We start from the raw sequence: 56,623 nt of genomic DNA, 5'->3' as shown, positions 1-56,623 counted from the left end.
TGGCCTCCAGGTCGTCAAGATCGAACATGCCCCGGGCAAGGCCTTCCTGATTCGTCGCCACCACCAGTTGATATCCGGCCTGGCTGAGTTCTGCCATGGCCTCGATACTCCCGGGTATGGGGGTCCACTCGTCGACACTGGTCACGTGATCATCACTCTGGTGATTGATGACACCGTCGCGGTCGAGAACGATTATGGCCATGGGAATTTACGCTGGTAGTAGAGAAATCTACCCGTAAGGGCCTGCTTGCAGGCCCTTACGGGGTGGACGGCGATTTACTTGGCGGGTGCCAGCTGGGAAATATCGGCAACCTCAAGGAACAGCGCGCGCAGTTGCGCCAGTAGTGCCAGGCGGTTGTTGCGCAGCTCGTCGTCGTCGGCCATTACCATCACGCCATCGAAGAAGTTGTCCACGGTCTCACGCAGTCCAGACAGGCCTGCGAGGCCTTCGTCGAAGCGCGCTTCCGCGTACAGCGGTGCAACCGCTTCTTCCGCATCGCGAATCGCCAGGTACAGAGCCTTTTCTGCATCTTCCTGCAATAGCGCCTGATCCACTTCGCTCGGTGCCGGGCCGTCGAGTTTCGCAAGAATATTGGAAACCCGCTTGTTGGCTGCGGCCAGCGCTTCCGCTTCCGGTAGCTGGCTGAAGTTGTGCACCGCGTTGACGCGGTTATCAATATCCAGCGGACGGGAGAGTTTGCGCGCGGATACGGCGAGGAAAACTTCAGCCTTGATACCGGCGTCTTCGTAACGGGCGCGGAAGCGCTCGATCATATACGCCAGTGTCTGCTCGACGACGTTGTCGTGCTCCGCCAGCGCGGTGCGCGGGTAACCATCGCGCGCCAGAGTGAGCAGTTCACGCAGGTCCAGATCGATATTCTTTTCCACCAACAGGCGCAGTACACCCAGGCTGGCGCGACGCAGTGCGAAGGGGTCGCGGGAACCGCTGGGCGGTTGGCCGATACCGAAAATACCGACGAGGGTGTCGATACGATCGGCCAGGGCGACAATGGTGCCGGTTTCCGTTTGCGGTAATTCATCACCGGCAAACTTGGGCATGTACTGCTCGTACATGGCCTTGGCCACATCTAACGGTTCGCCATCGTTTTCCGCATAGTAGTAACCGGCGATACCCTGCATATCCGCGAACTCGAATACCATTTCGGTAACGAGGTCCGATTTACACAGTTGCGCGGCGCGCTGAGCCAGTGCCGAGTCGCCACCGATTTTTTCCGCAATGGCGGCGGCCAGTTTCGCCAGGCGTTCGGTCTTGTCGTACACGGTGCCCAGCTTGTGCTGGAACACGATGGACTTGAGTTTTTCCCGACGCGCCTCGAGGCTGGTTTTTTTATCGGTCTCAAAGAAGAAAGCGGCATCTGATAAGCGCGGACGGATCACTCGCTCGTTGCCTTCGATCACCTGCTTGGCATCGGTACTTTCAATATTGGAAACGGTAATAAAAAACGGCAGTAGCTTGCCTTCTTCGTCGATCACGTGGAAATATTTCTGATGCTCTTTCATGGAAGAGATCAGTGCTTCTGCGGGTACATCCAGGAAACGCTTTTCAAAGCGTCCGGTCAGCGCCACCGGCCATTCCACTAGTGCGGTGACTTCGTTGAGCAGGTCGTCATCGATAACCGCTTCACCGTTTACATTGTTGGCTTCCGCCTGCACCTGCTCGCGAATCATTTCCCGGCGCTCGGCAAAATCCACCACCACAAAGCCCGGATCGCGCAGCAGCTGCACATAGTCTTTCGCCGATGCAACAGAGAGTTCGCGGTTGCAGTGGAAGCGGTGGCCGCGGGTGCTGTTGCCGGCTTTCAGGCCAAGCACTTCCGCGTCCAAGGTTTCGTTACCGAACAGCATGACCAGCCAGTGCACCGGACGCACGAATTCTTCTTTGCGCGCACCCCAGCGCATGCGCTTGGGGATCGGCAATTGAGCGAGCGATTTGCTAACGATACCGCCCAGCAGTTTCTGGGTGGCTTCACCTTTCTGTTCGCTGATAAACGCCAGACGCTCGCCCTTGTCGGTCTGCACCCGCGCCAATTCGTCGACACTGACACCGGCGCCGCGGGCAAAGCCCTGCGCCGCCTTGGTGGGGTTACCGTCTTTATCAAACGCCGCAGCCACGGCGGGGCCGTGTTTTTCAATCTGCTTGTCTTGCTGCTGCTCGGCGAGATCGCTCACGGCAACCGCAAGGCGGCGCGGGCTGGCATAGGCGTTGACGGCACCGTATTCCAGCTCGGCGTCTTTCAAACCCTGCTCGATACCTTCGGCAAAAGCTTGCATCAATTTGTTCAGCGCTTTCGGGGGCAGCTCTTCGGTGCCCAGCTCAACCAGAAAATCCTGAGCCATTACTTCTTCTCCTTCTGCGCATCGAGTTGAGCGATTACATCGTTGCGGGCCTGCTCGGTGGCCAGTGGGAAACCGAGGGCGTGGCGCGCATCAAAATAGGCCTGCGCCACGGCGCGAGCGAGGGTGCGCACGCGCAAGATAAAGCGCTGGCGCTCGGTAACGGAAATCGCGTGGCGGGCATCCAGCAGGTTGAATGCGTGGGACGCTTTCATCACCTGCTCGTAGGCGGGCAGCGGCAGACCCAGCTCGATCAGGCGCTGGCTCTCGCGCTCACAGTGATCGAAGGTGTTAAACAGGAATTCCACATCCGCGTGTTCAAAGTTGTAGTGGGACATTTCCACTTCGTTCTGGTGGAACACATCGCCATAGGTCACCGGGGTGCCGTCGGCGTTGCGGGTCCACACCAGGTCGTAGATGGATTCCACATCCTGCAGGTACATGGCGATACGCTCGATACCGTAGGTGATCTCGCCGGTAACCGGGTAGCACTCAAGACCGCCCACCTGCTGGAAGTAAGTGAACTGGGTCACTTCCATGCCGTTTAGCCACACCTCCCAACCGAGACCCCAGGCACCCAGGGTGGGGGATTCCCAGTTGTCTTCCACGAAGCGGATATCGTGTACTGCCGGATCAATGCCCAGGGCACGCAGGCTGTCCAGGTACAGATCCTGGATATTTGCCGGGGAGGGCTTCATTACCACCTGATACTGATAGTAGTGCTGCAGGCGGTTGGGATTTTCACCGTAGCGGCCATCGGTAGGGCGGCGGCACGGCTGTACGTAAGCCGCATTCCAGGTTTCCGGGCCGATGGCGCGCAGGAAGGTGGCGGGGTGGAAGGTGCCAGCGCCCACTTCCATATCCAGAGGCTGTAGAATGACGCACCCTTGGCGCGCCCAGTATTCCTGCAGGGTAAAAATCAGTCCCTGGAAGGTGCTCAGGTCCTGCGCCGGGGCAGAACTGCTGGTTTGTTGCTCGGACACCACAATCTCCGGTTTCAGCTGGGAGGGATAGACAAGGGGCGCAATTATAGCGGCAGGTGGTTGCGCACTAAACAGCGCGCAGGGGATTTGATGGCCACAATGGGGCTATTCCCCATAAAAAGATGAAACACGGCGGAGTGTCGCTGCAGTGAGAGGTATGTAACCGTTGGATATCAAAGGGCAAATGGCCGCAGGTGCATTGAAGTTGATCGGGCTACTCCCTCTGCGCTGGTCGCGCCGCCTGGGTAGTGTGGTGGGTTATTGCGCCGCGGTGACCAGGGGCAACAGCCTGCGGATCAGCCGCATTAACCTGCAACACTGTTACCCGGAAATGCCGCAGGAGACGCGAGACCAGCTTGCCCGGCAGAGTGTCATTGGCACGGCGCAAACCGGGTTTGAGGTGGCGAGCCTGTGGCGCAAGCCCTGGAGTCAGGCCGAGGACAATATCGAGCGGGTGCGCAACCAGCAGCTGCTGACCGAGGGAGTCGATGAGGGCCGCGGTGTTCTGGTATTGGCCCCGCACATCGGCAACTGGGAAATCTTCGGCCAATTCCTTGCCACGGTGGGTCCCACCACCAGCCTGTATGCCCCTCCAAAAATTCAGGCACTGGATCCGCTGATTCGCGCAGGTCGTGAGAAAACTGGTGCTAACCTGGTTCCCACCAATGTACGCGGCGTGCGCGCCCTGTTAAAGGCGCTCAAGGCGGGCGGAATAGTTGGCGTACTTCCCGATCAGGAGCCGGAGCTGTCTGGCGGTGAATTTGCGCCCTTTTTCGGGCATCCCACACTGACCATGACTCTCGCCTACAACCTGATTCAGCGCACCGGCTGCAAAGTGGTATTTGGCTTCGCCAAGCGTCTGGAGCGGGGGTTCGAGTTGGTATTTTTACCCGTAGAAAAAGCGATTTACAGCGAAGAAACCAAGGTCTCCCTCGCCGCCCTTAATCGCGGGGTGGAAGCCTGTATCGCGGAAGCGCCTGAACAGTACCAATGGGAGTACAAGCGATTTCGCAAGGGACCGGAAGGCCGAACGGGATTATATAAGAAGAAATAGGCCACTCCGCCGCCCGCTCTGTTGCAAAATCCCCCCCGATAATTTCACCCGGATGTAAATCATTTCTAGCCTCCAGGTCCCAGCGGCACTGGAGGGCCCTCCCTGTCAGATCTCCCAGCGCACTCACATCCCACTGATGGCCGATCCGGTCAGGGAGGATCAGGTATAAGCGATAATTTTACCCCGGTAAAATTGACTGAAATTAAATTCAGGGTAATAATATTTTACCTGGGTAATAATAAAGTTGAATATCATGACAAATGAGTATGTGGCGATTTATGAGCAGTCGCTGATAGCGCAAGGCCCGCTGGAGACCATTGTTCGCGAAACCATGGCTCGTGGTGATGGGATAGAGCCGATCGTGCTGGAGATAGAATCCTGCAAGCGCATTGAGATCGAATGGCATGGCGATCCCGATACGGTGCTCGCGCGCCTGCACGGGCACTCAGACTCTGCCCGGGGAAAGCGCGGGCGACCCAAGCTCGGGGTGAAATCAAAAGAGGTCACACTGCTGCCACGCCACTGGGAATGGCTGGCAACGCAGCGCGGTGGTGCTTCGGTAACACTGCGCCGCCTTGTGGATGCCGCAATGAAAAACGCCACCGCAGAAGAACGTATCAGCATGAAACAGAATCAGTTGTACAGCCTGCTGTCTGTTTTCGCCGATGCACCGGGATTTGAAGAGGCCGCGCGCGCCATGTACCGCAATAGCCGCATCGGATATGAAAAGGCTATTTCCCCTTGGCCGGAGGATATAAAAGTTTTGCTTCTGCAGAAATTTGATGACATTGCTGCCATTCATCAGGGGAAGGATAGCGAAGCAAGCTAGTTCTCCACGCGAAATAACCGTATGGCGGGTAGTTTCGCATTCCCGCATACCCGGGAATTTTCTATTAAGCTCATAAGTGCGCCTGCTCTTAAGCCCCGGGTGCACATTGCGAGCCAGTATGCGACGAACCAAGCACACACACATCCCGGACTCTGAATTCAGAGTGAAGAGCCCATTGCGCTACCTGCCCAATGCCCTGTCACTACTGCGTATTGCACTTATTCCGGTAATTTTCTGGCTATCGCTTACTCATCAGCATTTAGCCGCACTGGTGGTTTTCTGCGTGGGCGCGTTAAGTGATTTGCTGGACGGGTGGGTGGCACAGAAATTTGGGCTTCAATCCCGGTTCGGATCCTATCTCGACCCCGTAGCGGACCGCCTGTATATCCTGTGTTTGATACCGCTGTTGTGGCATTTGGGTGCCATCAGCAGTACTTACACTGTGCTCGTCATCACGCGTTTTACGATTCAGCTAAGTGCATTTCCCGTACTGTTGTGGTGGCTGAAAAAAAACTTTTATGCGAAACCAGGGTGGCTGTCGCGCAGCGCTATGCTGATTGCGTTTTTAATACTGGGAATGGGTTTCGCCGATCAGGTTGCGATAGAGCGGTTTGATGAGTCATCCGCAGCGGAAAATATTTTTGATAGCACCATGGAAGCGCTGACGGTGATCGGCTGTATTCTGGAAATCTGGGTGTTGATGAAATTTACTCCGCGTTACTGGGATATTGTTCGCGGGCGCGCCGATACCTTTGAATAAAAATACCGAAAAATACTGTGGTGGTATCAATGCCGCCAGAATGCGGGTGTGAGTAAAACCAGCAGCGTGAAAATTTCCAGTCGCCCCATCAGCATTGCCAGAATCAATAAGCACTTGGCCACACCATTGACTTCACCATAGTGAGACGCCGCATCCCCCAGTGCCGGGCCGATATTACTCAGGCAGGACGCAACTGTAGAAAATGAGGTGACAAAATTTTCGCCGGTTGCCATGACCAATATGGTCAGGATAAAAAACGACAGAATATAAATCGCAAAAAATCCCCACACCGCATCCGTTACCCGCGGCGGCACAATTTTCCGGTTCACCTTGATCGGCACTACGGCATTGGGGTGGACCAGACGATTGAGTTCGCGCATACCCGATTTTACGATCAGCATTACCCGCACCGCCTTGATGCCCCCGGAAGTGGAACCGGCACAGGCGCCCATAATGCCGAGTAATAGCAAAATATAGGGCAAAAACGCGGGCCAGATCGCGAAGGTCTCGGAACCGAACCCCGCGGTAGTACTGATGGAAACCACCTGGAATACACCGTGCAGGAAGCTGCCACGCATATCAAATGTGCCGGACATGTAGAGGTAGCTTACGATGATTGCACAGGCCCCGGCGGTAACGAGAATGTAGAAGCGAAACTCGGAATCCTTCCAGTAGTGCTTCACCGTACGATTGCCAAGTGCGTAGAAGTGCAATCCGAAGTTGATCGCGGCGGTGAGCATAAAAATGATGGCGATCGCCATGATGGCGTTATTGTGGGCGTAAAACCCCATGCTCGCGTCGTGGGTAGAGAAGCCGCCGTTGGCGACGGTGGAAAACGCGTGGCCAATGGCGTCGAATACGGTCATTCCCGCCCACCAGTAGCCAATACCGCACAGCACCGTGAGCGCGATATAAATCACAAACAGCGCCCGCGCGGTTTCCGCAATGCGCGGGGTCAGCTTGGTGTCCTTCACGGGCCCAGGCATTTCTGCCTTGTACAGCTGCATGCCCCCGATACCGAGCATCGGCAGAATGGCCAAGGCAATTACAATCACGCCGATACCACCGAACCACTGCAGCTGCTGCCGGTAATAGAGAATGGCTGGTGGCAGGGTGTCGAGGCCGACAATGGTGGTGGCCCCGGTAGTGGTAAGCCCGGAGATGGATTCAAAAATGGAATCCACCACGTTGAGATCCGGCTCCGGGCTGATAATCAGGGGCAGGGCACCAAAACTGCCCAGGATAAGCCAGAACAGCGAGGTCACTACGAACCCGTCGCGGGTGCGGAGGTCCTGCTTTAGGTCGTGTACCGGCAACCACATCAGCAGGCCAGTCAGCAGGGTAATGGCAAAGGCGATGGTGAAGGCGATATGGGTGCCGTCCTCATACCACAGAGATACGCCGATGGGCGGCAGCAGCGTCAGGCTGAATACCGTCAGCAGAATACCGAAGACCCGCGCTATGACCGCTAATCGCATTAACTCGATTCCTGCCGTCAGAAGAAACTGAAGCCGACCTGGAACAGTTGCTCCACGTGGCGGGTATGGCGACGGTCGACAAGGAACACGATCACGTGATCGTCCGACTCTACGACAATATTGTCGTGCGCGATCAGTACCTGGCTCTCGCCATCCCGTTCGCGCACGATGGCACCAATACTGGCGCCTTCCGGCAGGTCGATATCCTCTATTTTTCTTCCCACCACTTTGGAGGTGCGATTGTCCCCGTGGGCGATGACTTCAATGGCTTCGGCGGCGCCGCGGCGCAGGGAGTGCACATTCACCATGTCGCCACGACGCACGTGGGTGAGCAGGCTGCCAAGGGTGTTCTGTTGGGGTGAAATGGCAATATCAATCTCGCCGCCCTGTACCAGATCGACGTAGGCGCGATTGTTGATCAATGCCATCACTTTGCGGGTGCCAAGGCGTTTGGCCAGCAATGACGACATGATGTTGGCTTCGTCATCGTTGGTCAGCGCGAGGAACACGTCGGTGTCTTCAATGTTCTCTTCCAGCAGCAGGTCCTGGTCGGAGGCACTGCCGTGGAGGACGATGCTGTTGCTGAGCTCTTCCGAAAGAAAGATACAGCGGTCGTGATCCTGCTCGATGACTTTTACCGAGTAGCGATTTTCCAGTTTGGTAGCGAGACGCAACCCGATATTGCCGCCGCCGGCGATGGTGATGCGCTTGTAGCCCTGTTCCAGCCGGCGCAGTTCGCTCATGACCGCGCGGATGTCCTGCTTGGCGGCGATAAAGAAGACTTCGTCGCCGGCTTCGATGACGGTGGAGCCCTGGGGAATGATGGGGCTGTTGCGGCGATAGATGGCAGCGACGCGGGTGTCTACCTTGGGCATATGTTCGCGCAGGTAGCGCAGCTGATGGCCTACCAGTGGTCCGCCCTGGACGGCGCGCACGGCGACGAGCTGGACCCGACCGTCGGCGAAGTCGAGAACCTGCAGGGCACCGGGATGTTCGATCAGTCGGGAGATGTATTCGGACACGATCTGCTCGGGGCTGATAAGCACGTCGATGGGGATCGATTCGGTGGAGAAGAGTTCCGGATACTGCAGATACGCGGAGGCGCGTACGCGGGCAATTTTGGTGGTGACCCGGAACAGGGAGTGGGCGATCTGACAGGCGGCCATGTTGGTTTCGTCGTTGTTGGTGACGGCTACCAAGATGTCGGCGTCTTCGATGCCGGCTTCCTGCAGGATGTCCGGGTGGGAGGCGTGCCCCTGGACGACGCCGATGTCGATTTTGTCGCGGAGCTCGCGCAGGGTTTTCTCGTCGCTGTCTACCAGAACAATGTCGTTGCGTTCCGAGGCGAGGCTTTCTGCCAGTGATCCACCGACCTGGCCGGCGCCGAGAATGATGATTTTCATAAAATGCGATTGGGCCCGTGGTTTCTGGCCTTTGTGCCACGCTCGGCAAAATGTTCTTTTGCGAGCGCGGTGGCGGCCGGGCACCGGGTACGGGTTTTCAGGACCGCTGTGAACCCATCCCTGGGCGCTTCGGCGCAAACATCCTGTTTGCGACGATCCTGAAAACCCGCACCCGGCACCCGTCCTTCAATTTTTACTATTGTGCTTCGTTAGTGCGGACGAACCATTCTGTAGGGTGGATAAGCGAAAGCGCATCCGCCAAAGAATTACGCATCCTGTGCCTTTTCGAGCTTCGCGTAATAAAACCCATCACCCGCATGGATTCCCGGCAGCAACTGCATACCCGCATCCTGCGGCAGCCCCCAAGGCTGCTCATTCAGCAATTGCGGCGTATTGTCCCTCGCATCCGGTGTCTCCGCAATGAAGCGCGCCACTTGAGCGCTGTTTTCCTCGGGGAGTATGGAACAGGTGGCGTAGAGGAGGGTGCCGCCGGGTTTTAACAGGCGCCACATTGCACGCAGGATTTTGCCCTGAAGCGCGGCCAGCTCGGGGATGTCTTCGGCGCGGCGCAGGAGCTTGATATCGGGGTTACGGCGAATGACGCCGGTGGCGGAGCAGGGGGCGTCGAGGAGGATGCGGTCGAATTGTTCGCCGTCCCACCAGTGTTCGGGTTCGGCGGCGTCTGCACAGATGATCTGGGCGCCAACACCGAGGCGTTCGAGGTTTTCGATGACGCGGTCGAGGCGGTCTTCTTCGATGTCCAGCGCGCTCAGGTCGAGCTCCGGTTGAATCTCGAGCAGGTGGCAGGTTTTGCCGCCGGGGGCGGCGCAGGCGTCGAGGATTTTTTCGTTGGGCTGCGGGTCGAGCAGGGTGCCGGCCAGTTGCGCAGACTGGTCCTGGACGCTGACCAGGCCGTCTTCAAAGCCGGGCAGGCGGCTGACGGCGACGGGGTTTTCCAGCACAAGTCCGGCGGCGGAGTATTCGCATGGCTGGGCGGGGATGCCGGCGTCTTTTAGCTGCGCCAGGTATTCGTCGCGGGTGTTTTTGGAGAGATTCACCCGCAGGGTCATGGGCGGGTTTTCGTTGTTGGCGGTGAATACGGTGCGCGCCTCACTGCCCCAGGCGGCTTTGATGGCCTGCTGCAGCCACTCGGGGTGGGCGGAGCTGAACTGGGGGTTGCCGGAGAGTTTGCGCGTCAGTGTTTCCTTATTGCGCAGGGCATTGCGCAACACGCCGTTGACGACCCCACAGGCGTGGCCGAGTTTGAGGGCCCGTGCGGCCTCGACGGTGGCGCCGATGGCGGCGTGGTCGGGGATGCGCGTGTATTCCAACTGGTACAGACCTACCAGCATCAGTGCGGCCAGTTCTTCATCTTTAATAGGTTTTTTCGACAGTTTGCCGAGGATCAGCTCCAGTCGCGGCGCGAAGCGCGCGGTGCCGTAGCAGAGTTCGCGCAGCAGCGAGCGGTTCTTGCCGTTGCCTTCCGGGTCGTCCACTTGCTTTTCCGCCCACGGCAGCAGCCGCTGCAGTGAGCCGCGGTCCTGATAAAGTCGTGCGATTACCCGCGCCGCCAGTGCTCTCGGATCATTCATTAAAGGTACCCTTGTTTTCGGGACTCAGTGTGATGCCCGCGGCGAACAGCTCGCGGTAGCCTTTCAGAATCTCCGCCACCGGCAGCGCCTTCTTGCCCGGCAATTGTAGTTGCGTCAGACGCAACGCCTCGCGCCCGCAGGCCACAAGAATACCTTCATCGTCCGCACTCAGAATCGTGCCCGGTACATCGGTATGACAGCCCTGTTCCAGCTCTGCGGAATAAACCCGCAAGCGCTGGGGCTTACCCTTGCCATCGAGATATTCCGTCCAGCACACCGGAAATGGATTGAACGCTCGAATCAGCCGCTCCAGTTCCGCTGCTGGCCGCGCCCAGTCCAGACGCGCCTCTTCTTTGGATATCTTGCCCGCATAATTTGCCAGTGCATCGTCCTGAACCTGCGGCTGCGCCGTGCCGCTCTCCAGCAACTGCAAAGCCTCCAGCAGTGCCGGCCCACCGAGGCCTGCCAGCTTGTCGTGCAGGCTGCCACCGGTCTCACTTGCCGTTATGGCTGTACGGGCTTCTACCAACACCGGCCCGGTATCCAGCCCCGCCTCCATCTGCATAATCGCCACGCCACTTTCGGCATCCCCGGCTTCCACCGCCCGTTGAATCGGCGCCGCCCCGCGCCAGCGCGGCAACAGCGAGGCGTGAACATTCACACACCCCAGACGCGGCGTATCCAGTACCACCTGTGGCAGGATCAGCCCGTAGGCCACCACCACCATCAGATCCGCATTCAGCGCCGCCAGCTCCTTCTGCGCCTCTTCATCCCGCAGGGACAGCGGCTGATACACCGGAATATCGTGCTCCAGCGCCAGCTGTTTCACCGGGCTCGCCAGCAGCTTCTTGCCGCGCCCCGCGGGACGGTCGGGCTGGCTGTAGACCGCGATCACATTGTGTTCACTGTCGAGCAGGGTTTGCAGGTGTACGGCAGCAAAGTCGGGGGTGCCGGCAAAAATGATATTCAGGCTCATGGAAAATGCTTTCAGAAAAGAAGGTGTGGGCTCGACGACGAAGCTTAAAACTAGGATGCGAAGGCTGGGTGCCGGGGAGTTGCTTTCAGAAGCGTCGGCGACAGGGACGTCGCCGCCGCAGCGTACAAGGATGTATACACAGCGGTTCTGAAAGCAACTTCCCAGTGCCCTGCCGCCCAAAGACCGGCTTCAAGGCGCCGGCCTAGGGGATCAAGCTCTCTGGCGATGTGCCTTCTCAAGCTTGGAACGAATACGGTTGCGCTTGAGCGGCGAGATGTAATCCACAAACAGTTTGCCATCGAGATGGTCGATCTCGTGCTGGATGCACACTGCCAGCAGCCCCTCAGCCTCCAGCGCATAGGTTTCGCCATTGCGATCCAGCGCCTTCAGGCGGATCTTGCGCGGACGCTGCACCGTCTCGTAGAAACCAGGTACCGACAGGCAACCCTCATCGTACTTGTGAATCTCTGGGTCCAGCACCTCAACCTCCGGGTTGATCAGTACCAGCGGCTCACTCTGATCCTCCGACACATCAATCACCACAATGCGCTCATGCACATTGACCTGTGTCGCCGCCAGGCCCACGCCTGGCGCCTCATACATCGTCTCGAACATATCGTCGATCAACGTACGGTGCTCATCCGTCACCTCAGCAACGGGTTCCGCCACCTTGCGCAGACGGGGATCGGGGAATTCTAGGATTTCCAGTTTGGCCATAACACCTGTGACAAACTTCTAGTCTTAGTGGAACTTGCGCTGATAACATAATGATCGCGCTTGAAATTTGCTGAATTGGGGGGCTGTATCCGCACACTGGCCGACAAGCCAGCTGGCGTTCTATTGCTTCCCGCCCCGGCGACATCAGCCGCCACCGGTTCAGCGCTGTGAGATTATAGCGATATAAACCCGCAGTGATAGCCGTATAAAGATTCAGCAGATTCTTTAGCAGACAGTAAGGCCCCAGCGCTCGCGACAAAAAAAGCATAGGAATGCTTCCATGAAAAAAATAATCCTGGCCGCCGCCGCAACCCTGTTGGCGACCTTTGGCCTGCAGGCGCAAGACGCGCGCCTCAAGCCTGACCACCCGGACACCTATGTCGTACAGAAGGGTGACACCCTCTGGGACATCTCCGGTACCTTTCTCTCCCAGCCCTGGTACTGGCCAGAGATCTGGCAGGTGAACCCCCAGGTAGAGAACCCCCACCTTATTTATCCCGGTGACCGCCTGAACCTCGTATATGTCGACGGCCAGCCGCGCCTGCAGCTGGATCGCGCGCCTACTGCCTACAAGCTGAGCCCGGCGAGCAACAACCGCCTCGGTCCGTCCGTACGCCGCGAGCCTATCGGTACCGCCATCCCGGCGATTCCCCTGGATGCGATCAACGCCTTCCTGTCTCGTACCCGCATTGTGGGTCCGGGTGCTTTCCAGGGCGTACCTTACGTAATTTCCGGCCAGGATCAGCGCATCCTGATGGGTGCCGGTGAGAAGATTTACGCCCGCGGCGATTTCCGCGAGCCCCTCGCCTCCTATGGTATCTACCGTCCCGGTCCGGTCTACGCCGATCCCTTTACCGGGGAAGAGCTCGGCCAGCAGGCCCTGGACGTGGGCTCTGTGGACCTGCGTCAGCTGGATGCGGACAATGCCAACAGCGAATTTGCCGTCGCCACCCTGGATGTGACCCGCACCAGCCGCGACATCCGCCTGCAGGACCGCCTGTTGCCGGTTGAGGAGCGCGCTATTGCCGCGCTGTTCCAGCCGGGTGCGCCGTCTGTTCCGGTGGATGGCGTCATCCTCGGTGTGGAAGAGGGGGTCACCCAGGTTGCCAAATACGACGTGGTGGCCATCAACCGCGGCCTGCGGGAAGGCCTGCAGCCGGGTCATGTGCTGGCGATCTACAAACGCGGCGCCACCGTGCGCGACCAGATCGCCCGTCAGAACGTCAAGCTGCCGGACGAGCGCGCCGGCGTACTGATGGTATTCCGCAGCTTTGAGAAAATGAGTCTGGGCCTGGTACTGGAAGCGGACAAACCGCTGGCGGTGATGGACCTGGTGCGCAACCCGTAGGAATCACTGAAGAGCTACCGCGCGGGCGGCCACCACCAGCCACCCGCTGCGCTTTTCGGCGATCCCCACCTGGCGCCGAACACGATTAAATAAGGAATACGCATGGATGCGTTGACCGCGACTCTCGCACTCCTTCGTCTTGAGGGTATAGGCCCCGGCCTCTACTGGCAGCTGGTGGAGCGATTTGGCTCTGCCGAAGCCGCACTCCAGCAATCCCCGCAACAACTCCCCCGCAAATTGTCGCCACGTGCTCAGGCACAACTGGCAGAACTCCAGCGCCTTGCGCTGGATAGCGAACTCGGCCAGTGGGCCCTTGCCGAGCGAGAGCGCTGTGCGGAAGCCCGTATCTTTCAGCTGCATTGCGAAGACGACGGCTACCCATCGCTGCTGCGTGAAATCCATCGGCCGCCACCGTTACTGTATGTGGCTGGCGACCCCGCGGCACTGTCGCTGCCTCAGATCGCGGTGGTGGGCGCACGCCGCGCCAGCCGCGCCGGGCTCGACAACGCGGAAGCCTTTTCCGCCGACCTCGCTGCGGCGGGCTTTGCCATCACTTCCGGGCTGGCGCTGGGTGTTGATGCCTCGGCCCACAAGGGGGCCCTGCGCGGCGAGGGTAAAACCGTCGCGGTGCTTGGCACCGGTGTGGACCGCATCTACCCGGTGCGCAATGCGGTACTGGCCGAGCAGATTGTGGCCAGTGGCGGGGCTATAGTGAGTGAAATGCCCCTGGCGACGGCCCCGGAGGCCGCTAACTTCCCCCGGCGCAACCGCATCATTGCCGGGCTGAGTCTCGGTACCCTGCTGGTGGAGGCGGCGGTGCGCTCCGGCTCACTGATTACCGCGCGCCTGGCACTGGAGCAAAATCGCGAGGTGTTCGCGATTCCCGGCTCCATTCACAACCCCATGGCCCGGGGCTGCCATCATATGATCAAGCACGGCGCACACCTGGTGGAAACCAGCGCAGATATCGTTGCGCAACTGGGGGGACTGCTGTCGGGTATGGTGGAACAGCAATCGCTGTTCGATGGGTTGGCATCTCCGGCAGACCAGTTGTCACCGCAGCAGCGCGACATTATTGCTGCACTGGGGGGCGACCCCCGCAGTATCGAGCAGCTGGCTCGTGACACCGGAGGTGATACCGGTGATTTGATGGCGACCCTGTTGCACCTGGAACTGGAGGGCTTGGTGGAACAGCTACCCGGCGGTTATCAGCTTACCGGTAGCGGCGCCAAAACCCTGGCCGGACTGGTGGAATAACAAAAAAGCCGTTACGGTCACTCCTGAAATTTGATCGAAAATCCCATGGAGTGACCCCCGATGGATCTGTTCCGATTCCTCTCCCGCTTCTCCCCCCTGCAAAGCACCCTCGCGCCAATGGCGGCGGTTCTGGCAATGGGTGGTTCCCCTGGCGCGCTGGCCGCAGAAGTGCCGCTGGAAAAACTCAGTCTTCCCGAAGGCTTCAAGATCGAGGTTTATGCGGAGGATGTACCCAACGCGCGGCATATGGCCCGCGGAGAAAAAGGCACGCTGTTTGTGGGCTCCCGTCGCGCCGGTAAAGTCTACGCGATCGTAGACAACGACGGGGATCACAAAGCGGATGAGGTGAAAGTCATCGCCGAAGGGCTCAAGTTGCCCACCGGCGTGGCCTTCAAGGATGGCGACCTCTACGTGAGCGCGGTCACCAGCATCCTGCGCCTTGACGATATCGAGTCCCGTCTCGACAACCCGCCCAAGCCGGTCACCATCACCAATCAGTTTCCCGACAAACATCACGGTTGGAAGTACATCGCATTCGGCCCTGACGGCTGGTTGTATGTGCCTATCGGTGCGCCCTGCAATATCTGCGAAGAAAAGGATTATGCGAATATCCAGCGCCTCAAGATCGAGGGTGACAAGGTAGTGAAAACCGAAACCTGGGCCGAGGGCGTGCGCAACACCGTGGGCTTTACCTGGCACCCCGAGACCAAGCACCTGTGGTTTACCGACAACGGCCGCGACATGCTGGGAGACGACACCCCACCCTGTGAGCTGAATACCGCACCGGTTGCGGGCAAACACTTCGGCTATCCCTACTGCCACGGCAAAGACGTGCTCGACCCGGAGTTTGGCGAGGGCAAACAGTGCAGTGCCTACGTTCCACCGGTACAGGAACTGGGCCCGCACGTGGCACCTTTGGGTGTGAAGTTTTACACCGGTGACCAGTTTCCAGCGGAGTATAAAAACCAGGTGCTGATCGCCGAGCACGGCTCCTGGAACCGCAGCAAGAAAATTGGCTATCGGGTGACCATGGTGACCCTGGATGAAAACGGTAATGCCACTTCCTATAAGCCGTTCATCGATGGCTGGCTGCAGGGTGAAGAAGCCTGGGGGCGCCCGGTGGATGTCTTGGTGATGCCCGATGGGGCCCTGCTGGTGTCCGACGACAAGGCCGGCGTTATCTACCGTGTAACCTATCAGGGCTGAGATAAGCTGGCTGACTGGCGCGGGCGGTTGCCGTTGACCGGCCGCGCTCCAGTGCGTTAGTTGTCTAGGCTGGTACTATCCGATAAATTGCCACGCAATTCCGCAGCACGACCCGAAAGAGTCCCAGTCTTGTCAGAAAAAGCCAAACCCGTCGCCCTGGGTGAAGAGAACCCATACAGTCCCCACCTGCCTCACGCCGGCTTTTCCCTGGCCAGTGCCGCGCGCATCCTTGCCGCCGGCGGTGTGATCGCACACCCCACCGAGTCGGTGTGGGGGCTCGCCTGTGACCCGAACAATCCGGAAGCGGTGGCGCGCCTTGTTGGCCTGAAAAACCGGCCATTGGAAAAGGGGTTGATTCTGGTGTCCGGTGATGTGGACCATTTTTCCGGCCTGTTGCACAACCTGTCCGGGGATCAGCGCGCGCGTATCGATGCCACCTGGCCGGGCCCGGTCACCTGGCTGGTCCCACACTTTGACCAGGTACCACCCTGGGTCACCGGGATTCATCACAGTGTCGCCCTGCGCCACACCAGCCACCGTTTTACCGCGGCGTTGTCCCGCGCCTTTGGCGGTCCCATTGTGTCGACCTCCGCCAACCCTGCCGGGTGCCAGCCGGCGCGCCACAAATTCCAGGTGCTGCGCTACTTTGGCAACGACCTGGACTTTGTCGGCGGCGGTAGCACCGGCGGTCGTGCCTCACCCAGCGAAATACGGGACGCCGCCAGTGGCCGTATCGTGCGCGCCGGCTAGCCCGGGGCGAGCTGTCAGTCCGCGAACCCATTGTGTGAGAAGTTTATGAGTACTATCGATATCCAGGCCGTCAAAGAGTATCTGCTGGGATTGCAGGATCGCATCTGCGCGGAACTGGTGGCCATGGACGGCCGTGAGTTCTTGGAGGATGCCTGGGAAAGAGACGGCGGCGGCGGTGGCCGCACCCGGGTGCTGGAAAATGGCAATGTGATCGAAAAGGGCGGAGTGAATTTCTCTCACGTGTTCGGCGATAAACTGCCCCCCTCGGCAACCGCCGCGCGCCCGGAGCTGGCAGGCCGCTCTTTCCAGGCCATGGGTGTCAGCCTGGTGATTCATCCGAAAAATCCCTACGCACCCACAAGCCACGCCAACGTGCGCTTTTTTGTTGCCGAAAAAGAGGGTGCGGAGCCGGTGTGGTGGTTCGGCGGCGGTTACGATCTGACCCCCTATTACGGCTTTGAGGAAGATGTGGTGCACTGGCACCAGACCGCCAAAGACGCCTGCGCACCGTTTGGCGAAGATATTTATCCGCGCTTTAAAAAATGGTGCGATGAATACTTTTATCTGAAACACCGCGACGAGTCGCGCGGTGTGGGCGGACTCTTTTTTGACGATTTTAGCGAAGGTGGTTTTGATAATGCCTTCGCGTTTATGCAGGCGGTTGGCGATTCCTATGTGGATGCCTATCTGCCGATTCTGATAAAGCGCAAGGACACCGAATACGGTGAGCGCGAGAGGGACTTCCAACTGTACCGCCGCGGTCGCTATGTGGAATTCAATCTGGTGTTCGACCGCGGCACCCTGTTCGGCCTGCAAAGCGGCGGCCGCACAGAATCCATTCTGATGTCCCTGCCATCGGAAGTGCGCTGGCGCTACAACTGGCACCCGCAAGCGGGCAGCCCGGAAGAAAAGCTCTATACGGATTTCTTGCCACACCGGGAGTGGGTGTAAATTAGCTCCGTGGCGGTGCCGCTACCGGGTGTCCCTTTGCGAGACACGCCGTGAACCCATCCCTGGGGGCTCTTCTAAAACATCCCTGTTTTAGAAGGTCTCGCAAAGGGACACCCGGCATCGGCACCTTCTCATCAAGCTCGGTAGCAATTAACGGAATATTTGGTTCTTGGAAGGAAATAGCCATGCACAAGGCCCGTCTCGAAGATATCAACAAACTGTTCCTCGAATACCGTCGCCTGTTCGAAGCCCGCAACGCGGAGCAGATCGCCGATTTTTATCGGTTTCCAATCCACTACTATTTTTCCGACGGTAAAAAATCCCAGCTCAGCCGCGAGTACTTTATTGGCCGGGTAAAAAAGCTTTTAAACCTGTACCAGAAACTGGGCGTTACCCAGATCGTCGGTGCGGTTACCGATGTCATCGAGCTGAACGAAAATACCAGTCTTGCTACTCTCAACTGGGTGCTGCTGGATGCGAGCGGTGAAAAGCCGAAGCAGATCTACAGCGCGATTACGCGCTATATGGTGTGTGATTTTGACGGCGAACTGAAAATTGATGGTTTGATCGGGGTGAATGAAACCAGCCAGATCAAGCAGGCGCTAAAAACGTAAAACAACTGAAAAACGGAAGCTGAGAGAAGTAAAACAACATGGACAAGTACGCCGTCATTGGTAACCCGATCAAGCAGTCGATGTCGCCAGTAATTCACACAGCCTTTGCCAAAGAAACCAATCAGGATCTGGAATACGGCAAGCTGTTCGCAGAAGTGGATGGCTTCAAGGCGGTGGTGGATGAATTTTTTATCAGTGGCGCGAGAGGGCTGAATGTCACCGCGCCGTTCAAGCTGGATGCGTTTGAATACGCCGATGAACTGACCGAGCGCGCGCGCACTGCGGGTGCGGTGAACACTCTGGCGCGACAACCGGACGGAACTTTCCTTGGCGACAATACCGATGGGCCGGGGCTGGTCTCGGATATCCGCGATCATCTGGGCTGGGCTATTGCCGGCAAAAAAGTGCTGGTACTGGGTGCCGGTGGTGCTACCCGCGGTACTTTGCTGCCGCTGCTGAACGAGAGGCCCGCACAATTGCATATCGCCAATCGCACCGCGTCCAAGGCGCAACAACTGGCAGAGGACTTTGCCAGTTATGGCCGCATTACCGCTGGTGGCCTGAACGAGGTGCCGGAGGGGTTCGACCTGATCATCAACGCCAGCGCAGCGAGCCTGTCTGGTGAACTGCCGCCGCTGTCACCGCGGGCACTGGGTGAAGGCTGTCGCGTCTACGACATGGTATACGGCGCTCAACCGACACCGTTTATGCACTGGGCCGTGGGCCACGGTGCTGAGGTGTCGGACGGCCTGGGAATGCTGGTTGGTCAGGCGGCGGAGGCGTTTGCCCTGTGGCGGGGAGTGCGTCCATCGGTAGAGCCGGTACTGGCCATGTTGCGGGAGCAGCTAAAGGCCAAGCCCTGACCCAGAATCCCTTTTCTTCGGTTTGCCCTGTCCGGGGGCGCACTCCAGGTGTCGTGACCATGCCGCCACACTATCGTTGGGGTGGCAAAAGCGGCGCGAATCCCACTCAGCAGCATGCAGATCCTGCGGACAGGGCCGCCGGCCTCCACTAAATGCCCACGAAAACCGGCGGAAAGCCCCGTACTGCGTGCTTTCTCGCTGAGTTTTGGTATCCTCACGCCCCTTAATTTGGGGCGGTCGGTCGCTTTTTGGGCGGCTCGGGACCGAAACCAGTGTGTTGACGAGCCACTGCCGGGTATTCCTTCCCTCAGCTCGCTCAACCCTGGCCCGTATAACCCTGGAGTGTGCAGCAAGTGAATCAGCTTCCGTTTGAAAAAGTCACCATCGTAATGGGCTCCCAGTCCGACTGGCCGACCATGGAAATGGCGACCAAGCCCCTGACCGATCTGGGCGTGCCCTTTGCCACTGCCGTGGTCTCTGCCCACCGCACCCCACAGCGCATGGTGGAGTTCGCCACCACCGCTCACGAGCGCGGCACCCAGGTGATCATCGCCGGCGCCGGCGGCTCCGCGCATTTGCCGGGCATGATTGCCGCGATGACCCCGCTGCCGGTGATCGGCGTGCCGGTGGCGAGCAAATTCATGACCGGCATGGACAGCCTGCTTTCCATCGTACAGATGCCCAAGGGCGTGGCGGTAGCCACCCAGGCCGTGGGTGCCTCCGGTGCTTTCAATGCGGGCCTGATGGCTGCGCAGATGCTGTCTCTGACCGATCCGGAACTGCAGAAGCGTCTTATTCAGTGGCGCGAACAGCAGAGCGCTGGCGTTCCTTTTGAAGTCGAATAAGCGACGTTGATTCAACCTGTTAGCGATTACTGAACGAGTACGAGGTGTAGCGGAAATGACAGCCAGACGTGTAGGTATTGTCGGTTGTGGCCAGCTGGCGCAGATGATGGCCCAGGAGGCCCGCCCGCTGGGTATCGAGTTCAGTTTTCTCGCCGAAGGTGGTGAGAACACTACCTGTGTGGAAGGGCTCGGCACCATTGTTAATCCTGGGGCGGTGAATGCGGAGAACAGCGCGGATATCGAAGTGCTGTACAAAGCCATGGGCAGCCCGGAAGTCATCACCGCCGAACGTGAGGGCGTCGATGCCGGCCTGCTGCGCGCGCTGGAAAAATTCTGCCCGGTGTACCCGCGCCCGGATGCGTTTGAAAAAACCCAGCACCGCGTGCGCGAGAAAACCGCGATTACCGACGCCGGCCTGCCGGTGGCACCTTTCCGCCCCGCCAACAATTACGATGATATTTGTGCGGCGGTAAAAGAGCTGGGTTATCCGTCGTTTATCAAAAGCTGTGAGAACGGCTACGACGGCAAAAACCAGTGGCGTGTGAACAGCGACGAAGATCTGGCGGCCATCGCCGACCAGGTGCCGGAACAGGAATACGTGGTAGAGAAGGGCATCAACTTCTCCCGCGAAGTGTCTTTAATTGGCGCCCGCACCGCGGACGGCAAGGTAGTGACCTATCCGCTGGCGGAGAACGATCACTACAACGGCACCCTGCTGGTTTCCACCGCACCGGCGCCCCATGTTGATGAAAAGCTGCAGACCACCGCGGAAGAATATCTCTCCACGCTGATGAATGCATGGGATTACGTGGGCGTGCTGGCGATGGAGTGCTTTGTCACCGATGACGGTCTGCTGATCAACGAGCTGGCGCCGCGGGTACACAACAGCGGCCACTGGACTTTGGCCGGTGCCAAAACCAGCCAGTTTGCCAACCATGTGCGCGCGATTCTCGGTATGGAACTGGGTGACACCACGGCGGAACGCCCGGCGGTCATGATCAATATGCTGGGTGTGGATAAAACGCCCGGACTGCAGAATGAAGGTGTCTGGTCCTATGGCAAGGAACTGCGCCCGGGCCGCAAGATGGGCCACGTAATTCTGCTGGACGAAAGCCAGGACGCGCTGGTCACCCGTATCGACAGCATGCTGGAAGAACTCTACGGCTCCAGCAAGCGCCCCGCCTGATACTCAAATCCGTTAGCGGTCTTTTCTGTAAGTTCTGGCATACTTTCCCCATTCCCCCGTCAGGAAATTTCCTGACGGGGCGCGAAAAATCGGGGGATGTTTATGCGCGAATTTATAAAAAATCTTTCCATCTGTTTTGCCGCCGGCGGCATCGCCGGGCTGGGCTATGCGCTCGGCCTGTGGGCGCTTGGCCATTACGGTATTACCCGCGCGCTGTCGGTCGATATCGCGCCGCACCTTTCTAATGCCTACATTTATCAGCGGGTGGTATGGGGCGGTATCTGCGGTCTGATTTTCCTGCTGCCCTGGCGCAAGAGCTGGATTACCCGCGGCTTTCTGCTTTCGCTGATTCCCGCGGGGATTCTGCTGCTGGTGTTGTTGCCGATGCGCGGCCTGGGGATCGGTGCGCTGGCCCTGGGTACGATGACGCCGCTGGTGATTATTCTGGCCTGTGCGGCAGGTGGTATCGCCGGGTCGGGATGGCTCAGAGCGCAGGGCAAATAACGGAGGAGGGAAATCAAAATTTCGATTCCAAAGGTGGGTGCATGGCGGCTTACGGCTTTAATACCAGCCCCGCGGCAATGGTCAGCATCATGATCGCAATCCCCAGGTCGATAAACCGCCATACGGTCGGGCGGGCGAGCCAGGGTGAGAGCCAGGCGGCACCAATCGCCAGGCCAAAAAACCAGGTGATGGAGGCGCTGACTGCGCCGAGGACATAGGCACCGGGTTCGGTTTGCTGTGCGCCGAGTGAACCGATCAAAAGCACCGTATCCAGATAGACATGGGGGTTGAGCAGGGTCACCGCCAGCGTCATCATCATTACGCTGGCCAGTGACCGGGCTCTTTCTTCCTTGCCGTTTTCCAGCCCCGCCGGGCGCAGCGCGCGGCGCAGTGCCCGGACGCCGTACCAGCCGAGAAAGGCGGCACCACCCCAGCGGGCAACACTGAGCAACAGAGGGCTTTCCGCCAGCAGTACCGCCAGCCCAAATACCCCGGCACAGACCAGTACCGCATCGCAGAGCGCACAGACTGCCGCGACCTGAAAGTGGTACTCACGCCGCACTCCCTGCGCGAGCAGAAATGCATTCTGCGCGCCAATGGCAATGATCAGGCCCGCGCCGAGCATCAGGCCGTTCAAATAGCTGTGGAACATCGTGTTTCTCTACCCGCTAAGTCAATTCGGTGGCCAGTTTGGCTCGACCTCTGGTATAAGAAAAACAACACTTCCTAATCCTACATTAGTAAAACTGATATGTTCGATTACAAGTTGCTGGCCGCACTCGCGGCGGTGGTAGAGCAGGCGGGCTTTGAGCGGGCGGCGCTGGCCCTGGGGCTGTCGCAGTCTGCGGTTTCCCAGCGGATCAAATTGCTGGAGGCGCGCGTCGGCCAGCCGGTACTGCTGCGCGGGTCACCGCCGAAACCCACGGAAGTGGGACGCCGCCTGCTGAACCATGTGCAACAGGTGCGCCTGCTGGAGCGGGATATTCAGGGGCAGATTCCCGCGTTGATGGAGGCGGGGTCGGGCCCGGAAAGACTGAGAATTGCCATCAATGCCGACAGTCTGGCGACCTGGTGGGGGCCGGCGATTGCGGATTTTTGTAGCGCGCGCAATCTGGTGCTGGATCTGGTGGTGGAGGACCAGGAGGTGGGGCTCAAGCGCATGCGCACCGGCGATGTGGCTGCGTGCGTGTGCGGTGCGGAGAAGGCGGTGTCAGGGGCGCGCAGTATTGCCCTTGGCGCCATGCGCTATCGCGCGCTGGCGAGCCCGGCATACCTGGGTCGATATTTTCCAGATGGGGTCGATACCTTCACGCTGTCAAAATCCCCGGCGGTGGTATTCGGGCCGGATGATTCCCTGCAGCACCGTTTCCTGGAATCCCTGGGTTTTAGCGGGAGTTTTCCCTATCACCTGTGCCCGTCTTCCGAGGGGTTTGTGCAGCTGGTGGCCAATGGTCTCGGCTGGGGGCTGGTGCCGGAGTTGCAGGCGCAGGACGCGCTGGCGCGGGGTGAGCTGGTAGAACTGTTACCCTATCGGCCCATTGATGTGCCGCTCTACTGGCATCATTGGCGTACAGGCGGGGAGTTGTTGGAGGCACTCACCGGCGAGCTGTTGCGCACCGCCGGTAAGCTGCTGATAGCCGGGGACGGCTAGCCGATCTTCGGCCTTAACCCGGTTTGCGCGCGAGCGGCTGGCACATGCAGTGCACGCCGCCACCACCGGCGGTGATCATGGAGATATCCGGGTCGATCACCTCTAAACCGTGGGCGCGGCACTTTTCTTTCAGTTCGATGTTGTCGGATGGCAGCATCACACGGTCGTTGCCCAGCGCCACCACGTTGACGCCGAGCTCCATCACCTGTGGGTAGGAGATGTCGATAATTTCGAAGTTGCGGGATTTGAACCACTGCACCAGTTCCGGCTCCACCGCATCCACGCACACCGCCACGAGTTTTTCCGCGAGCGCCGCTACCAGCACATCGATATGCAGGAAGTAGGGGTCGAATTCGTAGCCTTTTACTTCCCAGCCTTCCTTTTCGATCCAGCTTTTCATCTGGTTGAAGCCCTGCGGTGAGGTGCGCTCGCCGCTATAGCCGCACAGGATGACGCCGGGTTCGAGCACCATAAAGTCGCCGCCTTCCAGGCTGCCGGCGGTGATGATGTCGTAAATCGGAATATCCAGCTTCTGGTAGGTTTTGACTACGTCGACCCATTCGCCGCGGCGCCAGGGGGAGTACATCTGGGTGACGATGGGCCCCCAGGGTGTCATGACGCTGCTGTCGCGGGCGTAGAGCTGGTAGGGGAGGTTGCTGTCGGCGGGCAGCAGGTGGGTGGTGACGCCGGCCTGTTTGTAGGCGTCGAGCATTTCCCGATGCTGTTGTTTGGCAACGGCGGCGTCGAACTGGCGGCCGAGGCGCACGGAGCGGCGGCTGGCGGCGTTGCCCATTTGCCAGGTGTAGTTGTCGATGGGGCCGACGAGGAGGTCGGTGAGCACGCCGTATTCGGAGTCGATACCCCAGTTTTTCAGCGGCGCAGTGTTGCCGTTTTCATTGCGGTGTTTGTAAGTAAATTCGGTCATCTTCTTTCTCGAATCTTTTTCAGAGGAGCCCTGTTTGGGGTCCGGTGGCGCGTCTGCTGCCGGTAACCCTTCACGAGACACGGACTAGGCGTCCCCCCTCAACCCATCCATGGGGGCTCTTCCGCGAGGTCCCTCTCGCGGAAGGTCTCGTGAAGGGTTACCGGCATCAGCCGCTTCGCATTTGAATTGGTCGCGTCGTCAGCCGCTTTTGTTTGCCATCTTTAGCATCGCGTGCAGCAGCACATTCGCGCCGGCTTCCAGATCTTTCGGTTCCGCATTTTCCGCTTCGTTATGACTCAAGCCTTTTTCACAGGGCACGAAGATCATGCTTGTGGGCACTACGCGGGAGATGTACACGGAGTCGTGGCCGGCGCCGGAGACCATTTCCTTGTTGCTGTAGCCGAGATCGGCGACGGCGCTGCGTACGGCTTCGACGCATTTTGTATCGAAGGCGACGGCGGGGGAGCGCCATTCTTCGCGGATTTCGTGTTCGAGGCCGGTTTCCCCGGCGACGCTGGCGGCGATTTCGCGGAAGCGCTGGTCAATGGCGTCGAGGGTTTTCTGGTCCGGGTGGCGCAGGTCTACGGCGAGGACAAGTTTTTCCGGGACGGTGTTACGGCTGCCGGGTTCGACGCGGATGTCACCGAAGGTGGCTCTTGCCCAGGGGGCGTGTTCTTCGGCGAGTTTGTAGAGCTGGTCGAGGATGCGGTGCAGGCCCATAAACGGGTCGCGGCGGCCTTCCATGGGGCTGGGGCCGGCGTGGCAGGGTTGGCCGATGAGGGTGAGGTCGTACCAGTTCATGCCCTGAACGCCGCTCAATACGCCGATGGTTTTTTCTTCGGCCTCGAGAATGGGGCCCTGTTCGATGTGGACTTCAAACGCGGCGGCGAGCGGGCGCGGTTTGGCGGGGGCCTGGCCTTTGTAGCCGATGCGTTCCAGTTCTGCGCCGAAGGTTTTGCCTTCCTTGTCCTGGCGGGCGTAGGCATAGTCGAGGTCGAATTCGCCGGCCCAGACGCCGGAGCCGATCATGGCGGGGGAAAAGCGCGCGCCTTCTTCGTTGGTCCACACGGCGACTTCCATCGGGGCTTCGGTTTCCACGCCAGCGTCGTTGAGAGCGCGGATGACTTCGAGGCCGGACAGTACGCCGTAAACACCATCGAACTTGCCGCCGGTGGGTTGGGTGTCGAGGTGGGAGCCGGTGAGGACCGGTGGCAGATCCGGCCCGTTTTTACAACCAGTACCGGGACGCTGGGCGAAGATATTGCCCATTTCATCGACGGTGACACTGCAGCCGGCATCTTCGCACCACTTCACAAACAGGTCACGGCCCTGCTTGTCGAGGTCGGTAAGGGCCTGGCGGTTGCAGCCGCCTTTCTGTGTGGCGCCGATCTCCGCCATCTCCATCAGGGAGTCCCACAGGCGCTGGCCGTTGATACGCAGTTGGCGGTAGTCGTTCATCGAGTCTTCCAGGTGAAATGCCGCTGTAGAGTGCCCCCGTAGGGTTACACCAGTTTTAGTACAAATACACAGCGATATTCTGCCCGGCGAGCAGAGGCATGATTATTGAAGTCCACATGCTGGCAGCGAGATCCTGCGGAATTCAGTGGGGGAAAGTGCAGTAACTGCAGGTCCTTTATCCGGGCCCGGGCACTGGTGCGTTGGAATTACATGAGGTGTGATGGTGTGGCCTCGGGTCGGGTAGCCAACCGCTGTACGTCATACATATGGCACGACAGAAAATTTTGTATGACGGTGGGGGGCACAGTAATGCAGCGGGTTTTCATTGGGGTGGTGTTGTTTTTAGCCGGGGCTTTATCGCCGGTGTATGCCAGTTTCGATAAGGCGATGGAGGACTATACCGCTGGTCACTACAAAGAGGCGTATCGTAATTTCCACGCGCTCGCGGCCATCGGCAATTACAGCTCCATATTCAATATTGGGGTGATGTACTTTCGCGGGGAATACGTAGAGAAGAATCCGGCGGAGGCCTGGGCATGGATGCAACTAGCGGCCTCGCACACGGAATCGGATAGTATGTCTGCTACGGCAGAAAAAGTTTTTGCGGCACTTCCTGAAGAATCCCGAACGATAGCACAGGCGCGTCTCCAGGCACTGACCGAGGAGTATGCTGTAGAGAAGATTCAGGCGGATTTAAGCCCGGTGTTGCTCCCAGATGCGGAGTGCGATGTAGATCGCACTCCGGTGTTCAAGAAAAAACCTCGCTACCCTCGTTGGGAGTTGAATCGAGGTCGTTTTGGGCGGGTGGTACTGGAGTATTCGGTCATGCCGGCAGGTCATGTACGCGATATCGAAGTCGTGCAGTCGACAGGCGCCGAATTTTCCCGGGCTGCCGCCATTTCCGGCCTGTCGTACCGCTATGAACCACTGGCGGTGACCGAGCCGACGCAGGGTGTGAGCACCGCGGTTTCTTTCTCGATCCACGCGCGCCCCGGCGATGTTAACTCCGGCGAACTGGCTGCGGAGTTGAATGATTGGAAAGCGAAGGCGGAGACTGGAGATCCTATTGCCCAGTACGTCTACGCGCAACGGATTGGTGTGCTGCGTTCATTTCAGAAATATATGCGGGATGTAGATCTCGAATACCAGACCGCCAACCGCTGGTACCTGGAGGCTGCACGCCAGGGCGTCCCTCAGGCCCAGTTCCAGATAGGACGCAATATGGTTGTGGGACGGGGGTGTGAGGCGGATAGAAAGAATGGCCTGAGGTGGATCAGTGCCGCAGCGGTTGCGGGTATCCCGGAAGCGCAAAAATTTCTTGCCAGCCACGCAGGAGAAATGCCTGAGGCTGAACGCCGGGCCCATGCGCTCCGATGGTTGAAGAACGCCGCGGCGAATGGGCACTATTTTTCCGGCGTACTACTAGCCTGGGAGCTGGTGACCGGTGCGGTGGATGCCGGCCCTGGGGAGTTGCAGCTGGCGCAAGATATGATGGATGCCGAGCCGGAGAACTATTTCGATGAGGTCCGTATCCTCGAAACCAAAGCGGCGGTAGCCGCCGCGAACGGGGAATTTAAAAAGGCGCTGCAGTTGCAGCAACAGGCGCTGGATAGCGCAAAAGACCTGGAGTGGGATCTGCGTGACCTGAGGCATCGCCTTGAGGCGTATACCGGTGGTGATCGGTGGCGCGGTCCCTACTACTACGATATTGCGCTGGAATAACGATAAGCACAGGTGAATGCACTGAAAATCCCGGCGCATGCCGGATTCAGTGTTCCTTCGCCAGGTATTCATCCTTGAGTTTTACGTAGTTACCGGCGGTATAGGTAAAGAAAGACTTTTCTTTCTTGGTCAGCGGCCGTGCCTGTTTCGCCGGTGACCCTACATAGAGGTAACCGCTTTCCAATCGTTTCCCCGGCGGCACCAGCGCGCCGGCGGCAAGTACCACTTCGTCCTCGATCACCGCGCCGTCCAGTACGATGGCGCCAATGCCGATCAGCACGCGGCTACCCACGGTACAGCCATGCAGGCAGGCTTTGTGGCCGATGGTGACGTCTTCGCCGATGGTCAGCGGCCAGCCGCCCTCGTTGAAGTCGCTGGCGTGGGTGATATGCAGTACCGAGCCGTCCTGCACGCTGGTGCGGGCGCCGATGCGCACCCGGTGCATATCACCGCGGATCACGGTCATCGGCCACACGGAGCAGTCGTCGCCCAGCTCAACATCGCCGATCACCGTGCACTGGGGGTCGATAAATACCCGCTCCCCAAGCCTGGGGCTGTGGCCGCGGTGTTCGCGCAGGGTGTACTCGGTTGAATCGGACTTGGACAAGGCTGACCTCCACTGGCGCAATCCACTAGAATAATCCGCATATATTAACCCGTCTCCGTGCGCCCCGCGCTGTTGCGCAGCGCCCATCGACAAGGAATCCCGATGTCTGACATTTCCTCCGCCAATCCGCTGTTGACCGATCCGGTGCTGCCTCCCTTCGATCGCATCAAGCCGGAACATGCCGAGCCCGCCATTGCTGAGTTGATTGCCAAATGCCGCGAACAGCTGCAATCCTGTCTGAATAACGCCGGTGGCGAACCGAGCTGGGATGAAACCATGGCACCCCTGGAGGAAGCACAGGACTCCCTCAGCAAGGCATTCTCGCCGGTGTCACACCTGAACAGCGTATTGAGCGGCGACTGGCGCGCGCCCTACGAGGCGTGCCTGGCTCGGGTGACGGAATACTGGACGGAGCTGGGCCAGAACCCGGAGCTGTATGCGGTGTACCGCGCTCTGGCCAAATCTGCAGACTTTGCCAGTTGGCCCCAGGCGCGTAAGCAGGCAGTGCGCCATGGCCTGCGGGATATGCATCTGGGTGGTGTGGCACTGGAAGGCGAGAAGCGCGAGCGCTATGCCACCACCAGCAAACGCCTGGCGGAGTTGAAGAGCAAGTTCGCCAACAATGTGCTGGATGCCACCAACGCCTGGAGCCTGATGGTGACCGACGAGGCCGAGCTGGCGGGGATTCCCGAATCCGCTCTGGCCGCGGCGAAAGCGGCGGCGGAATCCAAGGGGGAGCAGGGCTGGCGGCTGACTCTGGATGGCCCCTGCTTCCTTGCGGTGATGACCCACGGGGAGAATCGCCAGCTGCGCCACAACATGCACTACGCGTTTATTACCCGCGCCTCGGATGTGGGCCCCAATGCGGGGGAGTTCGACAACGCCAATGTGATGGCTGAAATCCTCTCCCTGCGCGCGGAGCAGGCCCACTTGCTGGGGATGAAAAACTATGCGGAGCGCTCTCTGGCGAGCAAGATGGCGGGTTCTCCAGAGGAAGTGGAAACTTTCCTGTGGGATCTGGCCAAGCGCGCCAAGCCTGCGGCGGTCAAAGAGTTTGCCGAGCTGCAGGCCTTTGCGGCGGATCAGCTGGGTCTCGACAAGCTGCAGCCCTGGGATGTGGCCTTTGCGGCGGAGAAACTCAAGCAGTCCCGCTACGCGGTGAGCCAGGAGGATCTGCGCCCCTATTTCCCCTATCCCAAGGTGCTGTCCGGCCTGTTTGCGGTGGCGGAAAAGCTGTTCGGCGTGGTCGCGGAGCGTGATGATAGCGTGCCGAGCTACCACGAAGATGTGCATTTTTACTGGCTGAAGCGCGGTGGAGAACCCATTGCCGGCTTCTACCTCGACCCCTATGCCCGCGAGAAAAAGCGCGGCGGCGCCTGGATGGACGACGCGCGGGTGCGCCGCCAGACCTTGGCGGGTCTGCAGCTGCCGATAGCCTATCTGGTATGCAACTTTTCATCTCCGACCGCCGCAGGCGCTTCATCACCTGACAAAGACAAGCCGGCCCTGCTGACCCACTACGAGGTCACCACCCTGTTCCACGAATTTGGTCACGGTCTGCACCATATGCTCACCCAGGTGGATGTGGCGGCGGTATCCGGGATCAACGGGGTGGCCTGGGATGCGGTAGAGTTGCCCAGCCAGTTCCTGGAAAACTGGTGCTGGGAGCCGGAAGCGCTGGCGATGATTTCCGGGCATTATGAGACAGGGGAACCCCTGCCGCAGGCATTATTGGATAAAATGCTCGCCGCGAAGAACTTCCAGTCCGCCATGTTCACCGTACGGCAGCTGGAATTTGCCCTGTTCGACTTCCTGCTGCACTCGCGGCCTGAGGGCGCCAATGCCGATGAGATTCAGCGTCTGATCAATGATGTGCGCGCTCGGGTGTCGGTGGTGCCGGTGTCGCCGGACAACCGTTTCCAGAACAGCTTCAGCCATATATTTGCCGGCGGTTACGCGGCGGGCTACTACAGCTACAAATGGGCGGAAGTGCTGAGTGCGGATGCGTTTTCACTGTTTGAGGAAACCGGTATTTTCGATCCGGCCACTGGCAATCGATTCCTCACTACGGTGCTGGAACAGGGTGGCAGCCGCGATGCGCAGGATCTGTTCGCAGAGTTTCGCGGCCGCGCCCCCAAAATAGACGCGCTGTTGCGCCACTCGGGCATCGAGTGACGCTTGTTAAGCGACGTGGTTTGAACGAGGTAATTTTTTGAGCGACGAATTTGAAAAGCCGGTAAAGCGTCGGTTTATTGCCGGCGCGGTATGCCCACGCTGTAGTGAGATGGATAAAATCGTCAACTACAAGCTGGGCGATAAGAATTATCGTGAGTGTGTGGCCTGTGGGTTCAAAGATGAAATCCGCCTGCATGCATCACCGCGGGAACTGGATACCCGCGTAAACCAGACTGCCGACAGGGAAGTGGAAGAAACCGCAGTAAAAATTTTGCTGCCGCCGAACGATAAAAAATAATCCACCGAACCATTTCTCAGAAGCCAGGCTCTTGAAAAAAATATACCCACTGATCGCCCTGGTGATCGTTCTCGCCATCGCCGGTCTCTACGGTCTCGATCACTATCGCAAGGTGCGCGAACAACAGCAGGCAACGACGGCACATCTGATTACCCGCTGTGTCAATCAGGGTCTGCTTTCGCTGTTCGTGTTGCAGGCCAATGACTGGAATAAAGAGCCCAAGCTACTCGTGACCGAAACCCAACGCCTGCGCGAGCGGGTGGCGGCATTGCCAGATGCGGTGTACGAAGGAAAACCCTATGCGGACTGGCAGGGCGCGTTGGAGGTATGTGACCGCCTGACGGTAAACAGTAATCGCCAGCACAAAACCATATTTCGTGCGCTGGCGGAAATGGCCAAGAAAGAAATCTGGGACCTCGACACCGCGAAAAGTGAGCCTTTTCAGGAGCGGCGCAAAAAAGCGATCTACCGCTCCAAGGTGGCCGCAGAAGCGGCAGACCGCTATCTCGATGATCTGCAGTCCGATATAAAACGCCTGTTGGACGTCAGTCGGGTTTCCCCGGAAGCGCGCGCGTTGACCGATCAGCAGCTACAGGAACATATTTTCCAGAAGTATCGCAAGGGCCGTTTCAGCAAGCGTCGTGTGCTTCAGTATCTGGAGCGTCAGGAAGCCTTCTATCAATTGCTTACGGACAACCCCAAAGGATTTACTCTGCGCGGGGGCAGCCTGTATTTCTACAACACAAAGCTGCACCGTAAGGCGGACGACCTGAACCGTTCCCTCCTCCACGGAGAGGCGGACTTTTTTGCAAACTGGCGGCAGATCGTAGAACAGTAGTGCTCAGTGGTTGTGAGTGCAAACAGGCCGCGTAGCCCGGAATAATATCAGTGGGAGAGGTCAATTTGCCGGTTGAGGGTGGGCGCCCGTAATTCAATTTGCATATGGTTGGCAAAGTCTGGCCACTCGCCGGGCACGTCTTCAAAGCGCTGTTTGTACAGAATCATCGAAACCAGTCGCGCGGGGTCCAGCTCCGCTGGCTCAAAGCGCTGCAGCAGCACTTCGGCAAGATCGTCCAGCTGGCAGGCAAGGGCTTCACCCAGTAGCTCACGCACCACCAGGTTGGCCACCATCGGATCCATTGGCAGCAATGGCGTGCCGCATACCGGCTGCAGAGTGTCGTTAATCTCTTCCATGATGCGGTGGGTCAGGTAGGCCTCGTCGAGTATCGAGCCGAGGCCGTGCTCCTGTGGCTGTCGTTCGGGTATTTCCCCGAAGCTATGCAGTATCAGATCGCGTACCGGACGGAAATCCAGGCCGCCGGCGTCACATAGTTGCTCCAGGCGCGCCAGCCAGGAAGGAATAACCTGGATATAGCGGATGACAAAACAGGTGATGTGCAGCGGGGCGTCCCGCTGTGGCAGGTGGATACTGCGATGCAGGTTCGGCAAGGTATCGTGCAGAGAACGCCGGAAGCGACTGCGGGCCTGTTCTGCGGCCACGGCGCGCTCGATACACAGTTGGATCAGGTGGTAATGGTCGGACATACGTCAAAACGAAAACGGCGAAACCGCGTCCTCGTTTCTTTGTTCGCCATCCCCCGGTTTGTGCCCGTCGGCGGGCTCAAAAAAGTGTGCGGACAAGACTGCTTAACGATGGATGAGGAATCGGTACCGTAGCTCCAGTTACAGCCAAACTTTGTTTTTAGTGTAGTTGTAAAAATAGACCATCAATCCGGAAGATCGTGCGCCAAACCACAAAAATAAGCTGAACCAGATGCCAGTGTTGCCCAAGTGTCGAGTAATCCACCATGTTGGTATGAACACCATCACAGAAGCAATAAACATGGTATTGCGCATCTGCCGACTTTTTCCGGCGCCGATGAATACGCCGTCCAGTTGATAGCTCCACACAGCCACCAGTGGCAGCGCACAAAGCCAGGGATAGTATTTCGCGGTTGTCGCCAGTACGGCGGGGATGTCGGTAAACAACGGCAATATCCACGACTTTCCGGCCACAAGGGTGGTGGTAATTGCAACTGCGGTCGCTACGGCGCAGACCGCCGCGGCGCGATTGATACGCTGGAACTGCCCCATGGAGCCGCGACTTACCGCGCGCCCGATCAGTGATTCAGTGGCGTGGGCAAACCCGTCCAGCGCGTATGAGGTCATCATCAGTAGTTGCAGCAGAATGGCGTTGGCTGCCAGTACCGTGTCACCCTGGGCTGCACCCTGGGCGGTGAAAAAGGTGAGAGTGAACAGAAGCAGACAGGTGCGCACAAACAGGTCGCTGTTGATACGTAGCAACTCCAGCCAGGGGCTCACTTTCTGCCACGGCCAGAAGCCGGGGCGACGCAGCGTGTTCGCCATTTCGTCGCGCGCCTGCCGGTGGCGCAACCCCAGAAGCCACCAACCCATGACAAAGCTGCACAGATCTGCGCATACCGATGCCCAGGCAGCGCCGCGGGCGCCCAGTCCGAGCCCCCAGATCAATAACAGATCCAGGGCGATATTCAGCAGGTTCGCCGTCACCAGAATCGCCAGCGGCGCGCGGCTGTCCTGACGCCCGATAAAAAATCCCAGCAGGGCAAAGTTCGCCAGTGCCAGCGGCGCGCTCAACAGGCGGATTTGCAAATAGTCCCGGGCGTGCGGGCTCGCCTCCGTACTGGCATTCATCCATTGGGTTATCAGCGGCAGCAGTGGTGACGCCAGCAACAGCAGCAGCGCGCCCAGCGCAACAGCCAACGCGAGGGCGCGCAGCAACCAGGATGCGCCGCTGTCACTGGCGCGTGCCACCAGTCCCGTGGTGCCCATACGCAAAAAGCCAAACGCCCAAAGAAGCATGGAGATCACGCTGGCGCCAATGGCGACACCGGAAAGATATTCCGGACTGGAGAGGTGCCCGAGCACGGCGGTATCTACCGCGCCCAATAGTGGCACAGTGATGTTGCTCAGAATCATCGGCCAGGCGAGGTGCCAGACCCTCTGATAGGGGGCCATCGTACGGCGCGAAAAGGTACTGGAATGTACCGATGAATTTTTCATGTAAGTTGGCGGTTTAATTGACTTTCTTCTGGTGATGTGTTTCTTTTGAAAGTGCTAGATGCGACAAAAAGACACAGGTTGTTGGTTGTACCTTCCGGGCGACGACATCTGAAGTAAAAATAACAAGTTGCACTGACAGCAGTATCGCGCAGTCGAGGTCTTCGCCCGGTGTGCGAACAGTGTATGTAGTCTTGGTTTACTACAGCTTGTCCACATATCCATGTGGGCGTGTTACCGATTTTGCGATCGGGGCAGTCTCCAGTCCTCGGAACAGCCAGCCGCTGTTTACGGGTTTTGCTATTTTGTGGTTTGCGATGCCGCGACCGCGCACGGTTATATTTCCGTGTTGCATGGCCGTAGCGATCAAGCCGCAGGAAGCGGGCTCGCGAGAATAACAAACATGGAGATCTGCAGGCGATGTTGATGGGCTTCAAACGGCTGTTCGCCTTATTGACCATCTCGGCATGTGCACCCGCTGCGTTCGCGCAGGAGGCTTCGCAAGAAGCCGCGGAGGAAGTGCAACGCTGGGGGGTCAATATGACCCAGGGGGTAACCGAGGTTTCCCGTACCACTTACGACCTACACATGTTGATCTTCTGGATCTGCGTGGCGATCGGCGTTGTGGTGTTCGGGGTGATGTTCTACAGCATGTGGCGTCACCGCAAGAGCAAGGGTTACAAGGCCGCGCAGTTTCACGAGAGTCTCGGCGTGGAACTGGCCTGGACCATCGTGCCCACCCTGATTCTTATCGGCATGGCGATTCCCGCCACCAAAACCCTCTACGATATCTACGACACCAAGGAAGCCGATCTCGACATCATGATCACCGGTTACCAGTGGAAGTGGAAATACGACTACCTGGGTTCCGATGTCTCCTTCTTCTCCAATCTCTCCACCCCACAGTCGCAGATTCAAAACCAGCAACCAAAGACGGTGAACTACCTGTTAGAGGTAGACGAGCCGCTGGTGGTGCCGGTGAATAAAAAAATCCGTTTCCTGATTACCGCCAACGACGTGATCCACGCCTGGTGGGTACCGGATCTGGCGGTGAAGAAAGATGCGATCCCGGGATTCGTGAATGAATCCTGGACCCGCATCGATGAGCCCGGTATTTACCGCGGCCAGTGCGCGGAACTGTGCGGCAAGGACCACGGTTTTATGCCAATTGTGGTCAAGGCGGTGCCGGAAGATGAATACCACTCCTGGCTCAGTGATCGCGCTGCCGCAGCTGCGCGCATCAAAGAGCTGACCAACAAAACCTTCACTTTCGACGAGCTCTATGCCCGTGGTGAAAAAATTTACAACAGCGCCTGTGTTGCCTGTCACCAGGCCAATGGTCAGGGCATCCCCGGGACCTTCCCGGCCATTGCCGGTTCCAAGGTTGCCACCGGGCCCATGGACGGTCACATGAGCATGGTGGTCAATGGTTCTCCAACCAACCCGGCGATGCAGGCCTTCGGCGCGCAATTGAGTGAAGTGGACCTGGCTGCGGTCATCACCTATCAGCGCAGTGCCTTCGGCAACAATATGGGCGACACCGTGCAGCCCATCGACATTCTCAATTTCAAGAATAAGTAAGCAGGAGCCGAAAGGAGTTTAGTTATGGCACACGGTCCGAAACCCGGTTTTACCCGCTGGCTCTACACCACTAACCACAAAGACATCGGCTCGATGTATCTGTGGTTCAGTTTTGCGATGTTCCTGCTAGGCGGATGTATGGCGCTGGTTATCCGCGCCGAACTGTTCCAGCCCGGCCTGCAGATTGTGCAGCCGGATTTCTTTAACCAGATGACCACCATGCACGGGCTGATCATGGTGTTCGGTGCGGTTATGCCCGCGTTTGTGGGGCTTGCCAACTGGATGGTGCCGATGATGATCGGCGCTCCGGATATGGCGCTGCCGCGGATGAACAACTGGAGCTTCTGGATTCTGCCCTTCGCCTTCGCGATGCTGGCATCCACGCTGTTTATGGAAGGCGGTGCGCCCAACTTTGGTTGGACCTTCTACGCTCCGCTTTCCACCGAATACGCACCGCCCAGTGTGACCTTCTTTATCTTCGCCATTCACATCATGGGTGCGTCTTCGATCATGGGTGCGATCAATATCGTCGCCACCATTCTGAACATGCGCGCACCGGGCATGACCCTGATGAAAATGCCGCTGTTCGTGTGGACCTGGCTGATTACCGCTTACCTGCTGATCGCGGTCATGCCGGTGCTCGCCGGTGTAGTGACCATGATGCTGATGGATATCCACTTCGGCACCAGCTTCTTTAGCGCCGCCGGTGGTGGTGACCCGGTACTGTTCCAGCACGTGTTCTGGTTCTTCGGTCATCCAGAGGTGTACATCATGATCCTGCCGGCGTTCGGTATCGTGTCGGCGATCATTCCTACCTTCGCGCGCAAGCCGCTGTTTGGTTACAGCTCCATGGTGTACGCCACCGCGTCCATCGCCTTCCTGAGTTTTATTGTGTGGGCGCACCACATGTTTACCGTGGGTATGCCGATTGCCGGTGAGCTGTTCTTTATGTACGCCACCATGCTGATCGCAGTGCCCACCGGGGTGAAGGTGTTCAACTGGGTGACCACCATGTTCCGGGGCTCGATGACGTTTGAGACCCCGATGCTGTTCTCCATCGCCTTCGTGATCCTGTTTACCCTGGGTGGCTTCTCTGGCCTGATGCTCGCCATAGCGCCGGCGGACTTCCAGTATCACGACACCTACTTTGTGGTGGCGCATTTCCACTACGTGCTGGTACCCGGCGCCATCTTCTCGATTACGGCCGGCGTCTATTACTGGCTGCCCAAGTGGACCGGGAATATGTACAACGAAACCATGGGTAAGGTGCATTTCTGGATGGCGTTTGTCGGCCTGAACGTGACCTTCTTCCCGATGCACTTTGTTGGCCTCGCCGGTATGCCTCGCCGTATCCCGGATTACGCGTTGCAGTTTGCCGACTTCAACCAGATCGCCAGTGTCGGTGCTTTCCTGTTCGGCGCCGCGCAGATCGTGTTCCTTTTCAATGTGATTCGCACCGTAAAAGGTGGCAAGAAAGCGACCGATGAGGTCTGGGAAAATCCGGAAGGGCTGGAATGGAGTGTGCCGTCACCGGCGCCGTACCACACCTTCAGCACGCCACCGGTTGTGCGTTAATTTCCTGAAAGAGTTGACGTTATGTCGCTGAGCGCAAACGCAAAAACCACAGCCAAGCTGCTAACCCTGGCGGTCGGCATGCTCGGCTTTGCGTTGTTCATCATGCCGCCGCTGTACGACGCCTTCTGTGAGATTACCGGCCTGAACGGCAAAACCGGTGGTCGCTACGAAGCGGTGCCGGCAGCGGTGGATACAGAGCGCACGGTGAAAGTCCAGTTTGTTGCCAGCCATAACGAAAACATGCCGTGGGAATTCAAACCCGATACGGTGGAAATCCGTGTGCACCCAGGGGAGGCGGTCGATACCGTCTTCCACGCGCGCAACCCCACCGACCGCGACATGATCGGTCAGGCGATTCCCAGTCTGGTGCCGTTCAAGGCCGCCAGCTATTTTCATAAAACCGAATGCTTCTGCTTTAACCAGCAGGCGCTCGCCGCCGGCGAATCCGCCGAACTGGGTCTGCGTTTTATCGTCGATCCGGATCTGCCCGCCGGGGTAAACACTATTACGCTTTCCTACACGCTGTTTGATGTCACGGAAAGAATTGCCAAACAAGCGAACAACAAAAATACCGACTCCGAGCGAGAGGGATAAAAGACTATGGCCACAGAAAGCAGCTACTATGTTCCCGAGCAGTCCCGGCTGCCTATCTTCGCCACCATCGGCATCTTCCTGACGGCCTTCGGCGCCGCCACCTGGATCAATGGCGGCAGCTCGTATATTTTCTTTGCCGGTGCTCTGTCCATGGCCACCGTGCTGTGGTTCTGGTTCGCTGCAGTGATCAAGGAAAACATGCAGGGCCTGAACAGCGATCAGCTCAAGCGATCCTATGTGTGGGGAATGGGCTGGTTTATTTTTTCCGAGGTGATGTTCTTTGCCGCCTTCTTCGGTGCGCTCTATTACATTCGCACCTTTTCACTGCCGTGGCTCGGTGGTGAAGGGGATCGCGGTTCCTCGAATATGCTGTGGGAGGGGTTTCAGAATACCTGGCCGCTGATGGTCACCCCGGAGCAGGCAGTCAGTGGCGAGGCGGCCAAGGTGGTCGGCCCTAAAGGCATCATCGATCCCTGGCATTTACCGCTGCTCAATACGGTATTACTGCTGGCTTCCAGTGTCACTGTACACATTGCGCACGTGTATCTGAAAAAGGATAAGCGGCAGGCCTTCAATCTCTGGCTGGGTGCCACCGTGGCACTGGGTATCGCTTTCCTGTTCTTCCAGGTGGAAGAATACCTGGAAGCCTACCAGCAGCTGGGTCTGACGTTGGAATCCGGTATCTACGGCACCACCTTTTTTATGCTTACCGGTTTCCACGGTGCCCATGTGACCCTGGGCACCATCATGTTGTTGATCATGCTGCTGCGCTCGGTCATCGCCCATCACTTCAAGCCGGACGATCATTTTGGATTTGAAGCGGCCAGCTGGTACTGGCACTTTGTGGATGTGGTCTGGGTAGGATTGTTTATCTTTGTCTACGTTCTGGGTGCGTAACTGGCGTGGGGTGGAGTGGTGGATAAGCGCAGCGCATCCACCAACTCCAACCCGATTTAATATTTGTTGGCCCAGGGCGCGGTGTTGGAAAGGATCCCGCTATCAAATCCATACCAGATAGCGATCAGTAACAATGCCGCCAGAGAGATGCGAATACCCAGCGCATAAAGGGTTCGCTTGGATTGCGGCGCGCCCATATCGCGCAGTAGAAAAATCAGAGCGCTGGTCAGGCTGGCCAGCACGGCAAGAAACAACAACACGATTATTGCTTTTAGCCACATAATAAAACGCCACTTATTGAAGTATTTATTGGCATGACAGCTCCCCAAAAATCGCAGCAACACCGCGATCACGCAGTAGAAGCCGGGAACGCCGAACGCTGTACGGACCACGCGATGGATGGCAACAGTTTATCGCGTGACGCCAGTGTAGCATTTATCCGAAACTGGCCCGTCACCCTTCTCAGTCTGTGTTTTTTTCCGTTGCTTTTGAGCCTCGGCAACTGGCAACTCAATAGAGCGGCGGAAAAACAGCAGATCCAGGACCAGATCAACGGACGACTCTCCACCCAGCCGATTAACCTGACCGGGCGGGTCCCGGAGCCCGGGACGCTGAGTGCCTACACGCCAGTGCGCCTACTGGGCTTTTACAGCGATGAGTACTTCCTTCTCGACAATCGCACCCGCAATGGAAGGGTCGGCTACGAGGTATTGCAGGTCTTTGAAACCGGCAGCGGCGATGCAGCGAAAGTACGCTGGTTGATCAATCGTGGCTGGTTACCCGCCAGTAGTCACCGAAGTGAGCTGCCGCAGGTGAGCTACCCGCTCGCGGCAAAAGTAATCACCGGCTTTCTGTATCCGGGCAGTCTCGAGGGGCAGGGCCTCACCAACCCGCACAGCCGTATTCAGTCCCCGAGGCAATTGAGCCCGGAGCAGCTGAATGTTGCGCAACCGGCATGGCAGGTACGCTTAAGCGCGGACTCGGACACGGCGTTCACAACCGACTGGCAATTGATTACTTCAAGCCCCCAGAAACACACGGGATACGCAGTGCAATGGTTCACCATGGCAGCAGCGCTGTTTGTGCTGTGGCTGCTGACAGCAAGCAACCTCCGTCAAATATTGCGCGAAAAGTGGTTTAAAAAAACAACAGAACAGACATAATCATCCCATAACAATAACGAGCGCATGTGCGGACATCTGGCCGTGAATGGCGCCCAATAGCGAGGTACATAAAGTGACTGAGCAAGTTCAGGCCGAACAGGCGACAGGTCTACAGGCGTCTTCCCGGGACAAACCATCGGGCTTGGGCCGCTGGACGGGTATCGGTGTGGTTGCCTCGGTAGTGCTCCCTATTGTCGCGGCATATGTCATTTTCTACACCGGTCTGGGTATGCCCTCGGACACGGTCAATCAGGGGGAATTGCTGATCCCGGCTCAGAGCGTGGCGGAAATAGATCTGCGGCAGGACGACGGTGCACCGCTGTCGCTGGTGGATGCGGAGCCCAGGTGGCGCTATCTGATCCTCGGTGACGCACAGTGCAGCGATGAATGTGAACAGCTTCTGTATACCACTCGCCAGGTGCATATCCGTCTTGGTGACAAGGCGCGGCGGGTGGAGCGGGTCCTCGCCACGGGAGCGCCGTTGAGCAAGGAGCGTCTCCGGGATCTTGCCAACCAGCATCCCAAACTGCGCTTTTCCAGCGTAGAGCCTCAGCAACTGGATCAGTGGTTAGCGGACAGCGATCACGCTGGGCTGACGCGCCCGAGCGTATTACTGGTAGACCAGCAGGGCTACGCCATGATGGTGTACAACAATTCGCACAGTGGCAACCAGCTGTTGAAAGACATTAAACGAATGCTGAAGTACTCCTACGAGAAGTAGTGGTCAGAGGAGAGCGCGAAATGGATGTGGAATCCGACATCACTGAATTGCGAAAAAACTACAAGAAGGACTGGCGCTTTCGCCTGGCTTTGGCGGGCACCGGCCTTGCCCTGGTGGTGGTAGTGCTCGGTGCTTTCACCCGTTTGTCGGACGCCGGCCTCGGTTGTCCGGACTGGCCCGGCTGTTACGGGCACCTGTTATGGCCGGATGAGCACCATGAAATTGCCGCGGCCAACGCCGCCTTCCCGGATACCCCGGTAGAAACCCATAAAACCTGGCCCGAGATGGTCCACCGGTATTTTGCCGGTCTATTACTGCTGCTGGTGGCCGGATTAACCTATCTCTTCTGGCGCCGCCGCGGTCACCGCGGATTTATCCAGAGTCATATCCTGCTGGGTCTGATTATCCTGCAGGCCGCCTTTGGTATGTGGACTGTCACCCTCAAATTGTGGCCGCAAGTGGTCACCCTGCATTTACTGGGCGGTATGGCTACCCTGTCGGTGTTGTGGATGTTGTCGGAGCGGCTGCGATACCGCAGGCGGTTGATACCGGCTCACGAGTACACCGCGCTTCAGAAACTGCGCCCGTTGGCGGTTGCTGCGGTGATTGTTGTAAGCCTGCAGATCGCTCTGGGCGGCTGGACCAGCTCCAACTACGCGGCGCTGGCGTGCCCAGACTTTCCCACCTGCCACAACCAGTGGTGGCCCGATGCGGATTTCAGGCAGGGATTTAATATTGCGCAGCATATCGGACCGAACTATCTGGGTGGTGCGCTGGAGAGCGATGCGCGCACGGCGATCCACCTGACCCACCGCATCGGTGCAATCATTGTGACATTGATTGTGAGTCTGCTTGCCATACTCGCCTGGCGTGCCGGATCGCCCCGCTGGGGTCAGGGCCTACTCGCGGTGCTGGGCTTGCAAGTGGCCCTCGGAATTGCGAACGTGGTGATGTTCCTGCCGCTGCCAATCGCCGTGGCACACAATGCGGGCGCCGCACTGCTGCTTTTGAGCCTGCTGACATTCTGCTACCGCATCAACACGGTGCAGCCGGCAATTGGAAATTTCCCGAAATGATGTAGTGCGTATGTGGTAGAGGGTTTTGTAGTACCTCAAATAATAATGACAATGAGGTGGTAACCATGAGTACCCAGGCTGTAAGTCTCCGTCGTGCCGGGTGGCGCGATTACTATGAGCTCACCAAACCGCGGGTGGTGATGCTGATGATCCTTACCTCGGTGATTGGCATGTTACTGGCCACACCGGGCATGGTGCCGCTGGATATATTAATTCTGGGGAATGTTGGAATCGCCCTATGTGCCGGTGGCGCGGCTGCGGTAAATCACCTCGTCGATCGGCATATCGATATCAAGATGGCTCGTACTACCAACCGTCCGGTGGCGCGGGGTCGGGTCGAGCCGCAGAAAGCACTGCTGTTTGCTCTGGTTCTGGGCTGCTCCGGCATGGCGATACTACTCGCCTACGTCAATGCGCTCACTGCCTGGCTGACGCTGGCCTCCCTGCTGGGCTATGCGGTGGTGTACACCATGTTTCTCAAGCGCGCCACGCCACAGAATATCGTGATCGGTGGCCTTGCTGGCGCCGCTCCGCCGCTGCTTGGCTGGGTTGCGGTAACCGGCGAGATGCACGGCCATGGGCTTTTGCTCGCGCTGATCATTTTCGCCTGGACTCCGCCGCATTTCTGGGCACTGGCTGTGCACCGTCGCGATGACTACGCCAAGGCAGAAATCCCCATGCTGCCCATCACCCACGGGGTGCAGTACACCAAAATCCATATCCTGCTGTACACCATTATTCTGCTCGCCGTCAGTCTTCTGCCATTTGCCACCGCCATGTTAGGTTGGCTGTATCTGCTCGGTGCGGTAGTGCTTGGGCTTGGCTTTCTGTACTGGGCTATCGAAATGCTGCGGGGCCGCAACCCCAACGCGGGAATGGAGACCTTCAAATACTCGATTATTTATTTGATGGCGCTCTTCTGCATCATGTTGCTGGACCACTATCTGGTGGCGTTGCCAACAAGCGGAGTCTGACATGGGTGAAAACCTGCATCACACACCGGCACAGAAGCGGGGCATCTTGCTTACCGTTGCAGTGCTGGTTCTGTTTATGATCGCCGTCCTGGCGGGTTTTTTAAATAAAATGAATCAGCCGCGAGTAATTACCGATGCGGAGTTGCGGGCCAATGGCGCAATCAAACTGGAGCGGCCGCGCATTCTGGACGAATTTGAATTGATTGCGGACAGTGGTGACGTGTTCAAAACCACACAACTGGCCGGGCGCTGGACATTGGTATTTTTTGGCTTTACCCACTGTCCGGATGTGTGCCCCACCACTTTATCCACTCTGAATAATTTTTATCAGACACTGGATGACGATACCCGGGAGAACACGGATATTCTGTTGGTATCGGTCGACCCGCTGCGAGATAAGCCACAGCAACTCCAGGAGTATGTGCGCTACTTTAACCCGGACTTTTATGGGGTGACCGGCGAATTCATCAACCTAAAACGTTTTGCCAACCAGCTGAACGTGCCGTTCAATAAGGTGCCTCTCGACGATGGGCAATACACTGTCGATCACGGGTCCCAGGTAGTATTGATCAACCCGCGCGGGCACTATCACGGCTTTTTCAAAGCGCCCCTGGATCCGGCGAAAATGAAACTGACGTACCGTTCAATGCGTGCCACTTATAACGGCTGAGCGACAGTGATCACGGTAGGGGAGTGTAGCAGGCGCTATGATGGCGCCTGTTCTTGTTTACCCACTCTGGTGAGCAGAACCGAACAATTCGCCAACGTGCTGAAAATGGATTTTCTATGTTTTCACTCAATGTACAGCGGGGGACGCCGGTGATTGCCGCGGACGCCCCGATTGATGGTAAGTCACTCTGGATGCCTGCGGCATTTCTCTGTCTGCTGGCAATTCCCTTCGGCTGGATCGGTATATTTGCCCCTGCCATCTGGCTCGGCCTGGTGGCGATGGACAGCGCCCAAGGCTGGAAAAAGGCGGTAAGCTATGTGATTACGGGGTTGCTGATGCTGGTGGTGACCAGTGGCGCCATCCCGGGTAACGATCACATCCTGTTGATGGAGCCCTACCTGCAGAACGGCAGTGAGATATATCCCAGCTTTCGCCCGGCCAAAGCGGTTATTGCGGTGACCCTGGTGCTGTTTATGCTGGTGCGGCCGCAACCGCTGAAACGCAAAGACCTGCCATTGATGGCCACCGCCATCTCCGCCCCGATTGTCGCGGGTGCTGTCTTTCTCGACTTCCAGCCTAAGCTCACTACTAGCATCGCCCTTGCCGCACTGCTCAACCTGGTGATTGTGTGTATCGCCGAAGAGGGTTTCTTCCGTTGGGTACTGCAGCGTGGGCTGGGCCAATGGCTACACCGCTGGCCGTGGATTCCGACCATTCTGGTAACCCTGCTGTTCACCTATCTGCACACGGGCTGGGCTGTTTCCACCACCATGTTGTCGCTGGTTGGGCTCGCGGGCCTGGGTTACGCGCTGATCTGGCAATTGCGTGGCAGCTTCTGGGCCTGCGTGTTAACTCACTGGGGGGTAAATCTGTTGCATATGACCTTGCTGCAATATCCGGGTTGAGCCGTTGACATGATATGAATCAGGCAGTTGTTTCCCGGTGAAACAACTGCCCAATCAAAAACAGGCAGCCCGCCGCCAGCACGATCGACGGCCCTGCCGGGCTATCCCACAGCACCGACGCCGCAAGGCCGACGGTCACCGAAATACAGCCGATCAGTGCGGCGAAGCCGGCCATCTGCTCCGGGGTGGTCGAAATACGGCGTGCGGTGGCGGCGGGGATAATTAGCAGGGCGGTGATCAGCAGTACCCCCACCACTTTCATGGCGATGGCAATCAGCAGTGCCAGCATTAGCATCAGCGCCAGGCGCACTCTTTCAACCCTGACGCCCTCGACTGCCGCCAGTTCCTCGTGCAGGGTGAAGGCGAGCAATTTCGGCCATAAAAAGACCAGCAGTAAAGCGATCACCAGGGTGGCGATGGCCATCAATACGAGATCCTGAGTGGTTACCGCCAACAGATCACCCAGCAGCAGCGATAAAAGATCCACATTGATATCCAGCAGGCTGACGGTGACGATCCCCAAGGCCAGCATGGAGTGGGACAGAATGCCCAGCAGGGTATCCACAGACAGATTCTGGCGGCGCTGAAAATAAACCAGTAGCACTGCCAGCAGACAGCTGCTTGCCACTACCGCCAGTGTGGGCTGGATATGCAATACGAAACCGAGGGTCACGCCAAGTAGGGCGGAGTGAGCGAGGGTGTCGCCGAAATAGGCCATGCGCCGCCATACCGCAAAACAGCCCAGGGGGCCACTCACCAGCGCCACCAGCAGACCGGCGGAGAGGGCGTACCAGAGGAAAGTCGATTGGAGAACGTGGGACCATTCCATCAGTCGATCTCTCCGGAGTCTGTCGAAGATGTCCGCGATGGAGGGGGGGTTATCGCGTGGTCGTGGTCGTGATCGCAGCCCTCGTCCACGATTTCACCACCGATGTCGTGGTGGTGATTGTGATGGTGGGTGTAGGGTGCCAGTTTATCGCCGAACATCTCCAGATAAGCCGGGTCCTTGCTGACCTGCTCCGGGTGACCGTGGCAGCAGATATGCTGGTTCAGGCACAGTACCCGGTCTGTGGCGGCCATCACCAGGTGAAGATCGTGAGAGACCAGTAACACGCCGCAGTCGAGTTCATCACGCAACTGGTCGATCAACTGGTAAACCTCGCTCTGGCCGCCCAGATCGACACCCTGAGTAGGCTCATCGAGCACCAGTAATTGCGGCCTGCGTGCCGCTGCGCGGGCCAGTAGCACCCGCTGCATCTCACCGCCGGACAGGTCCGCCAGGCGCGAATTGGCCAGATGTGGAGCGGCAACGCGGTCCAGTGCGTCCGCCACCTTGACCCCACTGATCCCCAGCTGCAGAAAGCGCGCCACGGTCATCGGCATGGTGGCATCGATCTGCAGGCGCTGGGGCATATACCCCAGACGCAGGCCCGGCAGCCGCTCTACCCGACCGGTGGTGGGTTTGGTCAGCCCCAGTAGCAGCCGCAGCAGGGTGGTCTTGCCCGCACCATTCGGGCCGATCACGGTAACGATCTCGGCGGGATGCAGCGTCAGGGAAATATCCTGTAACAGCCGCCGACCAGCGATTTCCAGGCTGACCTGGTGAGCGCGGATAAGCGGTGCGGTTGGTCTGAGGGGGCTCTCCTGCGGACTCTTCAAGGGACTTCCAGACTGGATGACTGACGGGTTTAAAAGGTGGGAATTGGCTGGCGAGTGTAAGCTGGCTGTGATTATATCGCATCCCCTAAATTGGGTGTCATTAACGGCACCTGCGTTACTTGATCCGAAATTGCACCGCTTGAGCCGCCTGTTGATGTCTGAAATAGCCCTTCGCCTGATTACCGCACTGACCATTGTTGCGACCAGCGTGTTCGCGACCGGCGGCTGCAGTCCACAGGAGCAGATCGAGAAGCAGGGGGCACTCAAGGTTGTCGCCAGTATAGGCCCGCTGGCCATGATTGCCCGTGAAGTGGCTGGGGACGACGCTACGGTGCAGCAGCTGATCCGCAATGGGGACCCGCACCATTTTGCCCCCAAAGTCTCTGACCGCCTGAACCTGGAGGCGGCGCAGCTGGTGGTGTGGATGGGACCGCCGATGGAGTCGGTACTGGCGCGGCAGATGGCACTGGTGCCCGCTGAACGTCAGCTGGTGCTATTGGCTGATGAAACGGCCTACGAATATGAAGGCGCGGAACCCACAGACCCCCACCTGTGGCTGCGGCCCCGCAATGCGGCGGTCATGGCCGCGATGATTGCCACGCGTCTTGCCAGCGCCGATCCGGATAATGCGGTGCACTACCGGCAGCGCGCTCGGGATTTCTCCCGTGCCATGTCCAACCTGCAAAAGGTGCAGGACCGCGCACTCTGGGCGTATAAAGATGCTCCTATCGTCACCACCCACCAGGCCTACAGTCATTTTTTTGGCGCAGCGGGTGTCGAGGTTGAGAGTCTGGCGGGATCGGCGGATCACCAGCATGGGGCGCGGACCCTGGTGCAAAAGCGCCGCAAATCAGAGGGAGACCAATCGGAAGGCGCCGTAGCTGGCTGCCTGTTTGGTGAGGCTCCCGCCAACGACCGTGACCGACAGACTGCCGCCAACCTCAATCTCGGTTATCAGGCGCTAGACCCGTTGGGGGTTTACCTACCGGAAAGCGCGGGTTATCGGGACCTGATGGAAAAACTGCTTGCGGACGCGCGCCTGTGCCTCGCGCGCATTCCGGATCGCAGCGAGTAATCCTCCAGCTTTGTGGCGCCACACCGGGTCAGGAGGGCTCCTGTTCCGGATCTGGCTGTTGCTCGTCCTCCACCTGCAGTTCGTCCAGCTTGAGTTCAAGCGTCGGTACCACCCGGTCGGCTCCCTCATCGAGGGCCGCAGGCGCCGCAGAGGCCGGTGCCGAAACATCGGTCTCAAGTGATGGTCGCGGCGCCGACTCCTGTGCCACCTGCTGTGTCTCCTGCGCCGGCTTCAGGAAAGCTTTGACCTGCTGTATCTGCACGCTGCGGACATTGTCCAGCAGCGCCCGCCGGTTCTGCTCTTTCAACATTTCCTGCCGATACTGTTCGCGGTTCTGCTCTTCGACCAGATACACGTTGCTGACGGTTTTCGCCTCGCTTAGCACTTCCGGTACGGCATATGTACTGGTCTCCACATGCTCCATGGTTTCGGCGGCGTAAGCCGAGCCTGTGTTTGCCTGCGTCCGCGGTACCTGCTGATCGGCGCCCTCGCCAAAGGCGGTACCGTTAAACCCCAGGACCAGTGCCAGGGGAATGAAAAGATGGGATTTCATGATCGTGTGCCTCGCTGCGACTTCCCTATACCAAGCCTAGAAGCTGCGGCCGAAACGGGGGTGACACTGCGATGACTGGCGCGGCGGTGACGATGGATTGAACGGCGCAGCGTCAAAATTCGCCGCCGGTGCACGAGCGAAATTCTTCCAAGGCGGGTATCCTGTCGCCCAACAATTCCGACCCACGCAAATCGAATTCCCAACTGTCTATGAGCAACGCCAAGACCTCTTCCGCGCCACTGATTCTGGTGGACGGCTCCTCCTATCTGTACCGCGCGTTTCACGCCCTGCCGCCGCTACAAACCAGCAATGGCCAACCCACGGGCGCTGTACGCGGGGTCATCTCCATGCTACGCAAGCACTTGAAGGAGCACCCGGACAGCCCGGTGGTGGTGGTATTCGACGCCAAGGGCAAGACCTTCCGCGACGAACTGTTTGAAGAGTACAAGGCCCAGCGCCCACCAATGCCGGATGATCTGCGCGCGCAGGTTCAGCCGATTCACGACATCATCGACGCCATGGGGCTGCCGCGCCTGGTGATCGACGGGGTGGAAGCGGACGATGTGATCGGTACCCTGGCGCTGCAGGGCGCAGAGCAGGGCATGGAAGTGATCATCTCCACCGGCGATAAGGACATGGCTCAGCTGGTACGCCCGGGGGTGACCCTGGTGAACACCATGTCGAACACCGTACTGGATGTGGAAGGGGTGAAAGAGAAGTTTGGTGTGGGCCCGGAGCTGATCATCGACTTTCTCGCGCTGATGGGCGACAAGGTGGACAACATTCCCGGCGTCCCCGGTGTGGGCGAAAAAACCGCACTGGCGCTTTTGCAGGGGATCGGCAGCTTGAAAGACATTTATGCGGACCTCGATGCGATTGCGCCACTGGGTTTCCGCGGTTCAAAAACCCTGGCTAAGAAGATGGAAGAGCACAAAGACGCCGCAGAAATGTCCTATGTGCTCGCCACCATCAAGACCGATGTGGAAATGGACTATCAGCCACAGACCCTTGCCAATAGCGAGCCGGATACCGACAAGCTGCGCGAGCTGTTTAAAGAAATGGAATTCCGCAGCTGGGTGGAAGAGCTGGCCGGCGGAGGCGATGCCGAGTCCGCCGCCGAGGCCATGGCAGTTGAACGTAACTACAGCATCATCCTCGACGAAAAAGAGCTCGATAGCTGGATCGAAAAACTGAAAAAAGCCGACGTCTTCGCCTTCGATACCGAAACCACCAGCCTCAACTACATGCAGGCCAAACTGGTGGGCGTGAGCTTTGCCGTGGAAGCCGGCGAGGCCGCCTACCTGCCTCTCGCCCACGACTATATGGGGGCACCGGCACAGATCGATTTCGACAAGGCGCTGGCTAAACTCAAGCCGATTCTCGAGGACGAGCAATACAAAAAAGTCGGCCAGAACCTCAAATACGACAGCCACATTCTCGCCAATTACGATATCGAACTGCGCGGTATCGCCCGCGACACCATGCTCGAATCCTACGTACTGAACAGCACCGGCAGCCGCCACGATATGGACACCCTCGCGCTGAAATACCTGGGCGAGACCACCATCAAGTTTGAAGACATCGCCGGCAAGGGCGCCAAGCAGCTCACCTTCAACCAGATCGAGCTGGACAAGGCGGGCCCCTACGCGGCGGAAGATGCGGATATCACCTTGCGCCTGCATCGGGAATTGAGCTGTCGTCTGGGCAAAGAGCCAAGCCTGGAAAAAGTCCTCGACGAGATCGAAATGCCGTTGGTGCCGGTGCTCACTCATATCGAGCGCAACGGGGCCTATATCGATGCGGCCATGCTGAAAAAGCAGTCCGGCGAGCTGGAAGAAAAAATGCGCGCGCTGGAACAACAGGCGTACGACGAGGCCGGCGAGGAGTTCAATCTCGGCTCCACAAAACAGCTGGGCACCATCCTGTTTGAAAAACTGGAAATCCCGGTGATCAAGAAAACCCCGAAAGGGGCACCGTCCACCGCGGAACCGGTGCTGCAGGAACTGGCGCTTTCCCACAAGCTGCCGGCGCTGATCATGCAGTACCGCGGTATGGCCAAGCTGAAAAACACCTACACCGACAAACTGCCGCTGATGATCGACCCGGCCACCGGCCGCGTGCACACCTCCTACCACCAGGCGGTGGCCGCCACCGGTCGCCTGTCGTCCTCGGATCCCAACCTGCAGAATATTCCGATCCGCACCGAAGAGGGCCGTCGAATTCGCCAGGCATTCGTTGCCGACCCACGCATCAATGGCGGCAGTGCAATCGTGGCCGCGGACTACTCGCAGATCGAGCTGCGCATCATGGCGCATCTGTCCGGCGACAAGGGATTGCTGGATGCCTTCGCTGAGGGTGCAGACATTCACCGCGCGACCGCGGCGGAAGTGTTCGAAGTGCCCGTGGACGAAGTGTCTGACGAGCAGCGCCGCCGCGCCAAGGCGATCAACTTCGGTCTGATTTACGGCATGAGTGCGTTTGGCCTCGCCAAGCAGCTGGATATTCCGCGGGGCGACGCCCAGACCTATATCGACCGCTACTTCGAGCGCTACCCGGGTGTGCTGGCGTATATGGAAAACACCCGCAAGCAGGCTGCGGACAAGGGCTATGTGGAAACCCTGTTCGGCCGCCGCCTGTATCTGCCGGAGATCAATTCCCGCAACGGGATGCAGCGCCAGGCCGCTGAGCGCACCGCCATCAACGCGCCCATGCAGGGCACCGCGGCGGACATTATCAAGCGCGCAATGATCGCGGTGGATGCCTGGTTGCGGGACGAGAAGCTAGAAACCCGCCTGATCATGCAGGTGCACGATGAACTGGTACTGGAAGTGCCGGCGGACGAGCGGGCGCTGGTGGTAAAACGCATCCCGGAACTGATGCAGGCCGCCGCGGAACTGGACGTGCCGCTGATTGCCGAACTGGGTGAGGGTGCCAACTGGGACGAGGCGCACTAAAAATTTTTAATTTTTTTTAAATTTTTTGGTTTCCGGCGGAACTCCGCCGGAAACAGCCCCTCTAACTAAGCAAGATCGTTGGATTGCAACATCATCCCCCAAAGCTTAGTCAGAAGCCCCTCGCCCCGAAGCTACCCCCATCGGGGCTTTTTTTTGCCTGAAATTTGTACGACGGTGGTCAATAGCGCGGAATACTTTACCGGGTACTGTCTACAAATTGCGCGAAGAGTAGGGTTTTTAGAGTGCCTCGGGGAATAAAGTCTCAGAAACGGAATTTTTTGCCCGCACGGGCGAGATAGGTGGGATACAGTTGCAGCGTCCGAACAGCGAAAAAAAGTGGGGAACCTCGGTGCCCCAGCTTAGTCTTTGTACTGAAGGATTTGGTGTTAAAGGGTTCGCATCGGATGCAGTGGAATTTGGGTGAGAACCCAAGGTCGCGCCCGTCCCCCTGGGCGCGGCTCCCCAGTGTCCATCCCCAAGGACACTGACCCCTGGCCGGCAGCTGCAATCTGCCGGCTTTTTTTTGCCCGCGATTTCCGTCGGCCGCTGGACCGCCTGCCTGCGAGCCTCGCAACCCAACATCCCGTTTTAAGCCCAAAAGACATCCTGTGAGACCGCGTTCGCCTTCGCAGAGCGCGAAATAAGAGCGGCATGTTTTTAGTCTAGACGAATTCTGGCGGCGCAAGTCACCCGGCAATACCCCTGAGTGATCATTTAATTGCAAATGATAATTAATCGCACTAAAGTGGTGTGAGGAATCCGGCCTTTCTGTTTGGGGGCCGAATACACGTGGATTTGCCATCGGATCGGCCCACATCCGCTCAGGGGATTGTGAAGGGGCCAGAGAGTGGCCAGACAGAGGGGGAGTCTTGTGAACCTGCGATTTCTATGTGCCAACCACCGCCAGTGGTTAATGGAGGATACCCGCCGGGCCGAACAGGCATGGCTGGAGTGGATGGAGCGCGGCAGCGTGCTGTGTGAGGAGGGGAATCAGTCCCGGGCCATTCCATTTCTCGGATGTGCCTTTGAACTGGCGGATTTCTTACTGTTGAAGCGTGCCCCGGGGTTTGCGGTTGCAGCACTGCGCTTTACCGACAGCGCGCGCCAGCTTATGGAGGCTTATCGGCGGCAGGGCGAAACCGGGCATGCAAACTATGTTCAGGTGACCTCCAGCTCGCGTTTGGCCCGTGAATTGGGGGACAAAGTCAATTACCAACTAACCGCGGACTGTATCCGCACCCTGTATACCGGTGAGATCGATCTGCCACCGGGGGTGGCGGAGCGCGTAAAGGCGAGCGGTGGTTGGCAACCTGTGGCGGGCGCCACGGGTGCGTCTACACCGTTGCATTGAGGGTGCAGCCGTGGCCACAACCGAGCACTTTCTCACGGTCCAGATCAGTCAGCGCACACTGGTATCTCTGATTGCGCGCCGGCAGCTCACCGCAGAGCAGCTGCGTGGACTGACCCCAACCGCCCGCCGCACTCTGCGGCGCATTCTCCTCGAAAGCCTGCGCGAGGACGGGCCGCTCGGGCGCCACTGATCGGGTAGCTTCAGCTATCGCCACCCTCCAGTTCGGTATCGTCTGCTTCGGTGGCGTCTGCCAGGGACAGCCACTGATTCAGCTGTCGCTCCAGTTTGTCGAGCCCCTTGCGCTTGGGGGCGGAGAAAATCTGCACCGTGACATTACGGTCAAGCTCCAGTGCCTTGAGTTCTTTTTCCACCGCAAAGCGCGCGTTGTTGGCGGGGCCGTTTTTCAGTTTGTCCGCCTTGGTGAGCAGAATGTGAGTGGGTAGCCCGGAGGTGGTAGCCCAGCTCAGCATCTGCAGATCAAACTCTTTCAATGGCAGGCGAATATCCATCAGCAGCACCAGACCTTTCAGGCAGTGGCGCTGTTCCAGGTAAAACGCCAAGTGGCGCTGCCACTCATCCTTCATTGAGCGGGCTACCTTGGCGTAGCCGTAGCCGGGAAGGTCCACTAACCGCTGCTGCTCACTCAGCCGAAAAAAGTTGATCAACTGGGTGCGACCGGGAGTTTTCGACGTGCGCGCAAGCTTGCCATTGTCGGTCAAAGCATTGATGGCACTGGACTTACCTGCATTGGAGCGCCCGGCAAAGGCGACTTCGGCGCCGGAATCCTCCGGACACTCTGCCAGGGTCGGCGCGCTGATAAGGAATTCCGCTCGGCGGAAATTGATTCGTTCTACATTGGATTCAGACATGGGCCTTCCCGGTACACTCAGATGGCGCGCAAGTATATAATGCCGCGGTTTTATCGTCGCTGATGGCTGCCCGGCGTTTGGTTGCCGTCGACAGCGAAGATCGAATGCAAAACTTCAGCGCGCAACAGGACGACGTATGAACAGCATTATAAAGAAGGCCGCTCTGGCTTTGGGGATGGTAGCTTTCGCCCAGGTGGGACACGCTGCCGGTGACGCCAGTGCGGGACAGGCCAAGGCTGCGGCATGTGTAGCCTGTCACGGTGTAGATGGCAACAGCCCGGCGCCGACCTTTCCGAAGATTGCCGGTCTCGGTGAAAAATACCTGCTCAAGCAGATGCACGACATCAAGGACGGCGCCCGCAAGGTACCGGAAATGACCGGCATGCTGGATAACCTGAACGATCAGGATATGGCCGATGTCGCCGCGTATTTTGCTGCCCAGAACATCCAGATTTCCGGGTCTGACCAGTTCACCGTGATGCTGAACAACGGCGATACCGTGAATGCGCTGGAACTGGGTCGCAAGATTTTCCGCGCCGGCAACGCCGACACCGGTGTGGCTGCATGTATGGGATGTCACTCGCCGACCGGTCAGGGCAATGCGCCTGCGGGCTACCCGCGCCTCTCCGGGCAGTATGCCGAATATGTGGAAAAGCAGCTGAAGGCTTTCCGCGAAGGCACGCGCGCCAACGATGGGGATGCCCGCACCATGCGCACCGTGGCGCGCCAGCTGTCGGACGCCGAGATCAAGGCGGTGGCCAACTATGTGGCAGGCCTGACCGAGTAACCACCACACGCAATAAATCTCAGCGTGTGAGCTATCCGACAAAAGACCGGTCTCAGACCGGTCTTTTTGTATTTGGCCGCCGCGCACGGGTTGCACCGGGCGGTGGGAACTTCAATAATCTTCGCGGTCTATATTCAGCCGGGCGACAGTTAGGCCTAAGTACCCTGTGGGTAATCTGTCCCCGTCACCCAGAATAAAAGTTTGGAGTAAGTACCTATGAGAGCCGTCGTCGCACTATTTACCATGCTGCTGAGCCTCGCAGCCTGCGCCCAGGAAGCCCCGGGCAAGTTCAAGGCCGGCCAGCACTACGAAGTGCTGCCCCAGGCCGTCGCCCAGGATGACGACAGCAAAATCGAGGTAACCGAGCTGTTCTGGTACGGTTGCGGTCACTGCTATCACTTCGAGTCGCCGCTGAAAAAATGGCAGAAGACCATGCCGGCTGATGTGTCACTGACCAAGATCCCCGCCATCTGGCAGCCGGTAATGGAAGTGCACGCGCGCATGTTCTACGTGGCTGACGCCATGGGCGTACTGGACAAGGTTCACGATCCGATCTTTGGCGCTATTGCCCAGCAGCGCAAAATGTTTGCCAACCGCGATGGCCGCGAATGGAAGCCGGATGATGCCGCCATTGCCGAAATTTTCACTCAGGCTGGTGCCGACGGCGACAAAGCGGTGAAACTGATGAACAGCTTCGCCATCAACAGCAAGGTCAAGCAGGGGCAGGCCAAACAGCGCGCGTATAAGCTGTCTGGAACGCCCGAGATGGTTGTCGCTGGTAAATATCGTGTCAGCACCTCACTGCCAGGCTTCAAGGGCAAGTCCAATGGTCAGCAGATGATGCTGGATGTGGTGGATTTCCTGGTGGAAAAAGAGCGCAGCGAAAAGGGCTGATTGCCATCGACCAAGTTCCTGAAAACCCCGCCTCTGCGGGGTTTTTTCTTGCCGGAAGGTGGGAAATCGCCACGAAATCTATGCGTCTCAACCCCGCACAGCCGAGCACTGCTAGGCTAAAAGCGGGTGCCGCCACCAATTCCACCAGAATCACAATGCACCAGACTCGCCCGTTGCCACAGAATGTCTCACTGATCGCCAAGGGGTTGTGCGGCCTGTACCTGCTGTTGCTCGCCGGTTTGGCCCTGGCGCAGACACCGGACAGCTCAGCCGATGCTCAGCAGAATACCGCGGCGCGGGCGGTCAGCCTGCTCTCGTTCGTGGCGGTAGATTACCCGGATGCGGTGCAGGACGGTGCGATCAGTGACCGTGGCCTGTACCGCCAGACGCGGGACAATGCGGAATTTGCCAGCGGTTTGGTAGAGCAGCTGCCGGACAGGCCTGGTCGCACCCAGTTGCTCGGAGCCTTAGCCTCACTGAACAGCGCCATAGCCGGCAAATCTTCCGCGCAATCAGTCCGGCGTCAGGCCAACGCTGCCGCCGATCGCCTGGCTGCCCTCTATCAGTTGCCGCGCTCGCCGGCGGAGTCTCTGCCTGCCGCCAGTGAAGCCCGCGCCCTCTATCAGGATCGCTGCCAGCACTGCCACGGAATTGACGGTGCCGCCGACCAGCCGGAGCGGGTTCTCAACGACCCGGTCCGTATGGCCAACCTGAGCCTTTACGATTTTTACAACGTGCTCGAGCCCACGCGCAACGACGCCCATGACGAAGCAGTGGACAGTGATCTCAGCAGCCGTCAGCGCTGGGCACTGGCGGTCAAGGTCGCCTCGTTTAGTGCACCAGCACTGGCACCAGCGCCGAAGCTCGCCAAGCGCTATCCCGCTCTGGTGGGGCTGCCGGGTATCGCCGTTCTGCGCCCGGCCACGCTTCCGGACGAAGCGCGAGAGTCCTTGATGTGGTGGCGCGCGCACCCGGTGGAAACCCGTGCTCTGCAGCATCCCCTGGCTCGCGCCGCCGGACTCGTGTACCTCGCCCAGACCACCTACCGCAGTGGTGATACCGCCAGCGCCTATCACCAGATCATGCTCGCGCTGCGCACCGGCTATCTCCCGGCCCGGGGGCAATTGGCCGCGCGTAACCCGGCGCTCGCCACCCAGCTCGATCAGCAGTGGCAGGAGCTGCGCACCGCAATCCTCGAGCGGGCACCCTCCACCGAGGTGATAGAACAGTTCCAGCGCCTGCTGGCGAATGTGGTGAAGGGGCGGGAACTGCTGCAGCCTACCGGTGGTAGTGCCATCTATGGTTGGGCGGCACTGATGTTTGTTGCGGCGGTGGGGGTGGGGGCTCTTTTGTGGTTTGGTTTGCGCCGTCGGCGAAAAACGTAGACCCATAGGCTGGTGTGGCGCGAAAACAAAGAAAATTGTCGCTTACGCTGCCACAGTTGAGATTTACGACTAGTCTTTTAATTAGGTTGATCAATTAACCGCCAGTCGTAGAACCCAACAGAGAAGAGTGCCGCATGAAGTTGTTGCGTCAGTTGTCCTTCCGTCCCGTTCTTGAATCACTGCTGCAGGCCTACGCCCTCACGTTTGCAGTCTTTCTAATCCTTCCCACCTTCGCCGAAGCCCAGGAGCATACCCCGGATCAGGCCGCCGCCAAAAACTGGGTGGGCAACTGGCTGGTGGTCGGCCAGGGGGATGAACAGCTCGTGTGGCAGCTCAAGGCTGACGGCACTGGCTTCGCCCACGGTTTCCGCAAAGACGGCCAGCTCACCCACGGTTTTGCCATTTCCTGGCGGTTCGAGGGAGATACCGTGCGTATCCGCACCGGCGGCACTCTGCACTGCAACAGTGGCATGGTGTATGCGCAATTTACCGGTTGGAGCCCCGTCACCCTAGACTTCAACGTGATCGACGGTCGCCATTGGCGCCAGCACAACGGCGGTATCCTGGCCTTCCAACGCCGTCTTGCAGACTGGGAAACCCCCAATCATGGTGCGGAGTGTCCCAACCTGTATCAGCGCGACCGCAGTGAGACCCAGCAGACCGCCTCGGCAGGGAACTGAGGGTTGGACCCAGCCAAGTCATTCGCCCGGCCCGTGCAGGTACCGACGTCACTGGTAACAGTATCCGGGTCCGTGCCGGCGAAGGAAATCGCCGGCTCCGGCCAGCGGGATCGGCAACTCTCTCAGGGACGAATAAAGCGCAAGCGGAGCCCGGCAGTTATGCAGCCACGCTTTATTCCAATACTTCGCGCCGCGAGTCACAGAGCTCTGTTACTCACGGCCATGGTACTGGCTCCGGTAGCCGTCACCACCGCCCAGGACAATGGTGCCGAAGCGGAGGAAACCGATACTGCAGAAGTGCAGAAACACAACCAGCAGGGCGATGCACAGCATCCCGGCTGGAGCGCAGAGTCCCGCCTTGAGGCGGATCAGTGGGTGGGCAGCTGGCTTATCTCCCGGGATGGTGAGGCCCAGCATGTATGGAGTCTCAATAAAGACGGTACCGGTCGCTCATACGCCTTCAGTCGCAGCGGCGACAAGATGAAATTCTCCTACGGTTACGACATCAGCTGGTATTTCGACCCGTTTACCCAGATGGCCAATATCAAGACCGAACGCCGTATCGTATGTCGCGGTGGGCGCTTGTACCCCTATTTCCTCACCCTCAAATCTTACGAAAGTGATTATGCCGTGAAGGGCAAGTACGCCTGGCAGACCACCTGGACGGAAGCGAGCATCGGCCGCAATTATCTGCACAAATCTCTGGTGGTGTTT

At 58.6% G+C, this 56,623-nt stretch carries 56 protein-coding genes (2 of these 56 cut by a window edge); 37 read left to right on the top strand and 19 right to left on the bottom strand.

The window, feature by feature from the left end; all coding sequences use genetic code 11:
* The 3 genes from gmhB to glyQ all read right to left on the bottom strand — a co-directional run.
* Window positions 1–202 carry the start of a D-glycero-beta-D-manno-heptose 1,7-bisphosphate 7-phosphatase gene (gene gmhB, locus AAFH99_RS02580; protein WP_043319851.1) on the bottom strand. 347 nt of this gene lie to the left of the window's left edge, so the window shows 202 of its 549 coding nt (coding positions 1–202); it begins with the start codon at window positions 200–202; the stop codon falls past the left edge of the window.
* A 74-nt stretch (window positions 203–276) separates the two neighbouring features.
* Window positions 277–2,358, bottom strand: coding sequence for a glycine--tRNA ligase subunit beta (gene glyS, locus AAFH99_RS02575; RefSeq protein ID WP_406828574.1), 2,082 nt, complete (start codon window positions 2,356–2,358; stop codon window positions 277–279).
* A complete protein-coding gene (gene glyQ / locus AAFH99_RS02570) occupies window positions 2,358–3,338 on the bottom strand; it encodes a glycine--tRNA ligase subunit alpha (RefSeq protein WP_043319849.1) in 981 nt (326 codons plus the stop codon). Before glyQ ends, glyS begins: the two co-directional genes overlap by 1 nt.
* A gap of 184 nt (window positions 3,339–3,522) precedes the next feature.
* Here glyQ and AAFH99_RS02565 point away from each other — a divergent pair, with 184 nt between their 5' ends.
* The 3 genes from AAFH99_RS02565 to AAFH99_RS02555 all read left to right on the top strand — a co-directional run bounded on the left by AAFH99_RS02565 (window position 3,523) and on the right by AAFH99_RS02555 (window position 5,981).
* Complete coding sequence (locus AAFH99_RS02565; protein ID WP_406828573.1) at window positions 3,523–4,392, top strand: lysophospholipid acyltransferase family protein; 870 nt, start codon at window positions 3,523–3,525, stop codon at window positions 4,390–4,392.
* A gap of 268 nt (window positions 4,393–4,660) precedes the next feature.
* Window positions 4,661–5,221 (top strand): DUF2239 family protein, encoded by a 561-nt coding sequence (locus AAFH99_RS02560; protein WP_406828572.1) that lies wholly within the window; start codon window positions 4,661–4,663, stop codon window positions 5,219–5,221.
* Window positions 5,222–5,384: 163 nt separating this feature from the next.
* Window positions 5,385–5,981, top strand: coding sequence for a CDP-alcohol phosphatidyltransferase family protein (locus AAFH99_RS02555; protein WP_406828571.1), 597 nt, complete (start codon window positions 5,385–5,387; stop codon window positions 5,979–5,981).
* 26 nt (window positions 5,982–6,007) lie between these two features.
* Here AAFH99_RS02555 and AAFH99_RS02550 read toward each other — a convergent pair whose 3' ends face one another.
* The 5 genes from AAFH99_RS02550 to def all read right to left on the bottom strand — a co-directional run bounded on the left by AAFH99_RS02550 (window position 6,008) and on the right by def (window position 12,147).
* Entirely contained in the window at window positions 6,008–7,459 is a 1,452-nt protein-coding gene (locus tag AAFH99_RS02550; RefSeq protein WP_406828570.1) for a TrkH family potassium uptake protein, read from the bottom strand.
* Window positions 7,460–7,476: 17 nt separating this feature from the next.
* Window positions 7,477–8,862 (bottom strand): Trk system potassium transporter TrkA, encoded by a 1,386-nt coding sequence (gene trkA / locus AAFH99_RS02545; RefSeq protein ID WP_406828569.1) that lies wholly within the window; start codon window positions 8,860–8,862, stop codon window positions 7,477–7,479.
* 266 nt (window positions 8,863–9,128) lie between these two features.
* Window positions 9,129–10,454 (bottom strand): 16S rRNA (cytosine(967)-C(5))-methyltransferase RsmB, encoded by a 1,326-nt coding sequence (gene rsmB, locus AAFH99_RS02540; RefSeq protein WP_406828568.1) that lies wholly within the window; start codon window positions 10,452–10,454, stop codon window positions 9,129–9,131.
* The gene (gene fmt, locus AAFH99_RS02535) at window positions 10,447–11,430 is read right to left on the bottom strand and encodes a methionyl-tRNA formyltransferase (RefSeq protein ID WP_043319844.1); all 984 of its coding nucleotides are present in this window, start codon (window positions 11,428–11,430) and stop codon (window positions 10,447–10,449) included. The genes rsmB and fmt overlap by 8 nt, the downstream gene beginning before the upstream one ends.
* 210 nt (window positions 11,431–11,640) lie before the next feature.
* Complete coding sequence (gene def / locus AAFH99_RS02530) at window positions 11,641–12,147, bottom strand: peptide deformylase (protein ID WP_043319843.1); 507 nt, start codon at window positions 12,145–12,147, stop codon at window positions 11,641–11,643.
* Window positions 12,148–12,427: 280 nt separating this feature from the next.
* Here def and AAFH99_RS02525 point away from each other — a divergent pair, with 280 nt between their 5' ends.
* From AAFH99_RS02525 to AAFH99_RS02480, 10 genes are all read left to right on the top strand, one after another.
* A complete protein-coding gene (locus AAFH99_RS02525; protein WP_043319842.1) occupies window positions 12,428–13,495 on the top strand; it encodes a LysM peptidoglycan-binding domain-containing protein in 1,068 nt (355 codons plus the stop codon).
* A gap of 102 nt (window positions 13,496–13,597) precedes the next feature.
* Window positions 13,598–14,752, top strand: a complete 1,155-nt coding sequence (gene dprA, locus AAFH99_RS02520) for a DNA-processing protein DprA (protein ID WP_406828567.1) — start codon at window positions 13,598–13,600, stop codon at window positions 14,750–14,752.
* Window positions 14,753–14,812: 60 nt separating this feature from the next.
* Window positions 14,813–15,958 carry a PQQ-dependent sugar dehydrogenase gene (locus tag AAFH99_RS02515; protein ID WP_406828566.1) on the top strand — a complete coding sequence of 382 codons (1,146 nt, stop codon included), beginning with the start codon at window positions 14,813–14,815 and terminating at the stop codon, window positions 15,956–15,958.
* Between the two features lie 129 nt (window positions 15,959–16,087).
* Window positions 16,088–16,708: an L-threonylcarbamoyladenylate synthase gene (locus AAFH99_RS02510; protein ID WP_231491922.1), complete on the top strand. Its 621-nt coding sequence runs from the start codon at window positions 16,088–16,090 to the stop codon at window positions 16,706–16,708.
* Between the two features lie 45 nt (window positions 16,709–16,753).
* Complete coding sequence (hemF, locus tag AAFH99_RS02505) at window positions 16,754–17,659, top strand: oxygen-dependent coproporphyrinogen oxidase (protein ID WP_043319840.1); 906 nt, start codon at window positions 16,754–16,756, stop codon at window positions 17,657–17,659.
* Between the two features lie 185 nt (window positions 17,660–17,844).
* Window positions 17,845–18,273 carry a hypothetical protein gene (locus AAFH99_RS02500; protein WP_043319839.1) on the top strand — a complete coding sequence of 143 codons (429 nt, stop codon included), beginning with the start codon at window positions 17,845–17,847 and terminating at the stop codon, window positions 18,271–18,273.
* Between the two features lie 38 nt (window positions 18,274–18,311).
* The gene (gene aroE / locus AAFH99_RS02495; protein WP_043319838.1) at window positions 18,312–19,136 is read left to right on the top strand and encodes a shikimate dehydrogenase; all 825 of its coding nucleotides are present in this window, start codon (window positions 18,312–18,314) and stop codon (window positions 19,134–19,136) included.
* 353 nt (window positions 19,137–19,489) lie between these two features.
* The gene (gene purE, locus AAFH99_RS02490) at window positions 19,490–19,981 is read left to right on the top strand and encodes a 5-(carboxyamino)imidazole ribonucleotide mutase (RefSeq protein WP_043320539.1); all 492 of its coding nucleotides are present in this window, start codon (window positions 19,490–19,492) and stop codon (window positions 19,979–19,981) included.
* 55 nt (window positions 19,982–20,036) lie between these two features.
* On the top strand, window positions 20,037–21,167 hold the full coding sequence (locus AAFH99_RS02485) for a 5-(carboxyamino)imidazole ribonucleotide synthase (RefSeq protein ID WP_406828565.1): 1,131 nt from the start codon (window positions 20,037–20,039) through the stop codon (window positions 21,165–21,167).
* Window positions 21,168–21,269: 102 nt separating this feature from the next.
* A complete protein-coding gene (locus AAFH99_RS02480; RefSeq protein ID WP_043320538.1) occupies window positions 21,270–21,671 on the top strand; it encodes a hypothetical protein in 402 nt (133 codons plus the stop codon).
* Between the two features lie 49 nt (window positions 21,672–21,720).
* Here the strand turns inward: AAFH99_RS02480 and AAFH99_RS02475 are convergent, their stop codons facing one another.
* Window positions 21,721–22,323 (bottom strand): LysE/ArgO family amino acid transporter, encoded by a 603-nt coding sequence (locus AAFH99_RS02475; protein ID WP_406828564.1) that lies wholly within the window; start codon window positions 22,321–22,323, stop codon window positions 21,721–21,723.
* 99 nt (window positions 22,324–22,422) lie between these two features.
* Here AAFH99_RS02475 and AAFH99_RS02470 point away from each other — a divergent pair, with 99 nt between their 5' ends.
* A complete protein-coding gene (locus AAFH99_RS02470; RefSeq protein WP_043319835.1) occupies window positions 22,423–23,322 on the top strand; it encodes a LysR family transcriptional regulator ArgP in 900 nt (299 codons plus the stop codon).
* A 13-nt stretch (window positions 23,323–23,335) separates the two neighbouring features.
* On the opposite strand, the gene AAFH99_RS02465 is transcribed toward AAFH99_RS02470, so the two are convergent.
* Both AAFH99_RS02465 and AAFH99_RS02460 read right to left on the bottom strand, forming a co-directional pair.
* A complete protein-coding gene (locus AAFH99_RS02465; RefSeq protein ID WP_406828563.1) occupies window positions 23,336–24,247 on the bottom strand; it encodes a dimethylarginine dimethylaminohydrolase family protein in 912 nt (303 codons plus the stop codon).
* A 198-nt stretch (window positions 24,248–24,445) separates the two neighbouring features.
* Entirely contained in the window at window positions 24,446–25,705 is a 1,260-nt protein-coding gene (locus AAFH99_RS02460; protein ID WP_406828562.1) for a Zn-dependent hydrolase, read from the bottom strand.
* Window positions 25,706–26,014: 309 nt separating this feature from the next.
* On the opposite strand from AAFH99_RS02460, the gene AAFH99_RS02455 reads away from it, so the two are divergent.
* A complete protein-coding gene (locus AAFH99_RS02455; RefSeq protein WP_197023842.1) occupies window positions 26,015–27,427 on the top strand; it encodes a TonB family protein in 1,413 nt (470 codons plus the stop codon).
* Window positions 27,428–27,473: 46 nt separating this feature from the next.
* Here AAFH99_RS02455 and AAFH99_RS02450 read toward each other — a convergent pair whose 3' ends face one another.
* Window positions 27,474–28,034, bottom strand: a complete 561-nt coding sequence (locus AAFH99_RS02450; protein ID WP_231491915.1) for a gamma carbonic anhydrase family protein — start codon at window positions 28,032–28,034, stop codon at window positions 27,474–27,476.
* A gap of 102 nt (window positions 28,035–28,136) precedes the next feature.
* Here AAFH99_RS02450 and AAFH99_RS02445 point away from each other — a divergent pair, with 102 nt between their 5' ends.
* From AAFH99_RS02445 to AAFH99_RS02435, 3 genes are read left to right on the top strand one after another with little or no spacing between them, the layout of a single operon-like run.
* Window positions 28,137–30,209 (top strand): M3 family metallopeptidase, encoded by a 2,073-nt coding sequence (locus AAFH99_RS02445; RefSeq protein ID WP_406828561.1) that lies wholly within the window; start codon window positions 28,137–28,139, stop codon window positions 30,207–30,209.
* A 37-nt stretch (window positions 30,210–30,246) separates the two neighbouring features.
* On the top strand, window positions 30,247–30,507 hold the full coding sequence (locus AAFH99_RS02440; protein ID WP_406828560.1) for a YheV family putative zinc ribbon protein: 261 nt from the start codon (window positions 30,247–30,249) through the stop codon (window positions 30,505–30,507).
* Between the two features lie 31 nt (window positions 30,508–30,538).
* Window positions 30,539–31,345 carry a hypothetical protein gene (locus AAFH99_RS02435; protein WP_406828559.1) on the top strand — a complete coding sequence of 269 codons (807 nt, stop codon included), beginning with the start codon at window positions 30,539–30,541 and terminating at the stop codon, window positions 31,343–31,345.
* A 47-nt stretch (window positions 31,346–31,392) separates the two neighbouring features.
* Here AAFH99_RS02435 and AAFH99_RS02430 read toward each other — a convergent pair whose 3' ends face one another.
* Both AAFH99_RS02430 and AAFH99_RS02425 read right to left on the bottom strand, forming a co-directional pair.
* On the bottom strand, window positions 31,393–32,052 hold the full coding sequence (locus tag AAFH99_RS02430; RefSeq protein ID WP_051687250.1) for a hypothetical protein: 660 nt from the start codon (window positions 32,050–32,052) through the stop codon (window positions 31,393–31,395).
* A 138-nt stretch (window positions 32,053–32,190) separates the two neighbouring features.
* Window positions 32,191–33,504, bottom strand: a complete 1,314-nt coding sequence (locus tag AAFH99_RS02425) for an MATE family efflux transporter (protein ID WP_406828558.1) — start codon at window positions 33,502–33,504, stop codon at window positions 32,191–32,193.
* Window positions 33,505–33,966: 462 nt separating this feature from the next.
* Between AAFH99_RS02425 and coxB the strand changes: the two genes are divergently transcribed.
* The 4 genes from coxB to AAFH99_RS02405 are packed head-to-tail and all read left to right on the top strand — an operon-like array spanning window position 33,967 to window position 38,193.
* Window positions 33,967–35,127: a cytochrome c oxidase subunit II gene (gene coxB / locus AAFH99_RS02420; protein WP_043319829.1), complete on the top strand. Its 1,161-nt coding sequence runs from the start codon at window positions 33,967–33,969 to the stop codon at window positions 35,125–35,127.
* Window positions 35,128–35,151: 24 nt separating this feature from the next.
* Window positions 35,152–36,702 (top strand): cytochrome c oxidase subunit I, encoded by a 1,551-nt coding sequence (gene ctaD, locus AAFH99_RS02415; protein ID WP_043319828.1) that lies wholly within the window; start codon window positions 35,152–35,154, stop codon window positions 36,700–36,702.
* A gap of 21 nt (window positions 36,703–36,723) precedes the next feature.
* On the top strand, window positions 36,724–37,296 hold the full coding sequence (locus AAFH99_RS02410) for a cytochrome c oxidase assembly protein (RefSeq protein ID WP_043319827.1): 573 nt from the start codon (window positions 36,724–36,726) through the stop codon (window positions 37,294–37,296).
* A gap of 6 nt (window positions 37,297–37,302) precedes the next feature.
* On the top strand, window positions 37,303–38,193 hold the full coding sequence (locus tag AAFH99_RS02405) for a cytochrome c oxidase subunit 3 (protein WP_043319826.1): 891 nt from the start codon (window positions 37,303–37,305) through the stop codon (window positions 38,191–38,193).
* Between the two features lie 56 nt (window positions 38,194–38,249).
* Here the strand turns inward: AAFH99_RS02405 and AAFH99_RS02400 are convergent, their stop codons facing one another.
* Window positions 38,250–38,474 (bottom strand): DUF2909 domain-containing protein, encoded by a 225-nt coding sequence (locus AAFH99_RS02400; protein WP_043320533.1) that lies wholly within the window; start codon window positions 38,472–38,474, stop codon window positions 38,250–38,252.
* Window positions 38,475–38,588: 114 nt separating this feature from the next.
* Here AAFH99_RS02400 and AAFH99_RS02395 point away from each other — a divergent pair, with 114 nt between their 5' ends.
* From AAFH99_RS02395 to AAFH99_RS02370, 6 genes are all read left to right on the top strand, one after another.
* Window positions 38,589–39,356 (top strand): SURF1 family protein, encoded by a 768-nt coding sequence (locus AAFH99_RS02395; RefSeq protein WP_043319824.1) that lies wholly within the window; start codon window positions 38,589–38,591, stop codon window positions 39,354–39,356.
* A gap of 73 nt (window positions 39,357–39,429) precedes the next feature.
* Complete coding sequence (locus AAFH99_RS02390; protein ID WP_043320532.1) at window positions 39,430–40,077, top strand: hypothetical protein; 648 nt, start codon at window positions 39,430–39,432, stop codon at window positions 40,075–40,077.
* Between the two features lie 20 nt (window positions 40,078–40,097).
* A complete protein-coding gene (locus AAFH99_RS02385) occupies window positions 40,098–41,153 on the top strand; it encodes a heme A synthase (protein WP_051687249.1) in 1,056 nt (351 codons plus the stop codon).
* Between the two features lie 65 nt (window positions 41,154–41,218).
* On the top strand, window positions 41,219–42,127 hold the full coding sequence (gene cyoE / locus AAFH99_RS02380; protein ID WP_043319823.1) for a heme o synthase: 909 nt from the start codon (window positions 41,219–41,221) through the stop codon (window positions 42,125–42,127).
* 1 nt (window position 42,128) lies between these two features.
* Window positions 42,129–42,797 (top strand): SCO family protein, encoded by a 669-nt coding sequence (locus AAFH99_RS02375; RefSeq protein ID WP_043319822.1) that lies wholly within the window; start codon window positions 42,129–42,131, stop codon window positions 42,795–42,797.
* Between the two features lie 116 nt (window positions 42,798–42,913).
* Window positions 42,914–43,702: a CPBP family intramembrane glutamic endopeptidase gene (locus AAFH99_RS02370; RefSeq protein WP_051687248.1), complete on the top strand. Its 789-nt coding sequence runs from the start codon at window positions 42,914–42,916 to the stop codon at window positions 43,700–43,702.
* A 19-nt stretch (window positions 43,703–43,721) separates the two neighbouring features.
* On the opposite strand, the gene znuB is transcribed toward AAFH99_RS02370, so the two are convergent.
* Window positions 43,722–44,531 (bottom strand): zinc ABC transporter permease subunit ZnuB, encoded by an 810-nt coding sequence (gene znuB / locus AAFH99_RS02365; protein WP_043319821.1) that lies wholly within the window; start codon window positions 44,529–44,531, stop codon window positions 43,722–43,724.
* Complete coding sequence (gene znuC, locus AAFH99_RS02360; RefSeq protein WP_406828557.1) at window positions 44,531–45,361, bottom strand: zinc ABC transporter ATP-binding protein ZnuC; 831 nt, start codon at window positions 45,359–45,361, stop codon at window positions 44,531–44,533. Before znuC ends, znuB begins: the two co-directional genes overlap by 1 nt.
* Window positions 45,362–45,515: 154 nt before the next feature.
* Here znuC and AAFH99_RS02355 point away from each other — a divergent pair, with 154 nt between their 5' ends.
* Window positions 45,516–46,436: a metal ABC transporter substrate-binding protein gene (locus AAFH99_RS02355; protein ID WP_406828556.1), complete on the top strand. Its 921-nt coding sequence runs from the start codon at window positions 45,516–45,518 to the stop codon at window positions 46,434–46,436.
* A gap of 28 nt (window positions 46,437–46,464) precedes the next feature.
* On the opposite strand, the gene AAFH99_RS02350 is transcribed toward AAFH99_RS02355, so the two are convergent.
* A complete protein-coding gene (locus AAFH99_RS02350) occupies window positions 46,465–46,989 on the bottom strand; it encodes a hypothetical protein (protein ID WP_043319820.1) in 525 nt (174 codons plus the stop codon).
* A 209-nt stretch (window positions 46,990–47,198) separates the two neighbouring features.
* Between AAFH99_RS02350 and polA the strand changes: the two genes are divergently transcribed.
* The 3 genes from polA to AAFH99_RS02335 all read left to right on the top strand — a co-directional run bounded on the left by polA (window position 47,199) and on the right by AAFH99_RS02335 (window position 51,484).
* Window positions 47,199–49,943, top strand: coding sequence for a DNA polymerase I (gene polA / locus AAFH99_RS02345; protein ID WP_406828555.1), 2,745 nt, complete (start codon window positions 47,199–47,201; stop codon window positions 49,941–49,943).
* Between the two features lie 871 nt (window positions 49,944–50,814).
* Complete coding sequence (locus tag AAFH99_RS02340) at window positions 50,815–51,294, top strand: hypothetical protein (protein WP_156035318.1); 480 nt, start codon at window positions 50,815–50,817, stop codon at window positions 51,292–51,294.
* Window positions 51,295–51,304: 10 nt separating this feature from the next.
* A complete protein-coding gene (locus AAFH99_RS02335; RefSeq protein ID WP_406828554.1) occupies window positions 51,305–51,484 on the top strand; it encodes a hypothetical protein in 180 nt (59 codons plus the stop codon).
* Between the two features lie 10 nt (window positions 51,485–51,494).
* Here AAFH99_RS02335 and yihA read toward each other — a convergent pair whose 3' ends face one another.
* Complete coding sequence (yihA, locus tag AAFH99_RS02330) at window positions 51,495–52,163, bottom strand: ribosome biogenesis GTP-binding protein YihA/YsxC (protein WP_406828553.1); 669 nt, start codon at window positions 52,161–52,163, stop codon at window positions 51,495–51,497.
* Between the two features lie 136 nt (window positions 52,164–52,299).
* Between yihA and AAFH99_RS02325 the strand changes: the two genes are divergently transcribed.
* The 5 genes from AAFH99_RS02325 to AAFH99_RS02305 all read left to right on the top strand — a co-directional run.
* Complete coding sequence (locus AAFH99_RS02325; protein WP_043319816.1) at window positions 52,300–52,950, top strand: cytochrome c; 651 nt, start codon at window positions 52,300–52,302, stop codon at window positions 52,948–52,950.
* A gap of 216 nt (window positions 52,951–53,166) precedes the next feature.
* Window positions 53,167–53,844: a thiol:disulfide interchange protein DsbA/DsbL gene (locus AAFH99_RS02320; protein WP_043319815.1), complete on the top strand. Its 678-nt coding sequence runs from the start codon at window positions 53,167–53,169 to the stop codon at window positions 53,842–53,844.
* 155 nt (window positions 53,845–53,999) lie between these two features.
* Complete coding sequence (locus AAFH99_RS02315) at window positions 54,000–55,229, top strand: hypothetical protein (protein WP_156035316.1); 1,230 nt, start codon at window positions 54,000–54,002, stop codon at window positions 55,227–55,229.
* Between the two features lie 134 nt (window positions 55,230–55,363).
* Window positions 55,364–55,909 (top strand): hypothetical protein, encoded by a 546-nt coding sequence (locus AAFH99_RS02310; RefSeq protein ID WP_043319813.1) that lies wholly within the window; start codon window positions 55,364–55,366, stop codon window positions 55,907–55,909.
* Window positions 55,910–55,912: 3 nt separating this feature from the next.
* Window positions 55,913–56,623, top strand: the 5' portion of a protein-coding gene (locus AAFH99_RS02305; protein ID WP_406828552.1) for a hypothetical protein. 303 nt of this gene lie beyond the right edge of the window; the window shows 711 of its 1,014 coding nt (coding positions 1–711); its start codon is at window positions 55,913–55,915; the stop codon falls past the right edge of the window.

Origin of the sequence: Microbulbifer sp. ARAS458-1 (assembly GCF_045348205.1) — a bacterium.
In the GTDB taxonomy this organism is placed as follows: Bacteria; Pseudomonadota; Gammaproteobacteria; order Pseudomonadales; family Cellvibrionaceae; genus Microbulbifer.
The sequence above is the reverse complement of the archived record's forward strand: the minus strand, read 5'-3'. Positions and strand labels throughout refer to the sequence as shown.

What these genes read in the sequence shown, in the direction of transcription:
- dprA (WP_406828567.1), top strand. Translation starts at nt 13,598, where the DNA reads ATGGATGCGTTGACCGCGACTCTCGCACTCCTTCGTCTTGAGGGTATA.
- ctaD (WP_043319828.1), top strand. Translation starts at nt 35,152, where the DNA reads ATGGCACACGGTCCGAAACCCGGTTTTACCCGCTGGCTCTACACCACT.
- yihA (WP_406828553.1), bottom strand. Translation starts at nt 52,163, where the DNA reads ATGTCTGAATCCAATGTAGAACGAATCAATTTCCGCCGAGCGGAATTC.
- AAFH99_RS02375 (WP_043319822.1), top strand. Translation starts at nt 42,129, where the DNA reads ATGGGTGAAAACCTGCATCACACACCGGCACAGAAGCGGGGCATCTTG.
- def (WP_043319843.1), bottom strand. Translation starts at nt 12,147, where the DNA reads ATGGCCAAACTGGAAATCCTAGAATTCCCCGATCCCCGTCTGCGCAAG.
- AAFH99_RS02485 (WP_406828565.1), top strand. Translation starts at nt 20,037, where the DNA reads ATGACAGCCAGACGTGTAGGTATTGTCGGTTGTGGCCAGCTGGCGCAG.
- AAFH99_RS02425 (WP_406828558.1), bottom strand. Translation starts at nt 33,504, where the DNA reads ATGGCCCCCTATCAGAGGGTCTGGCACCTCGCCTGGCCGATGATTCTG.
- AAFH99_RS02565 (WP_406828573.1), top strand. Translation starts at nt 3,523, where the DNA reads ATGGCCGCAGGTGCATTGAAGTTGATCGGGCTACTCCCTCTGCGCTGG.
- AAFH99_RS02320 (WP_043319815.1), top strand. Translation starts at nt 53,167, where the DNA reads ATGAGAGCCGTCGTCGCACTATTTACCATGCTGCTGAGCCTCGCAGCC.
- AAFH99_RS02515 (WP_406828566.1), top strand. Translation starts at nt 14,813, where the DNA reads ATGGATCTGTTCCGATTCCTCTCCCGCTTCTCCCCCCTGCAAAGCACC.
- fmt (WP_043319844.1), bottom strand. Translation starts at nt 11,430, where the DNA reads ATGAGCCTGAATATCATTTTTGCCGGCACCCCCGACTTTGCTGCCGTA.
- AAFH99_RS02480 (WP_043320538.1), top strand. Translation starts at nt 21,270, where the DNA reads ATGCGCGAATTTATAAAAAATCTTTCCATCTGTTTTGCCGCCGGCGGC.
- AAFH99_RS02325 (WP_043319816.1), top strand. Translation starts at nt 52,300, where the DNA reads ATGAACAGCATTATAAAGAAGGCCGCTCTGGCTTTGGGGATGGTAGCT.
- cyoE (WP_043319823.1), top strand. Translation starts at nt 41,219, where the DNA reads ATGAGTACCCAGGCTGTAAGTCTCCGTCGTGCCGGGTGGCGCGATTAC.
- AAFH99_RS02405 (WP_043319826.1), top strand. Translation starts at nt 37,303, where the DNA reads ATGGCCACAGAAAGCAGCTACTATGTTCCCGAGCAGTCCCGGCTGCCT.
- rsmB (WP_406828568.1), bottom strand. Translation starts at nt 10,454, where the DNA reads ATGAATGATCCGAGAGCACTGGCGGCGCGGGTAATCGCACGACTTTAT.
- AAFH99_RS02500 (WP_043319839.1), top strand. Translation starts at nt 17,845, where the DNA reads ATGCACAAGGCCCGTCTCGAAGATATCAACAAACTGTTCCTCGAATAC.
- AAFH99_RS02445 (WP_406828561.1), top strand. Translation starts at nt 28,137, where the DNA reads ATGTCTGACATTTCCTCCGCCAATCCGCTGTTGACCGATCCGGTGCTG.
- AAFH99_RS02470 (WP_043319835.1), top strand. Translation starts at nt 22,423, where the DNA reads ATGTTCGATTACAAGTTGCTGGCCGCACTCGCGGCGGTGGTAGAGCAG.
- AAFH99_RS02310 (WP_043319813.1), top strand. Translation starts at nt 55,364, where the DNA reads ATGAAGTTGTTGCGTCAGTTGTCCTTCCGTCCCGTTCTTGAATCACTG.
- AAFH99_RS02460 (WP_406828562.1), bottom strand. Translation starts at nt 25,705, where the DNA reads ATGAACGACTACCGCCAACTGCGTATCAACGGCCAGCGCCTGTGGGAC.
- AAFH99_RS02430 (WP_051687250.1), bottom strand. Translation starts at nt 32,052, where the DNA reads ATGTCCGACCATTACCACCTGATCCAACTGTGTATCGAGCGCGCCGTG.
- AAFH99_RS02355 (WP_406828556.1), top strand. Translation starts at nt 45,516, where the DNA reads ATGTCTGAAATAGCCCTTCGCCTGATTACCGCACTGACCATTGTTGCG.
- AAFH99_RS02465 (WP_406828563.1), bottom strand. Translation starts at nt 24,247, where the DNA reads ATGACCGAATTTACTTACAAACACCGCAATGAAAACGGCAACACTGCG.
- AAFH99_RS02400 (WP_043320533.1), bottom strand. Translation starts at nt 38,474, where the DNA reads ATGTGGCTAAAAGCAATAATCGTGTTGTTGTTTCTTGCCGTGCTGGCC.
- AAFH99_RS02455 (WP_197023842.1), top strand. Translation starts at nt 26,015, where the DNA reads ATGCAGCGGGTTTTCATTGGGGTGGTGTTGTTTTTAGCCGGGGCTTTA.
- AAFH99_RS02410 (WP_043319827.1), top strand. Translation starts at nt 36,724, where the DNA reads ATGTCGCTGAGCGCAAACGCAAAAACCACAGCCAAGCTGCTAACCCTG.
- AAFH99_RS02550 (WP_406828570.1), bottom strand. Translation starts at nt 7,459, where the DNA reads ATGCGATTAGCGGTCATAGCGCGGGTCTTCGGTATTCTGCTGACGGTA.
- polA (WP_406828555.1), top strand. Translation starts at nt 47,199, where the DNA reads ATGAGCAACGCCAAGACCTCTTCCGCGCCACTGATTCTGGTGGACGGC.
- znuB (WP_043319821.1), bottom strand. Translation starts at nt 44,531, where the DNA reads ATGGAATGGTCCCACGTTCTCCAATCGACTTTCCTCTGGTACGCCCTC.
- AAFH99_RS02315 (WP_156035316.1), top strand. Translation starts at nt 54,000, where the DNA reads ATGCACCAGACTCGCCCGTTGCCACAGAATGTCTCACTGATCGCCAAG.
- AAFH99_RS02385 (WP_051687249.1), top strand. Translation starts at nt 40,098, where the DNA reads ATGGATGTGGAATCCGACATCACTGAATTGCGAAAAAACTACAAGAAG.
- AAFH99_RS02395 (WP_043319824.1), top strand. Translation starts at nt 38,589, where the DNA reads ATGGATGGCAACAGTTTATCGCGTGACGCCAGTGTAGCATTTATCCGA.
- hemF (WP_043319840.1), top strand. Translation starts at nt 16,754, where the DNA reads ATGAGTACTATCGATATCCAGGCCGTCAAAGAGTATCTGCTGGGATTG.
- AAFH99_RS02525 (WP_043319842.1), top strand. Translation starts at nt 12,428, where the DNA reads ATGAAAAAAATAATCCTGGCCGCCGCCGCAACCCTGTTGGCGACCTTT.
- AAFH99_RS02370 (WP_051687248.1), top strand. Translation starts at nt 42,914, where the DNA reads ATGTTTTCACTCAATGTACAGCGGGGGACGCCGGTGATTGCCGCGGAC.
- glyS (WP_406828574.1), bottom strand. Translation starts at nt 2,358, where the DNA reads ATGGCTCAGGATTTTCTGGTTGAGCTGGGCACCGAAGAGCTGCCCCCG.
- AAFH99_RS02475 (WP_406828564.1), bottom strand. Translation starts at nt 22,323, where the DNA reads ATGTTCCACAGCTATTTGAACGGCCTGATGCTCGGCGCGGGCCTGATC.
- trkA (WP_406828569.1), bottom strand. Translation starts at nt 8,862, where the DNA reads ATGAAAATCATCATTCTCGGCGCCGGCCAGGTCGGTGGATCACTGGCA.
- coxB (WP_043319829.1), top strand. Translation starts at nt 33,967, where the DNA reads ATGTTGATGGGCTTCAAACGGCTGTTCGCCTTATTGACCATCTCGGCA.
- aroE (WP_043319838.1), top strand. Translation starts at nt 18,312, where the DNA reads ATGGACAAGTACGCCGTCATTGGTAACCCGATCAAGCAGTCGATGTCG.
- AAFH99_RS02350 (WP_043319820.1), bottom strand. Translation starts at nt 46,989, where the DNA reads ATGAAATCCCATCTTTTCATTCCCCTGGCACTGGTCCTGGGGTTTAAC.